Annotated in this window: 50 protein-coding genes and 1 pseudogene (1 of these 51 only partly in view); 28 read left to right on the top strand and 23 right to left on the bottom strand. The window is 73.0% G+C overall.

Features of this window, described 5'->3' with window-relative positions:
- Nucleotides 1-2293 carry the 3' portion of a helix-turn-helix transcriptional regulator gene (locus tag G6W55_RS16665; RefSeq protein WP_175521636.1) on the top strand. The gene continues 560 nt to the left of window position 1, outside the view, so only the last 2293 of its 2853 coding nucleotides appear in the window; the start codon falls outside the window, past its left edge; the stop codon is at nt 2291-2293.
- Between the two features lie 106 nt (nt 2294-2399).
- Here the strand turns inward: G6W55_RS16665 and G6W55_RS16660 are convergent, their stop codons facing one another.
- The 6 genes from G6W55_RS16660 to modA all read right to left on the bottom strand — a co-directional run bounded on the left by G6W55_RS16660 (nt 2400) and on the right by modA (nt 10636).
- Nucleotides 2400-4562 (bottom strand): bifunctional serine/threonine-protein kinase/ABC transporter substrate-binding protein, encoded by a 2163-nt coding sequence (locus G6W55_RS16660; RefSeq protein ID WP_175521635.1) that lies wholly within the window; start codon nt 4560-4562, stop codon nt 2400-2402.
- A 10-nt stretch (nt 4563-4572) separates the two neighbouring features.
- The gene (locus tag G6W55_RS16655; RefSeq protein WP_175521634.1) at nt 4573-6897 is read right to left on the bottom strand and encodes a bifunctional serine/threonine-protein kinase/ABC transporter substrate-binding protein; all 2325 of its coding nucleotides are present in this window, start codon (nt 6895-6897) and stop codon (nt 4573-4575) included.
- Entirely contained in the window at nt 6894-7715 is an 822-nt protein-coding gene (locus G6W55_RS16650) for a hypothetical protein (protein WP_217687007.1), read from the bottom strand. The genes G6W55_RS16655 and G6W55_RS16650 overlap by 4 nt, the downstream gene beginning before the upstream one ends.
- Before the next feature lie 163 nt (nt 7716-7878).
- A complete protein-coding gene (locus G6W55_RS16645) occupies nt 7879-8943 on the bottom strand; it encodes an ABC transporter ATP-binding protein (RefSeq protein WP_175521633.1) in 1065 nt (354 codons plus the stop codon).
- Nucleotides 8940-9803, bottom strand: coding sequence for an ABC transporter permease (locus G6W55_RS16640; RefSeq protein ID WP_175521632.1), 864 nt, complete (start codon nt 9801-9803; stop codon nt 8940-8942). Before G6W55_RS16640 ends, G6W55_RS16645 begins: the two co-directional genes overlap by 4 nt.
- Nucleotides 9800-10636, bottom strand: a complete 837-nt coding sequence (gene modA, locus G6W55_RS16635; protein WP_175521631.1) for a molybdate ABC transporter substrate-binding protein — start codon at nt 10634-10636, stop codon at nt 9800-9802. The genes G6W55_RS16640 and modA overlap by 4 nt, the downstream gene beginning before the upstream one ends.
- A 205-nt stretch (nt 10637-10841) precedes the next feature.
- Here modA and G6W55_RS16630 point away from each other — a divergent pair, with 205 nt between their 5' ends.
- A complete protein-coding gene (locus G6W55_RS16630) occupies nt 10842-11402 on the top strand; it encodes a DinB family protein (RefSeq protein ID WP_175521630.1) in 561 nt (186 codons plus the stop codon).
- Nucleotides 11403-11477: 75 nt separating this feature from the next.
- A complete protein-coding gene (locus G6W55_RS16625; protein WP_175521629.1) occupies nt 11478-12719 on the top strand; it encodes a hypothetical protein in 1242 nt (413 codons plus the stop codon).
- A gap of 66 nt (nt 12720-12785) precedes the next feature.
- Here the strand turns inward: G6W55_RS16625 and G6W55_RS16620 are convergent, their stop codons facing one another.
- Nucleotides 12786-13871, bottom strand: a complete 1086-nt coding sequence (locus tag G6W55_RS16620) for a MerR family transcriptional regulator (protein ID WP_175521628.1) — start codon at nt 13869-13871, stop codon at nt 12786-12788.
- A 209-nt stretch (nt 13872-14080) separates the two neighbouring features.
- On the opposite strand from G6W55_RS16620, the gene G6W55_RS16615 reads away from it, so the two are divergent.
- A complete protein-coding gene (locus G6W55_RS16615; protein ID WP_175521627.1) occupies nt 14081-14932 on the top strand; it encodes a helix-turn-helix transcriptional regulator in 852 nt (283 codons plus the stop codon).
- The gene (locus tag G6W55_RS16610; RefSeq protein ID WP_175521626.1) at nt 14929-15126 is read left to right on the top strand and encodes a DUF397 domain-containing protein; all 198 of its coding nucleotides are present in this window, start codon (nt 14929-14931) and stop codon (nt 15124-15126) included. The genes G6W55_RS16615 and G6W55_RS16610 overlap by 4 nt, the downstream gene beginning before the upstream one ends.
- Here G6W55_RS16610 and G6W55_RS16605 read toward each other — a convergent pair.
- Nucleotides 15098-16318 carry a metallophosphoesterase gene (locus G6W55_RS16605; RefSeq protein ID WP_175521625.1) on the bottom strand — a complete coding sequence of 407 codons (1221 nt, stop codon included), beginning with the start codon at nt 16316-16318 and terminating at the stop codon, nt 15098-15100. The two genes, G6W55_RS16610 and G6W55_RS16605, sit on opposite strands and share 29 nt — an antisense overlap.
- Nucleotides 16319-16541: 223 nt before the next feature.
- On the opposite strand from G6W55_RS16605, the gene panD reads away from it, so the two are divergent.
- Genes panD through G6W55_RS16590 form a run of 3 tightly spaced genes read left to right on the top strand, consistent with a single transcriptional unit; the run spans nt 16542 to nt 18024 of the window.
- Entirely contained in the window at nt 16542-16961 is a 420-nt protein-coding gene (panD, locus tag G6W55_RS16600) for an aspartate 1-decarboxylase (protein WP_175521624.1), read from the top strand.
- A gap of 34 nt (nt 16962-16995) precedes the next feature.
- Nucleotides 16996-17355, top strand: a complete 360-nt coding sequence (locus G6W55_RS16595; protein ID WP_175521623.1) for a GNAT family N-acetyltransferase — start codon at nt 16996-16998, stop codon at nt 17353-17355.
- 6 nt (nt 17356-17361) lie between these two features.
- On the top strand, nt 17362-18024 hold the full coding sequence (locus G6W55_RS16590) for an aspartate/glutamate racemase family protein (protein WP_175521622.1): 663 nt from the start codon (nt 17362-17364) through the stop codon (nt 18022-18024).
- Between the two features lie 895 nt (nt 18025-18919).
- Here G6W55_RS16590 and gndA read toward each other — a convergent pair.
- Nucleotides 18920-20365: an NADP-dependent phosphogluconate dehydrogenase gene (gndA, locus tag G6W55_RS16585; RefSeq protein ID WP_175521621.1), complete on the bottom strand. Its 1446-nt coding sequence runs from the start codon at nt 20363-20365 to the stop codon at nt 18920-18922.
- Between the two features lie 183 nt (nt 20366-20548).
- On the opposite strand from gndA, the gene G6W55_RS16580 reads away from it, so the two are divergent.
- Entirely contained in the window at nt 20549-21718 is a 1170-nt protein-coding gene (locus G6W55_RS16580) for a transglycosylase family protein (protein ID WP_175521620.1), read from the top strand.
- On the opposite strand, the gene G6W55_RS16575 is transcribed toward G6W55_RS16580, so the two are convergent.
- Nucleotides 21708-22823, bottom strand: a complete 1116-nt coding sequence (locus G6W55_RS16575) for a DMT family transporter (RefSeq protein ID WP_175521619.1) — start codon at nt 22821-22823, stop codon at nt 21708-21710. The two genes, G6W55_RS16580 and G6W55_RS16575, sit on opposite strands and share 11 nt — an antisense overlap.
- Nucleotides 22824-23050: 227 nt before the next feature.
- Here G6W55_RS16575 and G6W55_RS16570 point away from each other — a divergent pair, with 227 nt between their 5' ends.
- From G6W55_RS16570 to G6W55_RS16550, 5 genes are all read left to right on the top strand, one after another.
- Nucleotides 23051-23794 carry a (2Fe-2S)-binding protein gene (locus G6W55_RS16570; RefSeq protein WP_309243736.1) on the top strand — a complete coding sequence of 248 codons (744 nt, stop codon included), beginning with the start codon at nt 23051-23053 and terminating at the stop codon, nt 23792-23794.
- 39 nt (nt 23795-23833) lie between these two features.
- Entirely contained in the window at nt 23834-24997 is a 1164-nt protein-coding gene (gene glgA / locus G6W55_RS16565) for a glycogen synthase (RefSeq protein ID WP_175521617.1), read from the top strand.
- A gap of 51 nt (nt 24998-25048) precedes the next feature.
- Nucleotides 25049-26269, top strand: a complete 1221-nt coding sequence (glgC, locus tag G6W55_RS16560; protein ID WP_175521616.1) for a glucose-1-phosphate adenylyltransferase — start codon at nt 25049-25051, stop codon at nt 26267-26269.
- Nucleotides 26270-26371: 102 nt separating this feature from the next.
- Nucleotides 26372-27697, top strand: coding sequence for a wax ester/triacylglycerol synthase family O-acyltransferase (locus G6W55_RS16555; RefSeq protein WP_175521615.1), 1326 nt, complete (start codon nt 26372-26374; stop codon nt 27695-27697).
- A gap of 101 nt (nt 27698-27798) precedes the next feature.
- Entirely contained in the window at nt 27799-29292 is a 1494-nt protein-coding gene (locus G6W55_RS16550) for an SDR family NAD(P)-dependent oxidoreductase (RefSeq protein WP_030798116.1), read from the top strand.
- A gap of 20 nt (nt 29293-29312) precedes the next feature.
- Here the strand turns inward: G6W55_RS16550 and G6W55_RS16545 are convergent.
- Nucleotides 29313-29793 (bottom strand): annotated as a pseudogene (locus G6W55_RS16545) (hypothetical protein).
- Nucleotides 29794-30115: 322 nt separating this feature from the next.
- On the opposite strand from G6W55_RS16545, the gene G6W55_RS16540 reads away from it, so the two are divergent.
- Nucleotides 30116-30289: a hypothetical protein gene (locus G6W55_RS16540; RefSeq protein WP_107419207.1), complete on the top strand. Its 174-nt coding sequence runs from the start codon at nt 30116-30118 to the stop codon at nt 30287-30289.
- Between the two features lie 33 nt (nt 30290-30322).
- Here the strand turns inward: G6W55_RS16540 and G6W55_RS16535 are convergent, their stop codons facing one another.
- Together G6W55_RS16535 and G6W55_RS16530 are read right to left on the bottom strand one after the other, a co-directional pair.
- Complete coding sequence (locus G6W55_RS16535; RefSeq protein ID WP_175521614.1) at nt 30323-31669, bottom strand: amidase; 1347 nt, start codon at nt 31667-31669, stop codon at nt 30323-30325.
- 82 nt (nt 31670-31751) lie between these two features.
- Nucleotides 31752-33179, bottom strand: a complete 1428-nt coding sequence (locus G6W55_RS16530) for a lipase maturation factor family protein (RefSeq protein WP_175521613.1) — start codon at nt 33177-33179, stop codon at nt 31752-31754.
- Nucleotides 33180-33318: 139 nt separating this feature from the next.
- Between G6W55_RS16530 and G6W55_RS16525 the strand changes: the two genes are divergently transcribed.
- The 3 genes from G6W55_RS16525 (at nt 33319) to G6W55_RS16515 (ending at nt 36828) form a co-directional block, all read left to right on the top strand.
- A complete protein-coding gene (locus tag G6W55_RS16525; RefSeq protein WP_175521612.1) occupies nt 33319-33753 on the top strand; it encodes a hypothetical protein in 435 nt (144 codons plus the stop codon).
- A gap of 53 nt (nt 33754-33806) precedes the next feature.
- Entirely contained in the window at nt 33807-35894 is a 2088-nt protein-coding gene (locus tag G6W55_RS16520; RefSeq protein ID WP_175521611.1) for a SpoIIE family protein phosphatase, read from the top strand.
- A 70-nt stretch (nt 35895-35964) separates the two neighbouring features.
- Nucleotides 35965-36828, top strand: a complete 864-nt coding sequence (locus tag G6W55_RS16515) for an Fpg/Nei family DNA glycosylase (protein ID WP_175521610.1) — start codon at nt 35965-35967, stop codon at nt 36826-36828.
- Between the two features lie 62 nt (nt 36829-36890).
- On the opposite strand, the gene G6W55_RS16510 is transcribed toward G6W55_RS16515, so the two are convergent.
- From G6W55_RS16510 to G6W55_RS16500, 3 genes are all read right to left on the bottom strand, one after another.
- Nucleotides 36891-37547: a zf-HC2 domain-containing protein gene (locus tag G6W55_RS16510; protein WP_175521609.1), complete on the bottom strand. Its 657-nt coding sequence runs from the start codon at nt 37545-37547 to the stop codon at nt 36891-36893.
- Between the two features lie 141 nt (nt 37548-37688).
- A complete protein-coding gene (locus G6W55_RS16505) occupies nt 37689-38201 on the bottom strand; it encodes a hypothetical protein (RefSeq protein ID WP_175521608.1) in 513 nt (170 codons plus the stop codon).
- Between the two features lie 137 nt (nt 38202-38338).
- Nucleotides 38339-38887, bottom strand: a complete 549-nt coding sequence (locus G6W55_RS16500; protein ID WP_030798129.1) for a sigma-70 family RNA polymerase sigma factor — start codon at nt 38885-38887, stop codon at nt 38339-38341.
- Nucleotides 38888-39167: 280 nt separating this feature from the next.
- Here G6W55_RS16500 and G6W55_RS16495 point away from each other — a divergent pair, with 280 nt between their 5' ends.
- Nucleotides 39168-40286 (top strand): CapA family protein, encoded by a 1119-nt coding sequence (locus tag G6W55_RS16495; RefSeq protein ID WP_175521712.1) that lies wholly within the window; start codon nt 39168-39170, stop codon nt 40284-40286.
- 33 nt (nt 40287-40319) lie between these two features.
- Here G6W55_RS16495 and G6W55_RS16490 read toward each other — a convergent pair whose 3' ends face one another.
- Complete coding sequence (locus G6W55_RS16490) at nt 40320-40841, bottom strand: MarR family winged helix-turn-helix transcriptional regulator (protein WP_078636160.1); 522 nt, start codon at nt 40839-40841, stop codon at nt 40320-40322.
- A gap of 46 nt (nt 40842-40887) precedes the next feature.
- Here G6W55_RS16490 and G6W55_RS16485 point away from each other — a divergent pair, with 46 nt between their 5' ends.
- The gene (locus tag G6W55_RS16485) at nt 40888-41706 is read left to right on the top strand and encodes an alpha/beta fold hydrolase (RefSeq protein ID WP_254876295.1); all 819 of its coding nucleotides are present in this window, start codon (nt 40888-40890) and stop codon (nt 41704-41706) included.
- A gap of 24 nt (nt 41707-41730) precedes the next feature.
- On the opposite strand, the gene G6W55_RS16480 is transcribed toward G6W55_RS16485, so the two are convergent.
- Complete coding sequence (locus G6W55_RS16480) at nt 41731-42204, bottom strand: universal stress protein (protein WP_078636162.1); 474 nt, start codon at nt 42202-42204, stop codon at nt 41731-41733.
- A gap of 89 nt (nt 42205-42293) precedes the next feature.
- Here G6W55_RS16480 and lysX point away from each other — a divergent pair, with 89 nt between their 5' ends.
- Nucleotides 42294-45560 (top strand): bifunctional lysylphosphatidylglycerol synthetase/lysine--tRNA ligase LysX, encoded by a 3267-nt coding sequence (lysX, locus tag G6W55_RS16475; RefSeq protein WP_175521606.1) that lies wholly within the window; start codon nt 42294-42296, stop codon nt 45558-45560.
- A 129-nt stretch (nt 45561-45689) separates the two neighbouring features.
- Nucleotides 45690-46529, top strand: coding sequence for a polysaccharide deacetylase family protein (locus G6W55_RS16470; RefSeq protein ID WP_078636163.1), 840 nt, complete (start codon nt 45690-45692; stop codon nt 46527-46529).
- A 31-nt stretch (nt 46530-46560) separates the two neighbouring features.
- On the opposite strand, the gene G6W55_RS16465 is transcribed toward G6W55_RS16470, so the two are convergent.
- Nucleotides 46561-47235, bottom strand: coding sequence for a class F sortase (locus G6W55_RS16465; protein ID WP_030798144.1), 675 nt, complete (start codon nt 47233-47235; stop codon nt 46561-46563).
- A 334-nt stretch (nt 47236-47569) separates the two neighbouring features.
- On the opposite strand from G6W55_RS16465, the gene G6W55_RS16460 reads away from it, so the two are divergent.
- The gene (locus G6W55_RS16460; RefSeq protein ID WP_078636165.1) at nt 47570-48076 is read left to right on the top strand and encodes a hypothetical protein; all 507 of its coding nucleotides are present in this window, start codon (nt 47570-47572) and stop codon (nt 48074-48076) included.
- Between the two features lie 69 nt (nt 48077-48145).
- Here G6W55_RS16460 and G6W55_RS16455 read toward each other — a convergent pair whose 3' ends face one another.
- The 3 genes from G6W55_RS16455 to G6W55_RS39270 all read right to left on the bottom strand — a co-directional run bounded on the left by G6W55_RS16455 (nt 48146) and on the right by G6W55_RS39270 (nt 49801).
- A complete protein-coding gene (locus G6W55_RS16455) occupies nt 48146-48676 on the bottom strand; it encodes a hypothetical protein (protein WP_030798149.1) in 531 nt (176 codons plus the stop codon).
- A gap of 210 nt (nt 48677-48886) precedes the next feature.
- A complete protein-coding gene (locus G6W55_RS16450; RefSeq protein WP_175521605.1) occupies nt 48887-49654 on the bottom strand; it encodes a DUF4239 domain-containing protein in 768 nt (255 codons plus the stop codon).
- A gap of 18 nt (nt 49655-49672) precedes the next feature.
- Nucleotides 49673-49801 carry a hypothetical protein gene (locus G6W55_RS39270; RefSeq protein WP_256861377.1) on the bottom strand — a complete coding sequence of 43 codons (129 nt, stop codon included), beginning with the start codon at nt 49799-49801 and terminating at the stop codon, nt 49673-49675.
- Between the two features lie 754 nt (nt 49802-50555).
- Between G6W55_RS39270 and G6W55_RS16445 the strand changes: the two genes are divergently transcribed.
- The 3 genes from G6W55_RS16445 (at nt 50556) to G6W55_RS16435 (ending at nt 54803) form a co-directional block, all read left to right on the top strand.
- On the top strand, nt 50556-51539 hold the full coding sequence (locus G6W55_RS16445; RefSeq protein ID WP_175521604.1) for an SCO0930 family lipoprotein: 984 nt from the start codon (nt 50556-50558) through the stop codon (nt 51537-51539).
- A gap of 319 nt (nt 51540-51858) precedes the next feature.
- Nucleotides 51859-52671, top strand: coding sequence for an SAM-dependent methyltransferase (locus G6W55_RS16440; protein ID WP_175521603.1), 813 nt, complete (start codon nt 51859-51861; stop codon nt 52669-52671).
- Nucleotides 52668-54803: an EAL domain-containing protein gene (locus G6W55_RS16435; RefSeq protein WP_175521602.1), complete on the top strand. Its 2136-nt coding sequence runs from the start codon at nt 52668-52670 to the stop codon at nt 54801-54803. The genes G6W55_RS16440 and G6W55_RS16435 overlap by 4 nt, the downstream gene beginning before the upstream one ends.
- Nucleotides 54804-54902: 99 nt before the next feature.
- Here G6W55_RS16435 and G6W55_RS16430 read toward each other — a convergent pair whose 3' ends face one another.
- Nucleotides 54903-55787: a LysR family transcriptional regulator gene (locus tag G6W55_RS16430; RefSeq protein WP_078636170.1), complete on the bottom strand. Its 885-nt coding sequence runs from the start codon at nt 55785-55787 to the stop codon at nt 54903-54905.
- A gap of 119 nt (nt 55788-55906) precedes the next feature.
- On the opposite strand from G6W55_RS16430, the gene G6W55_RS16425 reads away from it, so the two are divergent.
- Together G6W55_RS16425 and G6W55_RS16420 are read left to right on the top strand one after the other, a co-directional pair.
- Nucleotides 55907-56578 (top strand): succinate dehydrogenase, encoded by a 672-nt coding sequence (locus G6W55_RS16425; protein ID WP_078636171.1) that lies wholly within the window; start codon nt 55907-55909, stop codon nt 56576-56578.
- Between the two features lie 2 nt (nt 56579-56580).
- Nucleotides 56581-57102: FAD-binding protein (locus tag G6W55_RS16420; protein ID WP_175521601.1), on the top strand; the 522-nt coding region annotated here is incomplete at its 3' end.

The following is a 57102-nucleotide window of genomic DNA, read 5'->3' as shown; positions in this document are numbered from 1 at the left end:
CGACACCGGCGCCGTGCACCGCACGGTCCTCGGACCGCTCGCCGAACGCGACTGCGTCGAAGGGCTCACCGCGGGACTCCCCACCGACCAGGCCGTACGGCTCTTCACCGCCAGCGAGGGCAACCCGCTCTACCTCCTCGCCCTGCTCCAGGCCCACCGCGAGGGCGCCTCCGTCAGCCGCCTGTCCACCACCGGCCTCGGCGCCCTGCTCCTCGACGAACTCACCCCGCTCACCGCACCGCAGCGCCGGCTCGTCGAGACGGTCGCCGCGCTCGGCGACCACGCCACCCCCGCCCTGCTCGCCCCCGTCACCGGCCGCACCCCGGCCGACCTCGCCGCCGACCTCGGCGAACTCACCCGGCGCGACCTGCTGCGCCCCGGCCCGCACGGCCGCCTCGCACTGCGCCACCCCGTCCTGCGCAGCCTCGTCCACGACGGCACCGACACCTGGCAGCGCACCGAGACCCACCGGCTCGCGGCCACCGAACTGGCCCGCGCCGGCGCCCCGTTGGCCGAGCGCGCCCACCACGCCGAACGCTCCCTGTCCGGCTACGACCCGGCGACCGTCGCCGTCCTCACCGAGGCCGCCGAACAGGCCGCCCACACCGCGCCCGCGAGCTGCGCCCACTGGCTCGACGTGGTCCTGCGCCACCTCCCGCACACCCCCGACCACGCCGTCGAACGCCGCTCGCTGATGCTGTCCCGGGCCCGCGCGCTGGGCGCCTGCGGCCAGCTCAGGGAGAGCCGCGACCTGCTCCACCAGGTGATCGCCATGCCCGACCCCGGCGGCGACGGCGCCGGATCCCGCGCCTCCGCCGTCGTCCTGTGCGCCGTCATGGAACGCCACCTCGGCCGCTACTCGGAAGCGGTCGCCCTGCTCCGCCGCGAACTGCACCGCGACGACCCCGCCCCCTCGCCCGCCGACCAGGTCGCCCTCGGCCTGGAACTCGGCTCCTCCGCCCCGCACGACACCTCCTACCCCACCGTGCGCGCCGACGTCGCCCGCACCCTGGAGGTCGCCCGCGCCCTCGGGGACGAGGTGGGCGTGGCGGGCGCCCTGTCCGTCGCCGCGCTGGGGGAGGCGTACGAGGGCGAGATGGCCGCCGCCGACCGCTACGCCCGCCAGGCCGCCGACCTCGTCGACTCGCTGCCGGACGACGACCTCACCGGCCTGTGCGAGCAACTGGCCCGGCTGGGCTGGGCGGAGGCGTTCCTCGAACGCCACGCCGACGCCGAACGGCACGCCGACCGGGGCCTCGCCATCGCCCGCCGCACCGGCCAGCTCTACCTGCTGCCCCATCTGCTGCTGTGCAAGGCGCACGTCCACGTCCAGATCTGCCGGCCGGTGTCGGCGGTCGAACTCTCCGACGAGGCCGAGGACATCGCCCGCGGCATCGGCAGCGACGAACTCCTCGCCTTCGTCCTCGCCACCAAGGCGCACGCCGTGGTCGCCGCCTGCCCGCCCGGCGACCCCCGCCCCCTCGCCGTCGCCGAGGAGGCCGTCGCCGCGGCCGGTCTCGGCGGCAACTGGTGGGCCTCCATCGCCTGGTGCATGCTCGGCTACGCCGCCCTCACCGCCGGTGACACGGCCCGCGCCCGGGAAGCCGTGCTGTACGCGGGCGGCCCCGGACTGCGGCGGCTCCAGCCGTCGATGCGCCCGCTGTTCCTGGAGGTCCTGGTGACGGCCGCCGTCGCCGGCGGGGACCTGGAGTCCGCCGAGGAGTGGGCCGAGCGGGCCCGCGAGGAGGCCGAGCGGCTCGACCTGCCCGCACAGCGGGCCTCGGCGATGCGCAGCGCCGCGCACATCCCGCTCGGCCTCGGCGACACCCGCGCGGCGGCCGAACTGTTCGTGGCCGCCGCCGACGAGGCCGCCCGCAGCGGCGCCCTGTTCTGGGAGGCGTTCTCGCTGCTCATCGGCGCGCCCCTGCTCGCCGCCGGCGGCCCGGAGGGACCCCGGCAGGGACAGGCCGCCTGGCAGCGCGGACTGCGGCTGGCCGCCGCCGGGGGAGCCGAGATGCTGACCGGCCTGGCCGAGGCGATCCGCCCCGCGGTGGCCGACGCCCCCGAGGGCCCCGAGCGCCGGCTCGCCGAACTCACCGCCCGCGAACGGGAGATAGCCGGCCTCGTCGCCGAGGGCCTCACCAGCCCCTCCATCGCCGACCGGCTCTGCCTCAGCCGCCGCACGGTCGAGACCCACGTCTCCCGCATCTACCGCAAGACCGGCGTCTCCTCACGGGCCGCCCTCGCCGCACTGATGGCGGGCCGCCCCTCGGGCCACCCGTTCACGGGCTGACCTCACCGGCCTCCGACGCGGTCACGTCCCGGCAGGCACCGAGACCTCGCCTGCCTTCGACGCGGCGGCGTCCCGGTGCGCACCGAGCCGGTGGGCCGACCCGTCCTCACCCGGTGGCGTCCCGGTACTCACCGAGCCAGCGGAAGCCGCCCCCGGTCGCCCGGAACAGATACATCGCGTCGGTGTAGCGGTAGGCGGCCGCGTCGTAGCGCAGGCGCTTGGTCACGCCCCGGTGGTCGGTCTCGCGCAGCCGCCCGGTCACGGCGGCCCGGTCCGCGCGGGACGCCCCCAGCGCCGTCATCGCCCGGGCGACGAACAGCGCGGCGTCGTACGCCTCGGCCGCGTACCAGCCCGGGGCGCTCCCGAAGCGTTCCCGGTGCGCGGTCACGAACGCCCGCGCCGCCGGCACCCGGACCGGATCGAGGAACGCCGCCGCGAACACCCAGCCCTCGGCCGCCGCACCCGCCGCGTCCAAAAAGCGGGGGTCCAGGGCGCGTTGGGTGGCCAGCCGCGTCCCGGAGAAACCGGCGGCGGCCAGCGCGCGGGCCAGCCGGGCCGTACGCGCGTACCCGCCGGAGAACACCACCGCGTCCGCCCGGTCGGCGGTCACCGACGCGGCCAGGGCACGGAACGCGGCGTCCGAGTCGTCCCCGGCGGCGAACGTGCGCCGGACCGTGGTGCGTTCGGCGGAGCGCACCGCGTCGTCCACCAGCCCGAGGGTCTGCCAGCCCGCGTCGCCCACGGCCGCGTCGTCCACCAGCACCGCCCGGCCCTTCGGCACGGACCGTACGAGATGCGCGGCGATCGGCGCCGCCAGCGTCATGTCGTCGGGCCGCAGCGCCGCGTACGACCGGTCGGCGACGGGCGACACCCCGACCAGCCCGACCGACACCGAGACCATGGGCAGCCGGGCCTTCCCGTAGAGGGAGAGGACGGCCTCGGCGCAGGCGTCGCCGGTCGGCCCGATCACCGCGCGGACCTGCTCGTCGCCGATCAGCCGCCGGGCGACCCGCCGCGCCCGCTCCGGACTCCCCGCGTCGTCGTGCACCTGGAGCGCCAGGTCGAAGGCGCGCCCGGCACGGGAGTTGAACCGTTCGACGGCGAGCCGCACCCCGTGCTCCTGGGCCCGCCCGGCGGCACGGCCCGCGCCGCTCAGGTCGGCGTGCACGGCGAGACCCAGCCGCGGCAGCCGCGCCCCGCCGCCCGCAGCGGGACTCCGTCCGGGCCCACGCGCCGTCCACCAGGCGGCCGTTCCGCCCGCCCCCAGGACCCCGGCGACCGACCCGAGCACCAGCAGACGACGCCGCGTGCCGCCGCCCGACGGCCCGTCCCCGCCGGGCACGGTGTCGGCCGACGGCGTGCCCGGCACCTCGGTCGCCTCGACGGCGGGCAGCGCGAGGACGGCCGTGGAGCGGCGGGCGATCAACCGGGCGACGGATTCCGGGAGTTGCCCCACGTCGTCGCTGTCGCCCTGAAGGGCCGTGCGCACCTCGGCCAGGTCCGGGCGGCCGCCCGGCTCCTTGGACAGACAGCTCCGCAGCAGCGGCAGCAGGGGCGCCGGGACACCGTCCAGATCCGGGTCGTCGTGGACCGTACGCATCAGCACGCCCGGTGTCGCGCCCGCGCCGAAGGGGCGCTCGCCCGTCACGGCGTACGCCAGCAGACAGCCCAGCGCGAAGACATCGGCGGCCGGACCGATCTCCCGCCCCCTGCCGAGGGCCTGCTCCGGGGCGAGGAAGCCGGGCGAGCCGACCACCGCCCCGCTCGCGGTGAGCGCGGTGTCCTCCGGGGCACGGGCGATCCCGAAGTCGATCACCCGGGGGCCGTCGACCGCGAGCAGCACATTGCCCGGCTTGACGTCCCGGTGCACAAGCCCCGCCGCGTGCACCGCCGTCAGCGCCTCGGCGAGCCGCGCGCCCAGGAGGCGGACCGAGGCGTACGGCAGCGGCCCGCACTCCGCCACCGCCTCCGACAGGGCGGGGCCCGGCACGAACGCGGTGGCGAGCCACGGCGACCGCGCGTCCGGATCCGCGTCGAGCAGCGGCACCACCCACGGGCTGACCACCCGGCCCGCCGCCGTCACCTCACGCCGGAACCGCGCCCGGAAGCCCGGGTCGTCGGCGTGCGCCGCGCGGATCACCTTCACCGCGGCGAGCGCGCCCCCGGCCGAACGGCCCAGGTACACCACGCCCATACCGCCCGCACCGAGCCGGCGCAGCAGCCGGTACCCCCCGATCGCTGCCGGATCGGCACCGCGCAGCGGCTCCATCGACACCCCCTCAGGCGGACACCTGGAAGGGTGCCACGCCCTGGTACGCGAACCGGCCGCCGACGACCTTCCACAGATGGACGCCGGTGCCGTCGATGACCAGCGTCCCGGTCTTCGCGTCGAACGCGAACTTCTTCGTGATCCCCTGATAGGGCGCCGAGCGCAGCGCCGTCGCCAGGTGCGCGCGGGTCGCCTTCCCGGCGCCCAGGGCGCGCAGCCTGTCGGCGACCATGCGGGCCACGTCGTAGGTCTCGACGGCGTACGGCTCCGGCGGCGCGCCGTACCGCTCGCGGTGGGCGGCGCTGAACGCCTCTGCCCCCGGGGCGGCGGAGGCAGCGGCTGTGTCGGATGCGGTGGACGTTGCGGAGGCAGTGGACGTGGCGGAGGCAGTAGACGTGGCCGAGGCAGTGGACGTGGCCGAGGCCGCGGCGGGGTCCATGACCGTGGCGACGATCACCCACCCCTCGGCCGCGTCCCCGGCGGCGGACAGGAACCGGGCGTCCAGCACCCCTTCGGCCGCGGTCCGCGCGCCCCGGAAGCCACGCCGGGTCAGTTCCCGGGCCAGCAGGGCGGCCCGGTCGTGGTACCCGGCGAAGACCAGGGAGTCCGCGCCGCCGTCGGCGAAGGCGTCGAGGGCGGGCCCGAAGTCGGACCGCAGCGCGCTGACCACCTTCGGCACGGCGGGCAGCCGGGCCTTCTGCCGGATCCGGGTGAGCGTGCTGCTGATCTCCCAGGCGTAGGCGTCCGCCGCCCGGTCGTCGACGATCCCGACGCTCCGCGACCCGGCGGTGCCGCGCAGATACACGTCGAGGTAGAACGGCAGGACCGTGTCCGTCACCCGCGCCTGGAGGAACGACCGGCTGCCCGCCGCGCCGAGCGCGCTGCCGCCGGGCGCCACCGCGATCAGGGGCAGCGACGCCGCGTCGTAGGCGGCCAGCGAGGCGAGGGTGGTGGCGTCCGTGGTGGCGCCGATCACCGCGAGCACGGAACGGTCGGCGACCAGCTCCGCGGCCGCCGCCCGGGACCGGCCGGGGTCCCCGCCGTCGTCCACGGTCCGCACGGCGAGGGTGAACGGCCGCTGCGCGTCGGCGTTGAACTCCGCGACGGCGAGCCGCAGTCCACGCTCCTGGGCCCGGCCGACGGTCCGATGGTCACCGCTCAGATCGGCGTGCAGCCCGATGGTGCGGACGGGCTTCCCGGAGTTCCTTGTGCTGCCCGGGCCGCCGCCGTCGTCGTGGTCGGAGAGGGCCGCCCACACGGCCGCACCGCCGCCGACCGCCACGGCCGCGGCACCGACGCCCACGCCGAGCAGCAGGACCCGGCGCCTGAGCGGCCCACTGGCCTTGCCCCCGGCGTCGACCTCGGTGTCGTCGACGCCGGGCAGCGCGAGGGAGGCGGCCGAACGCTCGGCGATCAGCCGGACCAGGGGCTCGGGCAACCACCCGTCGTCGGTCGCACGCTCCTCCGGTACGGCGGTCCCGTCGGCGTCCGTCCGCCACGCCACCCGGGGATCGGGCGGTGTGGCGTCGGCCGGCCGGCCAAGGGCGTCGGCGAGGTCCTCGGCCGTCGGCCGCCGGGCCGGTTCCTTCGCGAGGCACCGCCCCACCACCTCGGCCAGCTCCGCCGGGACCCCTTCCAGATCCGGCTCGTCGTGCGCGGTGCGGTAGAGCAGTCCGTCCACCGCTCCCGTGCCGAACGGGGGCCGCCCGGTGGCCGCGTGCGCCAGCACACAGCCCAGCGAGAAGACGTCACCGGCCGGCACCGGCTCCCGCCCGCCCCCGGCCTGTTCCGGAGGCAGATAGCCGGGCGTGCCGACGACGACCCCGGTCGACGTGAGCGAGGTGTCCTCCGGGGCCCGGGCCACGCCGAAGTCGATCAGCCGGGGCCCGTCCGGGGCGAGCAGGACGTTGCCCGGCTTGACGTCCCGGTGCACCAGACCGGCCGCGTGCAGCTCCCGCAGGGCCTCCGCGAGCCGGGTGCCCAGGACGCGCAGACTCCGTACCGGAAGCGGACCGTGCGCGGCGATCGCCTCGGCGAGCGAGGGGCCCGGCACGAACACGGTGGCCAGCCAGGGCTGTACGGCCCCCGGATCCGCGTCCACGAGACCGGCCACCCAGGGGCTGTTCGTCCGGCGGGCGGCGTCCGCCTCGCGCCGGAACCGCTCCCGGAACGCCCCGTCCTCGGCGTACTCGGCCTGGATCACCTTGAGCGCGACCAGCGTCCCGCCGGGCGAGCGCGCCAGGTACACCACGCCCATGCCGCCGGCGCCGAGGCGCCCGAGCAGCCGGTGTCCCGCGATCCGGGCGGGGTCGGTGGCGAGCAGCGGCTCCGTCACTTGGCCTCCAGCCGCTGCCGGACGCGCTCCAGCATCCGGGCGAGGGCGTTGCCGCCCAGTTGGTCCAGTTCGGCCTGGGGGTGGTTCTTCGAGCCGGTCACGGAGACGGCCACGACGACCGTGCCCAGCCGGGCGAGCATCCACCGGTACGGCTGGGCCGCGCCACCCCGCTCGGAGTACAGGCCGACCTCCAGGACCGAGTCGTCGGCGTAGTTCTGCTCACGGGCGCCGAAGGGCGTGCCCGTCGAGGTCAGCCCGGTGATCAGCTCGCCGTCCCGGGGCCGCTGCTCCGGACAGCGCAGCACCTCCTCCAGGGTGGTGACGAGCTGTCCGTCGGCGCTCAGCACGGAGGCGTGCACGGTGGCCACGGCCGTCACCGTGACGGAGCCCGCGCCCCCGGCGTCCCGCCGCACGCTGTACCGCGACAGCCCGGCCAGCACCCCGGCGGGAAGCCTCTCCCGCTGCCACCGGCAGTCGCCGTCCAGCACGGCCCACGTGCCCGGCGTGCTCTCGGCCGGCTTCCGGGCGGTGAAGCCGCGCCCCCAGTCCGCCGGCGTGAACACCACGGCGTCGACGAGCCCCCGCCCGTCCTGGACGCCGGCGGGCACGAGGGAGGGGTCCGGCGTGAAGACGGGGGAGGGAGTCGTGAAGACGGGCGAGGGAGCACCGGCGGCGGACGGCGGCCGCCCGGACCCGGACGCCGCACGGCCGTCCGCCTCGCCCCCGTCACCTCCCGGAGCCGAACACCCGCCCACCAGCACACCCGTCACCAGAAGCGGCACCCAACTCCGGCGCCGTCGGCGGGTCTTGTCGCCCACTCGATCCCCTCGTCCCCCGTACACGTCCCCGACTCCCCGAACGTAGACGGCCGATGGGCGGAGGGGCCTCAGTAGAAACACGTATCCGGATACGTATTCCGTGCGTGCCGACGCACGACGTGAGCCGCGTGGTGCCGGCGCGCGCCCGGCAGGGCCCGGCCGCTCACACCGGATAGGCGTGCGTCTGCGTGGCCTTCACCGTCGCCCAGATCTCCGCGCCTGCGTGCAGGTCCAGTTCCGCCGCTGCGGCTGTCGTGAGGTCGGCGGCCAGGGGGAGTTCGCCGGTGAGGTCGGCGCGGATCTGGTCGCCGTAGGACTCCAGGCCGGCGACCTGGCAGCGCCAGAGGTTGCGGGCGCTGGTGCCGGTCGGGCGGGCGCGGTGGAGGGTGACCGCGCTCGGTGGGAAGGCGACGAAGACGGGGCCCGTGAGGTCCTCCGTCGTGGTCACGGTCGGGCCGGAGTCCAGGCGTACCGTGTGGCCCTCGGCACGGCCCTGGTAGAGGTTGAGGCCGACCAGCCGGGCGATGTAGTCGGTGCGCGGTCGGCGCGCGATGTCGGACGGTGAGCCCTCCTGCACGGTGCGGCCGTCCTCGACGACGATCAGCCGGTCGGCGAGGACCATCGCGTCGAGCGGATCGTGGGTGACGAGGACGGCGACGGCCTCGAACTCGGCCAGATGGCGGCGGAGTTCGGCGCGTACCTCCAGGCGAGTGCGGGCGTCGAGCGCCGCCAGCGGCTCGTCGAGGAGCAGCAGCCGGGGTCGGGTGGCCAGTGCGCGGGCGAGGGCGACGCGCTGGGCCTGGCCGCCGGAGAGGCGGCGGGGCTTGGCGCCCGTGTGTGCGGACAGGCCCATGCGTTCCAGCCATACGGCGGCCTGGGCGCGCGCCTCCGCCTTGCCGACGCCCTGGCAGCGCGGCCCGAACGCCACGTTGTCGAGGGCGGTGAGGTGGGGGAACAGCAGGTAGTCCTGGAAGACCACGCCGACCGGCCGCGACTCGGGCCGGGTCCGCTCCAACGACGCCCCGTCCAGCCGCAGATGACCGTCGGTGAGCGGGACGAGGCCGGCGAGGGCGCGCAGCGCGGTCGTCTTTCCGGCGCCGTTGGGGCCGAGGAGCGCGACGACGTCGCCGGGCGCGGCGGTGAGCGCCACGTCCAGCCGGAAGTCACCGCGGTCGACGACGAGACGGGCGTCGAGACCCGCCGGGGCACCGGAGACAGTGGCCGTCATGAGGCCGCCGTCCAGCGGTCGCGCAGTCCGGCGAGGACGGCGATGGACACGGCCAGCAGCACCAGGCTGAGCGCGATCGCCGCCTCCGGGTCGCTCTGGAGGGCGAGATAGACGGCCAGCGGCATGGTCTGGGTGCGGCCGGGGAAGTTGCCGGCGAAGGTGATGGTCGCCCCGAACTCGCCGAGCGCCCGCGCCCACGCGAGCACGGCGCCCGCGGCGACGCCCGGCGCGATCAGCGGCAGCGTGACCCGGCGGAACGCGGTGAAGCGGGAGGCGCCGAGGGTGGTGGCGGCCTCCTCGTAGCGGGGGTCGGCGGCGCGCAGCGTGCCCTCGACGCTGATCACGAGGAACGGCATCGCGACGAACGCCTCGGCGACCACCACCCCGGCGGTGGTGAAGGGCAGGGTGATCCCGAACCAGGCGTCGAGCCACTTGCCGACGACGCCGTTGCGGCCGAGGGCCATCAGCAGGGCCACACCGCCGACCACCGGGGGCAGCACCAGCGGCAGGGTGACCAGGGCGCGCACCAGCCCGCGCCCGGGGAACTCCACCCGGGCCAGCAGCCAGGCCAGCGGCACGCCGAGCACCAGGCTCACAGCGGTGGCGGCGGTGGCGCAGACGAGCGACAGCCGTAGCGCCTGCCACACCTCGGGGCTGGTGAGCTGGTCCGACAGGGTGCCCCACGGCGTCCGCACCAGCAGCGCGACCAGCGGCAGCACCAGGAACGCCAGCCCCAGCAGGGCGGGCAGCAGCAGCGGCAGCGGGACACCGCGCCCCACCCGGTTGCGGGGGCGCCCGCGCCGTGGACCGCCCGTCAGGGTGTCGGCCACGGCGGCGGACTTGTCGTGCGGGGAGGTCACGGCTGGAGGAACCCGGCCCCCGTCAGGACCTTCTGGCCCTCGGGCGACTGGACCAGCGCGATGAACGCCTCGGCGGCGTCGGCGTTCGGCGCGTCCTTCAGCAGGGCGATCGGGTAGTCGTTGACGGCGTCGGCCGACTCGGGGAAGTCCACGCCCTCCACTTTGTCACCCGCGGCGTTCACATCGGTCTTGTAGACGACGGCCGCGTCGGCCTCTTTCAGCTCGACCTTGGTCAGCGCGGACTTGACGTCCTGCTCGTAGGAGACCGGGGTCAGCTTCAGCCCGCTCGCGTCGAGGGCCTTCTGCGCGGCGGCGCCGCACGGCACCTCCTTGTCGCACAGCACGACCTTCAGCCCGGACTTGGTGAGGTCCTTGAGAGAGGTGATCTTGTCGGGGTTGCCGGGGAGGGTGGCGATCTCCAGTTGGTTGCGGACGAAGGTGACCGGCTCGGTGGCGTTGTCCTTCGCGTCCGTCACGATCTTCATCGTCTTGGGGCTGGCGGAGGCGAACACGTCGGCGGGCGCCCCGCCGGTGATGCTCGCGGCCAGCGAGTCGCTGCCGCCGAAGTTGAACGTCACCTTCGTGCCCGGGTGGGCCTTCTCGAACTCCTTGCCCAGCGTCGTGAAGCTCTCCTTGAGGGAGGCGGCGGCGAACACGGTGACCGTGCCGGACAGCTTCTCCGAGCCGCCGGACGCGGACGGCGACGAACCGGCGGAGTCGGAGTCGTCGGAGGAGGAGCAGGCGCTCAGGGCCAGCAGCACGGCCACCCCGGCACCGGCGGCCCGAAGGGTACGGGGGGTGCGTCGGACGCGGCGCGCGGAAGCGGTCGTCACGGACTGACTCCTTCACATGGAACTCTTCAGGGAACGCTTTCGGAACTCACGATGCCTTCGCCGATCATACTGGCGCATATGCGAGGTGTAAGACCCTTGTCTCATTGCATGAGCCGGACCTTCTGATCTTCGGCCTGGCATGTGCGTCCGTACAGAACGGATAACTCGCTGGCGCCCGGCCCCCGCCCGCACGACCATGGCGCCCATGACCGAAGAACCCGCACGCTGGACCGAGGCCACCGTCTACCCCGACATGTGGACCGACCCGGCGAACGACCCCCGCAACAGCGACGGCGTCAGCCCGGACGGCGAACTCGCCACCCTCCAGGACTTCCTGACCAACTACCGCCACACCCTGCGGATGAAGTGCGACGGCCTGGACCCCGAGCAACTGGCCCGCCGCTCGGTCCCCCCGTCCACGATGTCGCTGCTCGGCCTGATCCGGCACCTCGCCGAGGTCGAACGCGACTGGCGCAACTGGATCACCGACGCCGAACCCCTGCCGAAGCTGTACGGCGTCCGTGACGCGGACTTCGACCAGGCGACCGGCGACCAGGCGACGGTGGACGCCGCCCGCGCCGACCTGGCCCGCGAACAGGCCGCCACCGACGCCGCCCTCGCCGCCCACCCCGACCTGGGCGAACGCCTCGGCAAGGACGGCATCGCGGTCCGCGAACTCCTGGTCCACCGCATCGAGGAGTACGCCCGCCACTGCGGCCACGCCGACCTCCTCCGCGAACGCGTGGACGGCCGAGTGGGGCAGTGACCCGGTAGGCGGTCACGAGGTGCCGCCGATCAGTACCCTCGGCGCAAGTGCTGGACGCGACTTCAGGGGCGGGCGATGGACAACGAGATTCAGCTCATCAGCGACGACGATGGGCTGATGGTCATGGGCCGTGCGGCGGACGTCGACCGCTTCCTCGTCTCGGAAGGACTGTCGCCCTCCCAGGACCTCGGATCGCATCGGCTCAAGTCCGTCCTCGACACCGGGGCCGCGGTCGCACAGGCAGGTTCGGAGCTGGCGGAGAACTCCGGCCGCTGGGTGAAGCTCACCCCGAAGTCGGCACAGCTCGTCAGCAAGTACGGGCTGAGAGAAAGCTCGAAGTCGGGCCTGGGCACAGGGGTGTTGAAGGGACAGAAGGGCCAGATCAAGGGGTTCGTGGAATTCGCGAAGGCACCCCGATCGCTCATGACCAACCCGACGGCTCTCGCCAACGCCGCGAAGCTCATGTCGCAGGTCGCGATGCAGCAGAGCATGGAGGAGATCTCCGACTATCTCGCCACGATCGACGCCAAGGTCGACGACGTGCTGCGCGCCCAGAAGGACACGGTGCTGTCCCGCATGATCGGAGTGGGCTTCGTCATCGACGAGTCCATGACCATCCGGGAGAAGAGGGGCAGGGTCGACGACGTCATGTGGTCGAAGGTGCAGGACGCGCCGACGACGATCGCGGAGACCCAGGTGTACGCCCTGCGCCAACTCGACGCGATCGCGGAGAGGATGGAGCGCCAGTCCAAGATCGGCGACCTGGCCACCGCGGTCAGGGAGGCCGAGGCCCCGGTCCGGGAATGGCTCGTCGTCCTGGCCCGCTGCTTCCAACTACAGGACGCGATCGCCGTACTCGAACTCGACCGGGTGCACGACACGTCCCCGGACGAACTGGACGCCCACCGCCTCGGCCTGAAGGCCGCCCGGCAGGACCGCCGGGACCTGATATCGCGCAGCACCGAGCGGCTGGTGGCCCGGATGAACGCGGTGGCCGGCAGGGCCAACGCGAAGGTGCTGCTCCACCCGGCCAAGTCCCCGGCCGTGGTCCAGTCGAGCAACCAGGTCGCGATCGGCGTCCACGACTTCCACGAGCGGCTCGGCATCGAGTCCGGCGGCTGGTCGTCCGACGCGAGACGCTGGGCCGACGCGGCCGCCGAGGTCCGGGACAAGGCACTCGAGACCGGAGCCAAGGGCGTCGACGCCGCCAGAAGCCGCGGCAAGGTGACCCTGGACCGCGCCGGTTCGGCGACGGGCAGACTCGCCACAGGAATCGCCGAGCGAGCCCGCCGCCTGCGCGGGGGCGAGCAGGTCTGAGCCGGCACCGCGCGATGGTGTCGCCTCGTGCGCGTTCCCGGCGGGCTGCGGACGGGACGGCCGCTGTCAGTCGTCCAGACGGACCGGCATCAGGAGTGAGAAGGCGTCCTCGTCGTCGGGGCGGCGGATCGCCAGTGGGGCCGTGGGTGCGCCCAGTTCCAGGATCAGTTCGTCCCGGGCGCCGGCGGTGAGAGCGTGCAGCAGGAAGTCGCGGTTGATGGCCACGTCGTTCTGGCTGTCGTCACCGTCGTCGCACACGATCACGGACCCGTTCTCCGTCACGCGGAGCACGCTGAGGTCGTAGGGTTCGCCGTTGCGCTCAGGCGTCTCGCTCGCGCGGACCGGACCGGTCTCCAGGGTCTGCCGGAGGGCTGCCGTGTCGACGTGGGCCCGGCGGCCGGCCGGGAGCCGGACGAGGCGGCGGTAGTCGGGGAACTCGTGGCCGAGGCTCTGGCCGGAGGTCTGACGGTCTCCGGCCTCCAGCGTCACGCGGTCGCCGTCCACCGTGAGCTGGACGGGATCCTCGCCGGTCAGCAGCGCCCGGATCGCGTCGGCGAGGGGAAGGGGCACGATCACCTGCGTCCGGGGCCCGTCGTACCCGGTCGAGCGTGCCCGTGCGACGGCCATCCGGTAGCGGTCGGTGGCCACCAGGCGGAGTGCCTCTCCCTCGATGTCGAACAGGATCCCGCCGAGCGCGGGCAGTTCCCCGTCGGTACGCGCGGCGAAACGGACCGTGTCCAGGGCGGCGGCCAACTCCGGTGAGGGGACGGACAGTCGGACGGAAGCGGTGCGGAGCGAGGTCATGGGGTCGGTCTCCCTGCGGTCGAGTAGGGCTCGAAGCGTGGAGAACTCGCTGCGGGCGTCGGACAGATCGAGTTCCAGGCGGCGCAGGTGCGCCTCAAGGAGACCGCGCACCAGATCCGTGTCCGTGCCGGCCCAGCCGGCCAGCACCAGCCGGATGTCGGCCAACGGCATGCCCGCCCGCCGAAGCCGGGCCAGCAACCGCGCCTCCTCCAACTGCCCCGGCTCGTACCAGCGATACCCGCTGACCGGATCCACCCAGGCGGGCACCAGCACACCGGCACGGTCGTAGAACCGCAGCGCGCTCACGCTCAGTCCACCGTCCCGCGCCATCTCCCCGATGCTGCGCATCTCGTTCTCCACACCCAGAACTCTGGGCCCTCGACAAGGTCGAGGGTCAAGGACCTGTACGTTCAGGCGATTCAGGCGTACGGCGCCGTCCGTACGCTGCGTCAGCGTACGGGCACGTTCTGTGGACGGTACGGGGGGATTGCCGTCACTCTGGGTGCAGTCGATCGCGGAGATGCCGCAGAGGACGTACGCACCGGAGGTGGCCGCGTATGACGGACCGTAGCGATGTGAAGGCTTGCGCGGGGGAGCGTGAGCCTGATCCGTCCGACAGTCTGCGGACGTTCGGGGCGGTCGTCCAGGCCCTGCGGGAGCATGCCGGGTTCAGTCGCGTCGAGTTCGGGACGATGGTGCGGTACTCCAAGTACACCGTGGAGTCGGTGGAGTTGGGGCGCCGGATGCCCGACGAGCGGTTCGTGGAGCGGGCGGAGGAGGCGCTGGGGAACACGGGTGCGCTGCGGAAGGCGGCGGGGCATCTGACGCGCGGCGAGCCGGGGTTGGCGGCGTGGTTCCGGCGGTGGGCCCGGCTGGAGAGGGTGGCGGTGAGCCTGTGCACGTATGAGTGCAGGCTGGTGCCGGGGCTGTTGCAGCCCGAGGGGTACGTGCGGGCCGTGTTCGACAACAGCGTTCCTCCGCTGTCGGACGACCAGTTGGAGGCCCAGGTGTTCGCGCGGCTGGAGCGGCAGAGGATGCTGTACGAGCGGCCGAACGTACCGTTCAGCTTCATCGTCGAGGAGCATCTGTTCCGGCGTCGGCTCGGCGGGACCGAGGTGACGCGTGGGCTGCTGGACCATGTGCTGGAACTGACGGCGCCGCGCAACGTGACCCTGCAAGTCATGCCGCTGGACGCCGAGTTCCACGCGTGCCTGGACGGTCCGGTGCGGTTGCTGGAGACCCCCGAGCGGCGACGGCTCGCGTACTCCGAAGGGCAGCAGAACGGGCGCCTGATCTCCGACGCGAAAGAGGTGAGCCTCCTCTACCAGTGCTATGACACACTGCGCTCGCAGGCCCTGAACCCCAAAGACTCGCGGGACCTGCTGGAGCGACTGCGAGGAGAGCTATGAGCACGACGGAACTCGCCTGGTTCAAGTCCAGTTACAGCGGCACTCAGGGGGACGACTGCGTGGAGGTCGCCGTCGGTGAACAGGGTGTCCACGTCCGCGACTCCAAGGACGTGACCCGGCCCCACCTCGCCGTCGGGCGTGACGGGTGGGCCCGGTTCGTGGGGTTCACGGCGCGCGGAGCACGAGCAGAGTGATCTCACTGGGGGCGAAGACGCGGAACGGCGGCCCCCAGAACCCCGTACCGCGGCTCGTGTAGAGCTGCGTGCGGGCGCCGTGGCGGCTGAGGCCGGCCAGGGCGGGCTGGTCGAGGCCGACCAGGTGGTGGAAGGGCCAGATCTGGCCGCCGTGGGTGTGACCGGAGAGCTGGAGGTCGATGCCCGCGGCCGCCGCCCGGTCGACGAACTTGGGCTGGTGGGCCAGGAGCAGGACGGGCAGCTCGGGATCGGCGCCGTCCAACGCCCCGGCGAGGTGGGCGCCGTGGCCCGCGACGCCGGAGGACTCGGCGGTGACGTCGTCCACACCGGCCACCACGAGCGTGTCGCCGCCGCGTTCGAGCAGGAGGTGGCGGTTGCGCAGCGGCTCCCAGCCCAGCTCGTCCATCAGGTCGACCCAGCCCTGGGCCTCGCTGTAGTACTCGTGGTTGCCGGTGACGTACACCCGGGCACGGGTGGCGCGCACGGTGCCGAGGGGGAGGGCCTGGGCGCGGCGGCGTTCGGCGGTGCCGTCGGCGATGTCGCCGGTGTGGCAGACGAGGTCGGCGTCCAGGGAGTTGACGGTCTCGCACACGCGCTCCGACCAGCGGGCGCGGTCGAGGGGGCCGTAGTGGGTGTCGGTGATGAGGGCGACGCGGGTGCCGTCCAACCCGGCTCCCAGTCGCGGCAGTTGTACGTCGAGTCGGCGCACGCGCGGCACGCGGCGGGCCTCGGCGTATCCCCAGACGAGCAGGACGGCCGTCACGCCGAGGACGGCCCAGGTGACGATCCGGGCCCGGTCCTGCCCCTCGCCGACGCCGGCCACGGTCAGCGCGAGCCGCAGGAGGACGCCGAGCAGCACGGACCAGGTGAACAGCACCCAGCTCGCGCCGAGCAGGGTCGCACCGACGATCGCCGCCCCGTCCTGCTGACGCCGGCCGTGCCCGCGCGCCATCGCGAGCGGCATGACGACGAGCCCGAGCGCGAACAGGGCGCTGCCGGCCAGCGTCACCGGCAACGGCCAGTGCTGACCGCCGAACAGCAGCACCCAGCAGGGCACGGCCCACAGCAGGACGGGCGCGATCAGAGGGACGTACCGCATCACGCGGCGCAGCAGCCCCCTCCGCGGCGCATCCGTCCCCGCCTCCGCCTCCGCCTCGCCGTCGACGGGCCGGGCATCGCTGGTGTCGGTCACGCTTCCCCTCCTGACCGGGTGCCGTCTCGCGCGTCGCGCGCACTGTATCCACCCCAACGCCGGCGACCCCGACGGCGTTCCCCGCCCGCCCCGCCCGCCCGAGTGACGGTGATCACGGACACCTCCCGGGGCGTGCTGCGTAGGCTGGTGTCGTCGTAAGGTGTGGAAACAGCCCTTGACCTGCATATACGCAGGCAGGGAGCCTACTTTTGGGAGTGTCCCGATGTTGCGCACCATGTTCAAATCCAAGATCCACCGTGCCACCGTCACCCAGGCCGACCTGCACTACGTGGGATCCGTGACCATCGACGCCGATCTTCTCGACGCCGCCGATCTCCTTCCGGGGGAGCTGGTGCACATCGTCGACATCACCAACGGCGCCCGGCTGGAGACGTACGTCATCGAGGGGGAGCGCGGGTCCGGGGTGGTCGGGATCAACGGTGCCGCCGCGCACCTCGTGCATCCCGGTGATCTGGTGATCATCATCAGTTACGCTCAGGTGACCGACGCCGAGGCGCGGGCGCTGGTGCCGCGGGTCGTGCACGTGGACCGCGACAACCGCATCGTGACGCTGGGCGCCGATCCCTCGGAGCCGGTACCGGGCTCCGACCAGCAGCGCAGCCCGCAGGCAGTGACCGCCTGACCGGGACACCGTACGCATCGCACCGGGAGCATCCATGAGCGACCCCAAGAGCGGCATCGAGATCCGGGACGACCGGGCGGCGGGGCGCCTCGAAGCCGTCGGGGACGGCGGTGAGGTCGTCGGCCGCATCGAGTACTTCGTCCTGGAGGCGCCCCGGCCGGCGCTGGTCCCGGTGCATACCGTCGTCGAGCCCGCGCACGAGGGGAAGGGCATCGCCGGATCCCTCGCGCGCGAGCTGTACGGCATCTCCGCGCGCGAGGGTGTCCCCGTCGCGCCGCTCTGCCCGTACGTCGTCAAGTGGGCCGCCCGGCATCCCGAGGAGGCACCGGCCGCCGATCCCGAGCTGCTCGGCGCCGCGAAGGACTGGCTGCGGGCGCATCCGGGGCGGTTCTGAGCGGCGATGCTTGCGCTGCTGCACACCTCGCCTGTCCACGTCCCGGTGTTCGATGCCCTGCGGGACGACGCCCACCCCGGGTTGGAGTTGCGGCATCACGTCGACGAAGGGCTGCTGTCGCGGGCGCGTGAGCATGGGCCGGACGCGGTTGCCGACGAGGTCCGTGCCGTTCTTGCGGGGGTGGCTGCGGGGGGTGCGCGGGCCGTGCTCTGTACGTGTTCGACGATCGGGGCGGTGGCGGAGGCGGCGGGGGCTGCGGTCGGGGTGCCTGTCCTGCGGGTCGATCGGCCGATGGCTGCGGCGGCGGTGGCTGCGGGGTCGCGGATCGTTGTGCTGGCGACTGTGGAGAGCACGGTTGCGCCTACGACCGAGCTGATCGAGGAGGAGGCGGTGCGGGCCGGGCGCCGGCGCCTGGTCACGGTCCGTACCGTGCTTGTTCCCGGTGCCTTTGAGCGCTTCGCGGTGGGGGACGGGGAGGGGTACGTCCGGCTGGTCGCGGACGCGGCGGATGCGGTGACCTTTGCGGATGCCGACGTGATCGTCCTTGCCCAGGCGTCGATGGCACCGGCCCGGGAACTGACGACGACGTCCGTGCCTGTGCTGTCCAGTCCTGGGGTGGGGCTTGCGGCGGGGGTGAGGTTGTGGTGGCTGCGGGCCGGTGGGGGTTGAGCGCGCAGTTCCCCGCGCCCCTGGGGAGTGGGGGTGGGCGTTGCCTGAGGGGTCCCGTGGTGGCGTCACAGGTGGGGCGGGTGCGGGCCCGGTGGGGGCTGATCGCGCAGTTCCCCGCGCCCCTAGGGGGTGGGTGTGGGCGTTGGCTGAAGGGTTCGGTTGCTGCTGTGGTCCGGTGTGCGGGTGCGGGTTCGGTGGGGGTTGTTCGCGCAGTTCCCCGCGCCCCTAGGGGGTGGGTGTGGGCGTCGGCTGAAGGGCTCGGTGGCTGCTGTGGCCCGGTGGGGGCTGATCGCGCAGTTCCCCGCGCCCCTAGGGGGGTGACAGTTGGCGTTAGGTGAGGGGTGGGCCCGGTTCTGGGGGCGGGGTTGGTTCCGGGCCCGGGGGGATGGGGTCCGGGGGGACCGGGGGCTGGGGGATCGGGTCAGGGCCTGGGGGAGGTGTCGGGGGTGGGACCGGGGTGGGGTACGGGTCCGGGGTCGGTCCGGGGGGTGGGGTTGTCATCGGGGGCTCCCGGCAGGATCGCGGTGTCGGCTCTGGACTATTCCCCCGCGTACCCGGCGACGCTTCGAACACTCACCCACTCGGCCCCACCGACTCAGCCGACGCCCACCCCCACCCCCTAGGGGCGCGGGGAACTGCGCGATCGGCCCCTGCCGGGCCCGCAGCCGCAGACACCGGGCCGGCAGCCACCGAGCCCTTCAGCCGACGCCACGCTCACCCCCTAGGGGCGCGGGGAACTGCGCGATCAGCCCCCGCCGGGCCCGCAGCCGCAGACACCGGGCCGGCAGCAACCGAACCCTTCAGCCGACGCCCAGCGTCACCCACCTAGGGGCGCGGGGAACTGCGCGAGCACCCCCCACCGGCCCGCCGCCGTACACTCGCCGCCCGCCGAGCGCTACGCCTCCGCCTCCCCCCGGTCCCCGCCCCACAGCGTGTGGAACGAGCCCTCCCGGTCCACTCGCCGATACGTGTGCGCTCCGAAGAAGTCCCGCTGGCCCTGCGTCAGCGCCGCAGGCAACCGGGGTGCCCGCAGTGCGTCGTAGTACGCGAGCGCCGCCGCGAAGCCGGGTGTGGGGACCCCCTCGCGGGTCGCGGAGACCAGGACCTCGCGCCAATCCGCCTGCGCCGCCGCGATCTCCTCGGCGAACGTCTCGTCCGACAGCAGGCTCGGCAGGTCCGGGCGGGCGTCGTACGCCGCGCGGATCCGGTCCAGGAACGCCGCGCGGATGATGCAGCCGCCCCGCCAGATCGACGCGACCGCACCCAGGTCGATGTCCCAGCCGTACTCCTCGCTGCCCGCGGCGATCTCGTGGAAGCCCTGGGTGTAGGACACGATCTTCGAGGCGTACAGCGCCTGCTCCACCCGGTCCGCGAAGGCCGCCGCCTCCTCCCCGCCGAGCGGCGTCGGCGTCGGCCCCGCCAGCTCGCGCGAGGCGTCCCGCAGCGCCGCGTGCCCCGACAGCGACCGCGCGAACACCGCCTCCGCGATGCCCGACACCGGAACCCCCAGGTCCAGGGCGATCTGCACGGTCCAGCGTCCGGTGCCCTTCTGCTCCGCCCGGTCCACCACCACGTCCACGAACGGCCGCCCGGTCGCCGCGTCCACATGGGACAGCACCTCGGCCGTGATCTCGATGAGGTACGAGTCCAGCCGCCCCCTGTTCCAGGTGCGGAAGATGTCCGCGATCTCCGCCGGCGTGAACCCGCCGACGTCCCGCAGCAACTGGTACGCCTCGCCGATGAGCTGCATGTCGGCGTACTCGATGCCGTTGTGCACCATCTTCACGAAGTGACCGGCGCCGTCCGGACCGATGTGCGTGACACAGGGCGCGCCGTCCGCCGCCTTCGCGGAGATCCGCTCCAGCATCGGCCCCAGCGAGTCGTACGACTCGGTCGGGCCGCCCGGCATGATGCTCGGCCCGTGCAGCGCGCCCTCCTCACCGCCGGAGATGCCCGCGCCGACGAAGTGGATGCCCTGTTCGCGCAGCTCGCGCTCCCGGCGCCGGGTGTCGGCGAAGTGCGCGTTGCCGCCGTCGATGATCATGTCGCCGGGTTCCAGCAGCGGGGCGAACTCCTGGATCACCGCGTCGGTCGGCTCACCCGCCTTCACCATGACGACCAGGCGCCGGGGCCGCTCCAGGGCCTCCACGAACTCCTTCGCCGTCTCGGCGGGGACGAAGACGCCCTCCTCGCCGAACTCCTCGACCAGGGCGTGCGTCCGCGCCGCGGTCCGGTTGTGCAGCGCGACCGTATAGCCGTTGCGCGCGAAGTTGCGGGCGAGATTGCGGCCCATCACCGCGAGTCCCGTGACGCCGATCTGGGCTGACGTGGAGGTGGTCATACGACTGGCTCCTCAAGGCTGGAGAGGGATCCGGCTGCGAAAGAAATCCCGTACCCCATGGTGCTCCATCCAGCCCGTCCCCACATGGCCGTACCGCTGTCAGGGCGGCTGATTGCCGCCTTGTCCCGGCCGGTCGGCGGCCCTTATTTTTGCCCCTCCTGACGCATGTCGAGGGGGATCTCCATGGCCGTACGCGGCCGGCACCGCCGGTATCAGCCGAACAGGATCAACCGGGCCTCGCTCACCGTCACCGCGAGCGGCGCCGGCATGGCGATACCGCTCATCGGCACCGGCGTGGCCCAGGCGGCCGACGTGGACACCTGGAACAAGGTCGCCGCGTGCGAGTCCACCAACAACTGGCACATCAACACGGGCAACGGCTACTACGGCGGGCTCCAGTTCTCCCAGTCGACCTGGGAGGCGTACGGCGGCAAGCGGTACGCGCAGCGCGCGGATCTGGCCACCCGGGATCAGCAGATCGCGGTGGCCGAAAAGGTGCTGGAGGGGCAGGGGCCCGGTGCCTGGCCGGTCTGCTCGGTCCAGGCCGGTCTCACCCGGGGCGGCGACGCGCCCGCCATCCACCCCGACGGCCAGAACCCGTCAGGGGCCAAGAAGACCACCAAGAGCACCAAGACCTCCCTGGAGGACGTACGGCCCCAGGCCACCCCCCAGTCCCGCGCCGGCAAGGCGGAGATGTACACGGTGGTCCGCGGCGACACCCTCTCCGGCATCGCCGAGGAGCAGGACATCCGCGGCGGCTGGCGCGGCCTGTACGCCGCCAACCGGACGACCATCGGCGGCGACCCCGACCTGATCATCCCGGGCCAGCGGCTCCGCGTGGACGCCCCGGCGAAGAAACAGAGCACACAGAAACCGAGCACACAGAAACCGAGCACCCCGAAAGAGACCAAGCAGAAGGCCAAGCCCAAGGAAAGAACCGAAACCGGCCATTCCCTCGTCGCCCCCGTCAGCGCCGCCACCGGTACGCCGTACCACGCGAGCGGTTCCTCCTGGTCGAAGGGCTATCACACGGGCGTCGACTTCCCCGTGCCCACCGGCACCTCCGTGAAGGCGGTCGGCGCGGGCACCGTGGTCAGCGCGGGCTGGGGCGGTTCCTTCGGGTACCAGGTCGTCATCCGGCACGGCGACGGCCGCTACACCCAGTACGCCCATCTGTCCGCGATCTCGGTCCGGGACGGGCAGTCGGTGAGCGGCGGCCAGCGCATCGGCAGATCCGGTTCCACGGGCAACAGCACGGGCCCGCATCTGCACTTCGAGGTGCGGACGGGGCCCGGATTCGGTACGGATGTCGACCCGCTGGGCTATCTGCGGGCCGGCGGCGTCAGGATTTGACCCGCACCCGATGCCGGTCGACGACCGGCATCGGGATGTACGCGCCGCCGTAGAGCGAGCCGTGGAAGAAGACCGGCGCGTCCCCGTCGGGGTCGTCGGGGGTGTCGTCGCCGTGGACGGTCTCCCCGGCGGCCGCCGCGACGAGCACGTCCGCGGCCGGCACCAGGGCGCCCTTCCGCAGCACCACGGGCTCGGGCTCGGCGGTCACCGCCGTCTCCTCAAGGCCGTCCTCGGACGTCTCCACAGCGCCCGCGTCCGCGGTCTCCGCCCGCGCCGCCTGCAACCGCTCCGTCGTCAGCAGGATCAGCCCGCCCGCCGCCACGACACCGCAGCCCAGCGCGAGCAGCGTGCCCGTGCTGCCGTAGCGGAACGTCTCGCCGAACATCGTGATGCCGACGGCGGCCGCGACCACCGGGTTGACCACGGTCAGCGTGGCCAGCGGGGCCGCGAGGCCCGCGCCCCGGTAGGACGCCTGGGAGAGCAGGATGCCGGCGGTGGCGAGGACGCCGATCACGGCGAGGGAGGGCACGTCGGCCGCCGAGACGCCGCCGGTCCAGTCGACCGCGACGGTCTTGGTGAACACCGAGGACATGCCGAACGCGATACCGGACGCGGTCGCGAGCAGCACGCTGCGCACGGCCGGGTGACGGTGCGCGGCCCGGCCCGCGGCCATCAGCGCCACCACCGCGCCGGCGGTCACCACGGCGACCGTGATCCGCTGCGGGGTGCTCAGGGACTGCGCGTCGGAGGCGCCGACCAGGGACAGCAGACCGGCCAGACCGACCGTCGCCATGATCGCGCCGCGCCAGGCCGTCGCGCCGGCCCTGCGGCCGACGAACAGCGCCGCCATCGGCAGCGCGAAGACGATGGTCAGCGCGCCCAGCGGCTGGACCAGGGACAGGGGGCCGTAGGCGAGCGCCACCACATGGAGCAGACCGCCCAGGCCGTTCAGCGCGACCGCCGCCCACCAGCTCGCGCGGCGCAGCGGGGCGTACTGTTCGGCGTCCGGGGAGGACACCGCGACCCGCTCCTGCACGATCGCGCCGCCGGCGTACGCCACGGCAGACACCAGCGACAGAACCACGGACAACGCGAGGGCGCTCATGAGCTGCTCCTCTGCGTGAGGGCGGGGCGCGGGGCCCGGCGTGGCGAACGGTCGGCTTCCATGAGCAACACGATGCCCTGTCGATCTGTTCCCGTCGTCGTCCCTGAGCACGCATTGGGTCCTACTGCCGATGGAGTACGACCGGCCCCCGGTCCTCCCTCAGGTGGGTGACCCCTGGGGGATCCCCCCGATCCCCGGCCCCGGCCTCCTTGGTACTACTGCACGTCGTGGACCTCGACCCCGAACTCCCGGCCCTCCGCCCGCTCGGCGGCTTCTTCGTCCTACGCCCGGCCGGAGTTCCGCCCCGCCCGCTGCCCACCCTGGCGGAGGTGTACGAGAACCGAACATGGGATGTTTACCGGGATCCGCTGACTTTCCGTGTCCGGAAGGTGGGGCGGGCGCTGCGCACGCCCGAGGAGCGGGTGGCCGCCTCGATCGCGCAGCAGGGGCTCGCGGCCCGTCTCTGGTCGGTCACGCTGGGCTGCGCGGTCCTGTACGGCCGGATCCCCGGCCTCGATCCCCGGTCGCTGCGCTGGGACCCGGACGGCAGCGCCCCCGACGACCTGTGGCCGGCCGAGATCCGGCCGGGACCGGCGGACGCGGCGTCGCTCGCCGAGACCGTCCTCGACGCCCACCTCGAACCCCTGGCCGCCGCCCTGCGCGCCCGCCACCGGCTCGCCCCCGGTCTGCTGCGCGGCAACGCCGCGTCCGCGCTGGCCGGGGCGTCCCGGCAGCTCCAGCAGTGGGCCCGCGCGCACGGCCGCCCCGATGCCGCCGCACACGCGCGTGCCCTCACCGCCGACCTCTTCACCCACCCCCTGCTCGCCCCCACCGGCACCCTGACGGAACCGGGCGCCGCCTTCCGCCGCCGTAGCTGCTGCCTCTACTACCGGGTGCCCGGCGGAGGCGTCTGCGGCGACTGTTGCTTCACACGGCCGCCGGGCCCTTCCGCGCACGGCCGGTCTGGGTGACCATGTGAGGAACCGGCCAAGGAGAACGGGGGGTTCCGGGTGCGTGTGGGACTGCTGACTCGGGAGTACCCCCCGGACGTGTACGGCGGGGCGGGCGTCCATGTCGAGTTCCTCGCCCGCGAGGTGCGACGGCTCGTCGACCTCGATGTGCACTGCTGGGGCGAGGGGACCGTCAAGGAGCGGGCGGAGGGCGTCCGGCGTCACCGGCCCTGGTCCGCGCTGGACGGCTCCAACGACGCGCTGCGCACCTTCTCCGTGGACCTCGCGATGGCCGCCGCCCTCGAAGGCCGCGACCTCGTGCACTCCCACACCTGGTACGCGGCGCTCGCCGGCCATCTCGCCAAGGAGCTGTACGGCGTCCCGCACGTCGTCACCGCGCACTCCCTGGAGCCGCTGCGGCCCTGGAAGGCGGAGCAACTGGGCGGCGGCTACGCCCTGTCGAGCTGGGCCGAGCGGACCGCCGTGGAGGCCGCCGACGCGGTGATCGCCGTCTCCTCGGCCATGCGCGAGGACATCCTCGCCTGCTATCCGACGCTCTCGCCGGACCGGGTGCGCGTCGTGCACAACGGCATCGACACCGGCCTCTACCGGCCCGACCACGGAACCGACGCGCTCACCCGCATCGGGCTCGACCCGGACCGGCCGTTCGTGCTGTTCGTCGGCCGCATCACCCGGCAGAAGGGCGTCCCCCAACTGCTGCGCGCCGTACGGGACATCGACCCGGCGGCCCAGGTGGTGCTGTGCGCGGGCGCCCCCGACACCCCGGAGATCGAGCAGGAGTTCCGCGATCTGTTCGCCGCGCTGAGCCGGGCCCGGGACGGCGTGCACTGGATCCCGCGCATGCTGCCGCGCCCCGAGGTCATCCAACTCCTCACGCACGCCGCCGTGTTCGTCTGCCCCTCGGTGTACGAGCCGCTGGGCATCGTCAATCTGGAGGCGATGGCGTGCGGGACGCCCGTGGTGGCCTCCCGGGTCGGCGGGATCCCGGAGGTCGTCGAGGACGGCGTGACCGGCACGCTCGTCACCGTGGACGAGGAGTTCGAGACCGGTCTCGCGCGGGCGCTGGACGCGCTCATCGGCGACCCGGAGGCCGGGCGCCGGATGGGCGAGGCCGGACGGGCGCGCGCCGTCGGGGAGTTCGGCTGGGACGCCGTGGCCCGGCGCACGGTCGCCCTGTACGAGGAGATCCTCAAACAGGCTTAGTTTCGGCCGCCGGGGGCAACCATGGTTCTACCAGGGTGAGGGGAGCGGCCCATGCGTCGTGGTGGACCTTCGGTGCTAGGGATCGTGCTGGCGGGCGGCGAGGGCAAACGCCTGATGCCCCTCACCGCGGACCGCGCCAAACCGGCGGTCACCTTCGGCGGCACCTACCGGCTCGTCGACTTCGTGCTGTCCAACCTCGTCAACGCCGACATCCTGCGCATCTGCGTGCTGACGCAGTACAAGTCGCACTCGCTGGACCGGCACATCACCACCACCTGGCGGATGTCCAGCCTGCTGGGCAACTACATCACGCCGGTCCCGGCGCAGCAGCGGCTCGGCCCGCGCTGGTACCTCGGCAGCGCCGACGCCATCCTCCAGTCGCTGAACCTGGTCCACGACGAACGGCCCGAGTACGTCGCGGTGTTCGGCGCCGACCATGTGTACCGCATGGATCCGCGCCAGATGCTCGCCCAGCACATCGACAGCGGTGCCGGGGTGACCGTCGCCGGGATCCGGGTCCCGCGCGCCGAGTCCTCCGCCTTCGGGGTGATCACCCCGGGTTCCGACGGGCAGACCGTCCAGCGCTTCCTGGAGAAGCCCGCCGACCCGCCCGGGCTCGCGGACGACCCGGACCGGGTGTTCGCCTCGATGGGCAACTACGTCTTCACCACCAAGGCCCTGATCGAGGCCCTCCAGCGGGACGCCGAGGACGAGCAGTCCGTGCACGACATGGGCGGCTCGATCCTGCCCCAGCTCACCGCGCGCGGTGAGGCCCGGCTGTACGACTTCAGTGCCAACCACGTGCCCGGCGAGACCAGCCGCGACCGCGGCTACTGGCGGGACGTCGGCACCCTCGACGCCTATTACGACGCCCATATGGACCTGCTCGCCGAGCGGCCCGCGTTCAACCTGTTCAACCGCGACTGGCCGATCTACACCCACGCCAACCAGTTGTCGCCCGCCCGCTTCAACTCCGGCGGCATGGCCAGCGAGTCGATCATCAGCGCGGGCTGTCTGATCCGGGGACAGGTCACCCGCTCCGTGCTGTCACCGGGCGTGGTGGTCGATCCGGGCGCGGTCGTCCAGGGGGCGATCCTGCACGACAACGTGCGCGTCGGACGGGGCGCGGTGGTGCGCGGCGCCGTCCTCGACAAGAACGTCGAGGTGCCCCCGGGTGCGACCATCGGTGTGAACCCGGAACGGGACGCCGAGCTGTACTCCGTGTCCAAGGCCGGGGTGATCGCCCTGGGCAAGGGGCAGCGGGTGCCCTGAACTTAATCCGCTGTTAACTGTGCGTAGCATGAGCGTGCTTGACCGTAATCGCCCGTGCGGGGTTGACTGACGGTCCACCTGTCGTCGACGCGAGGCAAGCCCGTGACTGCTGATGATCTGCTGGCACCCCTCGACCTGGCGTTCTGGAGCATCGACTCGCCCGAGCACCCCATGCACCTCGGCGCCCTCGGGGTGTTCTCGGCGGACTCGCCCGCCGCGGCCGCCCACGCCGCCGACCTGCTGGCCGCCCGCGCGGCCGCCGTCCCCGGGCTGCGCATGCGGATCCGGGACCAGTGGCGGCCGCTCGGCTTCGGGCGGGCGGTGCGCGAGAGCGACCCGGACTTCGACCCCGCCCACCATGTCCGCCTGCACCCGGCGGCCGCCGACTTCCAGGCCGAGGCCGGCCGGCTCATGGAGTGCCCGCTGGAGCGCGGCCGCCCGCCGTGGGAGGCCCACGTCATCCCGGGCGAGCACGGCGGGCCGTCCTTCGCCGTGCTCTTCAAGTTCCACCACGCCCTCGCCGACGGACTGCGCGCCCTGACCCTGGCCGCCGCCGTCCTCGACCCGCTGGACATGCCCGCGCCCCGGCCCCGCCCCGCCGAGCCCGCCCGCGGTCTGCTGCCCGACGTGCGCCGGCTGCCCGGACTGCTGCGCGGCGCCGTCTCCGACGTGGGCCGCGCCCTCGACATCGGCGCCTCCGTCGCCGTATCGACGCTCGGGGTGCGCTCGTCGGCGGCGCTCACGGCCGAGCCCACGGGCACCCGCCGTACCGCCGGGGTCGTCCTCGACCTGGACGACGTGCACCGGGTCCGCAAGGTCGTCGGGGGCACCGTCAACGACGTCCTGATCGCCCTGGTCGCCGGCGCGCTGCGCCGCTGGCTGGACGAGCGCGGCGACGGCAGCGACGGCATCCGGCCCCGCGCCCTGATCCCGGTCTCCCAGCGCCGCCCGCGCACCGCCCACCCACAGGGCAACCGGCTCTCCGGGTACCTGATACGGCTTCCGGTCGACGACCCCGACCCGCTCGGCCGGCTCGCGCAGGTCCGCACCGCCATGGACCGCAACAAGGACGCAGGACCCGGCCGGGGCGCGGGCGCCGTCGCCCTGCTCGCCGACCATGTCCCGGCGCTCGGCCACCGGCTCGGCGGACCGCTGGTCGGCCAGGCCGCCCGGCTCTGGTTCGACATCCTGGTCACCAGCGTCCCGCTGCCCGGCATCGGTCTGAGGCTCGGCGGCCACCAGGTGGACGAGGTCTTCCCGTACGCCCCGCTCGCCGCCGGACAGTCCCTGGCGGTCGCCGTCTCGACGTACCGCGGCCGGGTCCACTACGGGCTGGTCGCCGACGCCGAGGCCGTACCGGATCTCGACCGGTTCGCGCACGCCCTGACCGCCGAGATGGAGACACTCATCACGGCCTGCCGCCCTTGACCTGAACGGGTTTGGAGGAGGGGCCCGGCGCTCCGTAGACTTCCCCGTTCGAAAGCGGGCGCGGTCGGAGCGCCGCACGGCGATCAGGGAACGGCAGCGCGATGACGGTGACAGAGGACGGCCCGGCGGCCATGGACGAGACGGTCTACGGCCCCGGCATCGACCCCGAGCGGCTCGCCGTCTGCCTCGCCGTGCTCGACGAACTCGACAAGCTGGACGTCGACCACCCCGACGCGATCGCGGTGCGCCGGGCGACCGCCGGTATCTACCGCACGGTGAAGCAGCGCCGTCGCCAGGAGCGCCGGGCCGCCAAGACCGCCCACGACAAGGCGGTCACCGAGGCCACCGCGACCGGCTCCGCGCAGCGCATCGACGACGAGACCGAGGGCATCCTGCCGTCCTCCGTCACCGAGGCGGGCAGGATCGCGGGGATACTCCAGCGCCCGCGCTCCTGCTACACCTGCAAGACGCGGTACGTCGAGGTCGACTACTTCTACCACCAGCTCTGTCCGGAGTGCGCCGCGCTGAACCGCGCCAAGCGGGACGTCCGCGCCGACCTCACCGGCAAGCGCGCGCTGCTCACCGGCGGCCGCGCCAAGATCGGCATGTACATCGCGCTGCGGCTGCTGCGCGACGGCGCGCACACCACGATCACGACCCGCTTCCCCAAGGACGCGATCCGCCGCTTCACGGCGATGGACGACTCGGGGGACTGGATCCACCGCCTGGAGGTCGTCGGCATCGACCTGCGCGACCCCGCCCAGGCGGTCGCCCTGGCGGACCAGGTGGCCGAGCAGGGCCCGCTCGACATCCTGATCAACAACGCGACGCAGACCGTACGCCGGCTGCCCACCGCCTACGCCGCCCTGGTCGAGGGCGAGAGCGCCCCGCTGCCCGCCGGTGAGCTGCCGGCCCACCAGGTCATCGGCGCCTTCAACTCCGGCGCGGTCGACGGTCTGGCCGCGCTGCCGCTGGGCACCAGCGGGCTGGACGCCCAGCAGGTCGCCGACCTCGCGCTGGTCGCCGGCAACGCCAGCGTGGCCCGGCACCTCGACGGCACCGCCATCGACGCGGGCGGTCTCGTCCCCGACGTCGTCGACACCAACACCTGGGTGCAGACCATCGAGCAGATCTCCCCGGTGGAACTGCTGGAGACCCAGCTCTGCAACTACACGGCGCCCTTCATCCTCATCAGCAAGCTCCGCCCGGCCATGGCCGAGGCCGCGCGCCGGGCCGGCAGCAAGCGCGCCTACGTCGTCAACGTCTCCGCGATGGAGGGCGTCTTCGGCCGCGGCTACAAGGGCGCCGGACACCCCAACACCAACGCCGCCAAGGCCGCGATGAACATGGTCACGCGGACCAGCGCCCAGGAGATGTTCCAGACCGACGGCATCCTGATGACCTCGGTCGACACCGGTTGGATCACCGACGAACGCCCCCACTACGACAAGCTGCGCCTCGCCGAGGAGGGCTTCCACGCCCCGCTCGACCTGGTCGACGGCGCGGCCCGGGTCTACGACCCCGTGGTCCGCGGCGAGACCGGCGACGACGTGTACGGCGTCTTCCTCAAGGACTACGTACCGGGCAAGTGGTGACGGACAGGGGTATTTAGGGGTCAATCCACCGCCCTCAGACGGGCGTTGCGCGCGGCGACCAGCTCCACCACCGTCCGCCAGTCCTCCAGCACCCCGGCGTCGAACCTGGCGGCCCTGCCCTCCTCGGCGGCCTGACACAGCCGGAGCAGATCGTCGTCCGCCGGGCCGCCGCGCCACGGGTGCAGCCCGACCAGACGGGCGACCCGGGCGCCCAGCAGCGGACGCACGGCCCCGGCGGCCCGCCCGGCACGGCCCGCGGGGTCGGTGGGGCGCAGCAGTCGGCCTATGGGCTGGACCAGCCCGGTGAGCTGGAGTTCCTTGTCCGCGGGGCGGCTTCGGCGCAGCAGCGCGGCCGTGCGGAGCGCGTGCTCGTGCAGATCGGGCCCGGAGCGCCCGGACTCCCGGGGTGTCCCACACACCCCGGCAGGCGTACAGCAGGTCGTCGCCGGGTGCTCCCGGAGCCGCCCCGTCGTGACACGTGTACGCCGGACGGGTGAACACGGTGGGTGCTTTTACTGGGATAAAGGTTCAATTCACCTGCGGGGACATACGGGTGACGTGCCATGGTTACCCCAAATTTTCAGCCCTATCGAGCGACCCCCCGCTCATCTGGTTACTCTGTAGCCGACGGACAGCAGGACGGAGTGCCACCCACACCCACCGTCCGTCTGGGACAAGCCGGTTCACAACGGCCAGCTCTCCTCGGAGCCACCGGCACCACAGCGTCGCCACCGGCTCCAGCCAGACCCCAGGGAGCGTTCAGCGCCGGATCGCAGACTGACCGGCACGCCCCGAGGGTGACCCGACACATAAGGAGTGCGCGGTGACACCGGAGAAGACGAATCGCGAGCAACGTCCCAAGGAACGCCCGGAGCGGGCCGGCCGCAGGCCCGGCGACATCCGCAGCCTCGACGTGTGGGCCCGCTCCGCCCCGATCCGCCTCGCGGGCTACGAGGACGACCTCGCCGAGCCCCACATCCTGCCCAGCGTGGACTGACCCTCCCGGCCGGATCCCGCCCCGACGAGGCGCCTACTCCAGCGGGGCGGTCCGGTGCCACGGACGCAGTGACTCCAACTGCTCCGCCACCCGCAGCAGTTGCCCCTCCGACCCCGGCCGCCCCACGAGCTGTACGGCGGCCGGCGCACCCGACGGCAGCGTGCCGAAGGGCACCGCCATCGCCGGCCAGCCGGTCAGGTTCCACGGCGGGGTCATCGGCGAGTAGTTCGTGTTCGCCAGGACATTGCGCAGCCAGCCCCGCTCGTGCCACGGCCCGGACCGCGGCGAACGCCGCGCCAGCGCCGGGGTGAGCAGCACGTCGTACTCCGCGAAGAACGGTTCGAGCCGGCGCCGCAGCCCCTCCCGCGCCGCGCCGTCCCGTACCCGGTTCACGAACCGCCGGCCGATCGCCGCGTGCACCCGGGTGCGCCGGGTCAGCAGCCGGCTGTCGAGACCCGCCGCGTCCACCGCCGTGCCCGCCGTCCAGTGCGCCAGCGACGTCACCGACAGCGACAGCGGATACGGCGGCTCGGCCCGCCGCACCTGATGACCCGCCCGCATCAGCACCCCCGCCGCGTCCCGCGCCGCGCCCGCGTACGGCGCGCTGACCCGGACCCCCGCCAGCGGACTGCGGGTGGAGACGGCGATCCGCAGCGCCCCGGGCTCCTCCTCGGGCGCTGCCACGTCGGCGGCCGCAAGCACCGACAGCATCAGCCGGACGTCCGCCACCGTCGTGGCCAGCGGGCCGTTCTCCGACATCCCGAACCAGTCGCCCTCGCCGATCCCCGCCGGCACCACCCCGTGGCCCGGCTTGATGGTCACCAGACCGCAGTTGGCCGCCGGGATCCGCAGCGAGCCCATGCCGTCGTTGCCCAGCGCCAGCGGCACCATCCCGGCGGCCACCGCGGCCGCGCTGCCGCCGGACGAACCGCCCGCCGTGCGCGAGGTGTCCCACGGATTGCGGGCGGTGCCGTGCACCCCCTCGGTGGTGCCGAAGACACACAGCTCCGGCACGTTCGTCAGCCCCACGACCACCGCGCCCGCCGCCCGCAGCCGGGCCACCGTGACATGGTCGTCGCCGGCCGGCGTGTCCGGCGTCGCGGCCGACCCCACGCGCAGGGACTCGCCGCGCACCGCGAGATTGTCCTTGACCGCCACCGGCACCCCGGCCAGCGGCAGTTCGGCCAGGTCCGGGCGGGCGGCCAGCTCGTCGGCCTCGGCCGGCGCCGCCTCCGCCCGCACGACACGGAACGCCCCGATCCCCCCGTCCAGCCGCTCGATCCGCGCCAGATGCTCGGCCACCACCTCCCGGGGCGTGGCCTCCTTCGCGCGTACGGCGGCGGCGATCTCGACGGCGGTCCGGCCGGCCCAGTCGGTCACGGCGACTCCCTCGGTGTGCGTGGCGTTACTGACGAGTACCAGGAGAACTGTGCCGCGCCGCCGGGCCCACGTCGAGAGGCCGTCAGGGCGCCGGTTCCGCGCTCGTGGCCGCCAGCCGGGTCGGCGGCAGGTACTCGCGCACATACGTCCGCTCCCAGCACGCGCCCGTCTCCCGCAGCTCGCGCCAGCTCGTGTACCGGTACCGGAAGAGGCGGGCCCGGACGTGCCGGGGCGGCCGGTCCGGCGGGAACGGCGAACGGCGCAGCAGCCTCAGCGTGTCCCGGTCGTTCTCCAGGAGCCGTTCCACCAGCACCCCGAACCAGGCGCCCGCGTAGGAGGGGGAGAGCGCGGCGAACCACATCATCCAGTCGAGCCGCAGATGGTACGGCGCGAACTGGCGCGGCCAGCGCCGTGGATCACCCGGCTTGCCCTTGAACTCGTACTCCCGCCAGTCCGAGTCCTCGCGCGGGACCTCGTCGAGCGTGCCCTCGACGACCACCTCGTGCCGGACCCGGCTCACGCTGCCGAACGCGCCGTAGGTGTTGACCAGGTGGAGCGGGTCGAAGGAGCGGTTCATGACCTGGCGGCGGGAGAGCATGTTCCGCACCGGGCCATGGCTCAGGAAGACCAGCAGCGCGGCCACGGCGCACACCACCACCTCGTACCAGAGCGGGGTGGCGGGGAAGGAGCGGTCGCCGGAGGGCAGGGCCAGGGCGGAGGAGGCCAGCACGATCGTGATCCAGTTCAGCCAGGAGAAGTTCCCGGAGAGCACCAGCCAGAGCTGGGTCAGGATCATCAGGGAAGCGGCGGCCGTCGCCAGCGGCTGCGGGGTGAAGAGCAGGAACGGCACCGCCAACTGGGTGACATGGTTGGCGGCCACCTCGACCCGGTGCAGCGGCTTCGGCAGATGGTGGAAGAACCAGCTCAGCGGGCCCGGCATCGGCTGCGTCTCGTGATGGTGGTCCAGACAGGTGAGCCGGCGCCAGCACGCGTCGCCGCGCATCTTGATCAGCCCCGCCCCGAACTCCACCCGGAACAGGATCCAGCGCAGCAGGAACAGCACCAGCACCGGCGGGCCCACCTCGTCGTTGCCGAGGAACACCGCGAGGAACCCGGTCTCCAGGAGCAGGGACTCCCAGCCGAACGCGTACCAGGTCTGGCCGACGTTGACGATCGACAGGTACAGCGCCCAGGGCAGCGCCCACAGCAGCATCGCGGCCCACAGCGGAAGCAGCCCGTCCACCCCCGCGAGCAGCGCCGCCGACAGCGCGCACCCCGTCCAGGCGCAGCCCGCGAAGAGCCGGTCGGAGTAGCGCCAGTGGAACAGGCTCGGCGCCCGCCGGAAGCCCACCCGCGCGGTGAACCGGGGCACCGGCAGCATCCCGCGCTCGCCGAGCAGCGCCCGGAACTGGAGGGCGGCCGTCAGGAACGCCACCAGGTACACGGCGGCCAGCGCCCGCTGGAAGACCAGCCGGCTCAGCCCGTACTCGGGTGCGGTGAACCACTCCACGGCCGTGCGCTCCTTCGTTCCATTCTGGACCCGTCACCCAGGGTGTCCGCGTCCTCCGTTTGCGTAACCCTGAAGGGTGAAGCAGACAATAAGGGACGAAGTTCCACCGATTTAACACCGGGCGATACGGGAGAACGCGGTGCGACTACCCACGACAGTCCTTCTCACCGTCGCCGCGATCGCCGCGACGGTCCTCGCCGCCGGGCGCGGCGACGCCGGTACGGATCCGGTGCCGGGCACCCGTCTGGTCGTCCCGGCCGGGGAGGCGTGCGACGCGCTCGCCGAGCCCTTCGGCTCCGACCTCGAATCCGGTCTCTCCACCGAGGGCCTCTCACCCGACGGCCTCTCACCCGACGGCCTCGGCCCCGAGACCGTCCCGGAGGTGCCGGACCTGCCCGACGGTGGCGGCCTCGTCCCGGACGGGCCCGACGAGTCCGGCACGGCCGACGCCGACGGACTGGTCCCCGAGGGGCCCGACACCGGACTCCAAGGACTCCAAGGACTTCAGGAGGCCGGAGTGTCCGCCGACACCGTCTTCGCCAGTCCCGTCGACGCCCTCACCGGCGGACGGTGACCCTCGGCCGCTCCCCGGTCGAAGAATCGGACAAACCCTGGCAAGGTGGGCCCATGGTTGATCGGGGAGCGAGCGCCCTGTCACTCCCGGACGACTGGCCCGCCCACCCGGATCCGATCCTGGCGCTCAACCGCATGGGCAGCTTCGACTGGGACCTCGACTCGGGGCAGTTCCACATGGACGCCCGGGCGCACGAGATCTTCGACCTCAGGCCCGACGAGTTCGACGGCGACCCCGCCTCCCTCGGCGTGCGCGTACCGCCGGCCGAGGGCATCCGCCTGGACGAACTGGTCTCCCAGGCGATCAAGGACGGCAGCGAGAACTACGGCGCCTACTTCCGGATGCGGCTGCGCGACGGCACCCTGCGCTGGACCCACACCCAGGGCTACATCCGGCGCGACGGGACGGGCCGTCCGCGCCGGATCGTCGGCATCGTCCGTGACGCCACCGACGAGCTGAGCGCCCTCGCCGCCCGCGCCGACGACGCCTCCCTCGACGACGCCCGCCGCGAACAGACCAACGTCGTTCAGCTCACCACCGCCGCCCTGGCCCACGCCCGGACCGTGCAGGACGTCATCGACGTCCTCAAGGACACCCACGGCCTCACCCACCTCGGCGCCACCAGCCTCGTCATGGGCCTGGTCGAGGCGGGCCGCATCCGGCTGGTCGCCGAGGGCCCCGAGGGCAGCTTCGTCCCCGGCACCCTGGTCACCCGGATCGACGAGCCGTACCCGATGAGCGAGGTGGTGCGCACCCTCACCCCCCGGTTCATCGAGTCGCCCGAGGAGTTCGCGGCCGGCTACCCCGTGCTCTGGCCGCACATCACCGACCTGAAGATCACCTCGGCGGCCTATCTGCCGCTGATCGTCCAGGCCCACCCGATCGGCGCGATGGGCCTGCTCTACAGCAACCGCGCCGGGTTCACCCAGGAGGAGCGCAACATCCTCGTCGCGCTCGGCAGCAGCATCGCCCAGAGCCTCCAGCGCGCCATGTTCTACGAGCAGGAGAAGGACATCGCGCAGGGCCTCCAGCAGGCCATGCTGCCGCGCACCATCCCCGGCGTGCCCGGCGCCGACATCGCCGTCCGCTACCGCGCCGCCACCATCGGCGGCTCCCTGGGCCGGGACATCGGCGGCGACTGGTACGACGTCATCCCGCTGCCCGGCGGCCGGGTCGGCGCCGTCATCGGCGACGTCCAGGGCCACGACACCCACGCGGCCGCCGTCATGGGCCAACTCCGCATCGTCCTGCGGGCCTACGCCGCCGAGGGCCACACCCCGGCCACCGTGATGGCCCGCGCCTCGGTCTTCCTGCACGAACTGGACACCGACCGCTTCGCCACCTGCCTGTACGCCGAGGCCGACCTGTCCACCGGCGTCGTCCAGCTCGTCCGCGCCGGGCACATCGACCCGCTGCTGCGCGCCCTGGACGGCACCTGCCGGCGCGTCTCCGTCCCCGGCGGGCTGCCGCTCGGGCTCTCCGCCGAGTTCGGCAGCCTCGAATACCCCGTCGGCACCATCGAACTGGACCCCGGCCACACCCTGCTGCTCTGCACCGACGGCCTGGTCGAACAGCCCGGCGCCGACGTCGACGACGGCATGCTCAGCCTCGCCGCGCTGATCGCCGCCGGCCCCGAGGACGTCCGCGGGCTCGCCGACCGGCTGATCGAGGTCGCCGAGGAGCGCGGCGGGGACGACGACGTGGCCCTGCTCCTGCTGCGCCGGCGCGGCCAGGACACCCCGCGCACCGGCGGCCGGCTCCAGCAGCACGTGGCACCCGGCGACCCGGAGGCCCTCACCGGGGCCCGCCACATGATCCGCGCCGCCGTCCGTGCCTGGGGCGCCCGCGACCACGCCGACGAGATCGAGCTGGTCGCCGACGAACTGATCACCAACGCCCTGATGCACACCGAGGGCGCCGCGATCGTCACCCTGCGGGCCTTCACCGGCGCCGACCGGCGGCTGCGGGTCGAGGTCGAGGACTCCTCCAGCGCCCTGCCGCGCCGCCGCGAGGCGGGCGAGTCGGGGGTCTCCGGACGGGGACTGCTCCTGGTGGACCTGCTCGCGGACGTCTGGGGCGTGGAGGCGCGGGGCGGCGGCAAGTGCGTGTGGTGCGAGTTCGTCGTACCGGACGAGACCTGACACACCGCCGCCGCTCCGCAGCCCCTGCCGTCCCGCGAGCCCCCGGCGTCCCGCGTGGCACTCTGGACGTATGCCGGAACTCCCCGAGGTCGAAGCGCTCAAGGACTTCCTCACCGAGCGCGTCGTCGGCCGAGAGATCGTGCGCGTCCTGCCGGTGGCGATCAGCGTCCTGAAGACGTACGACCCGCCGCTCACCGCCGTCGAGGGGCACGAGGTCACCGCGGTGAGCCGGTTCGGGAAGTTCCTGGACTTCCGGACGGAGGGCGGACCGCATCTCGTCACGCATCTCGCCCGCGCCGGCTGGCTGCACTGGCGGGACCGGCTGCCCGACGGACCGCCCCGGCCCGGCAAGGGACCCCTCGCGCTGCGGGTCGCCCTGGAGACGGGCGAGGGCTTCGACCTGACCGAGGCCGGCACCCAGAAGCGGCTCGCGGTGTACGTGGTCCGGGACCCGGCGGAGGTGCCCGGGGTGGCCCGGCTCGGCCCCGACCCGCTGGCCCCGGACTTCGACGAGGCGCGGCTGGCCGCACTGCTGGCGGGGGAACGGCGTCAGCTCAAGGGCGCCCTGCGGGACCAGAGCCTGATCGCGGGTGTCGGCAACGCCTACAGCGACGAGATCCTGCACGCGGCCCGGATGTCGCCGTTCAAGCTGGCCGCGTCGCTCACCCCGGCGGAGATCCACACGCTGTACGAGGCTTTGCGCTCCACGCTCACCGGGGCGGTCGACCGCTCCCGGGGCCTGGCCGCGGGGCGGCTGAAGGCGGAGAAGAAGACGGGGCTGCGGGTGCACGGCCGGACCGGGGAACCGTGCCCGGTGTGCGGGGACACCATCCGCGAGGTGTCGTTCAGCGACTCGTCGCTCCAGTACTGCCCCACCTGCCAGACGGGCGGGAAGCCGCTGGCGGACCGCCGGATGTCCCGGCTGCTGAAATAGACGCCGACCTGAAGTAGACGCTGACCTGGAACAGGCCCTGACCTGGCGGATCGCTTCGGCGGCTAGTCCACCGGCAGGGTCACGAGGTGTTCGCCGGTCGCGGTGCGCAGCTCGTAGCGGACGATCTCCTCGGGGTGCCAGGCGGCACCGCCGTGCATGGTGTTGGGGCGGGCGTCGTGCAGCGGGACGGTCCAGCTCGTGACGGTCTGCTCGGAGCCGTCCTGGCCGATGGCGACCAGCCGGCAGGGCCGGGGACCGGCGCCGTCCTTCACCTTCAGCTCGATCTGGCTGCCCCAGGCCGCGTCCTCCACGGTGACCTCGGCCCACACCCCGGACTTCTCGTCGGTCGCGGTGACCCGGACCGGGTCGTCGCCGCCGTCCCCGCCCGCCATCATCGCGACCGCGGGTCCGGCGAGGGCCACGACCACCGAGGCGGCGAGGGCGAACATCAGCCGGCGCCGGGCGGCTCGCCGCCTGGTCGCCACCTCACCGAGCAGCCGGTCGAGCAGCCGCGGCCCGGGACCCGCGAAGGGGTGCACCGTGCGCGGGGTGGCGCGGCGGTAGAGCATCATCTGCCGTGCCGTAGGGCCGAATTCGGTCACCTGCGCGGTGCAGCTCGCGCACTCCATGAGGTGGTCCTCGAAACGGAAGGCTTCCGCCTCGTCCAGCACGCCGAGCGCGTACGCGGCGACGTCGCGATGCCTTTCCAGGGACCTCATGCCGAAACCTCGTGCCTTTGGGTGCCAGTGGGGTTACTCCTTGCTCCCACCGGTACGGACCAGGCACCCGAATCACTCAAGCCACGTACCGAATCGTGACCCAGGTGTTCGGAGCGGTCGCGCGCGCGGATTGGTGTGAATCTAGAAAAGATGAATCGCCAGGTGGCCGAGGGGCAGACCGAGCTGCCAGGCGGGTGTCCACACCTTCGGACCCTCGTCCTCGCCGGCCGGCGCGCCGCCCGGAACCGCGTTCAGATCCGGCGCCAGCAGCTCGGTCTCCTCCAGCCAGCGCCAGGCGGCCTCGGCCAGATCGAGATCGGGGGCGGGGGAGTCCGACCGGGCGGCCTCCGCCTTCAGTTGAGACATACGTTCCGCGACCCAGTTCTGCCACGGCTGGTCGTACGCCGTGAGCGAAAGCCAGGTCTCCAACTGAGTCACGACCCGGATGCCGGGCAGTTCCCCGTCGGTGTCCGAGAGGAAGATGGTCAGGGCCAGCGCGTCGCGCCCGGCGCGGAACTCGAAGGACGTCGGCGGCATGAGATCGCCGGTCCGCAGCAGTTCGTCGGCGATGTACTCGGCGTACAACCAGGCCATGGGAACGGTGAGTTCACCGCCGCCGTGGCCGTCCGTGCTCCGATGACCTCTGTGCAGCATCCCTTCCTGCCTTCCTCCGGTGCGTGCGCGTCGCCCGATGCCGGGATCGCCGGTCCGGAACACGGATAAGGACACCCGACTGCTCAACCGAGGTCCACGGCAAGGCACTTTACGGAGGTTTGACTCGACGCCGGGTTTCAGCCCAGGTCGGGCGCGTAACCGGGAAGCACCCGGCGCAGGGCGCGCAGCGCGTAGTACGCGCGCGACTTCACGGTACCGGGCGGGATGCCGAGGGTCTCGGCGGCCTCCGCCACACTGGCCCCGCGGAAGTACACGAGCACCAGGACGTCCCGGTGTTCGGGAGTGAGTGTCTTCACAGCCTCGCGCACATCGAGGGTCGCGGCGGCCCGTTCGGCGTGGTCGGCACAGACCGGCGCGTTCTCCAGGACGGCGTCCCCGACCTCGGCGGGGCGCGCCTGCCGGGCCCGGCGCGCGTCTATCGCGAGCCGCCGGCCGACGGTGAGCAGCCAGGGCCGTACGGAGTCGAAGGCGTCGGCGCGCAGCGCCTCGGGGTTCTGCCAGGCGCGCACCAGGGTCTCCTGGACGAGGTCCTCGGCGCGCTGGCGGTCGCCGTCGCAGAGCCTCAGGAGCAGCGCGAAGAGCGGCCGTCCGTGCTCGCGCTGGAGTGCGGCCAGCTCGTGCTCGGCGGTCGTCGTCCTGGTGGTGAGGGCGGTCCCGGCGGTCATGCGCGTATGGCATCGCAAGGGACGGTTTCGGGACAGGGCGCGCACGCGGGCGTGCGGCGGACGGTCGATCGCGTCGGCGAACGGTACGACGAACGGTCGGACCGCGCCGACCGCGCCGACCGCGTCTAGGCCGATCGCGCGCATCGGGCCGGGCGACGGGAGTGCCGGGGCGTCCCCTTCGCGTCGATGAGCTAAAGGTGGTACGTGCGTAAATATGACAATGCGTCAGAATTGAGGTGAACCGGTGTTCCTCGCCCGCAGACACCAGGTGGCGCTCGCCATGACCGCGATCCTCGCCGCGGCCGCCGCCTGCCAGGCCCGCGACGACCGCCCGGCGGACCGGGCCGGGAACCCGGCGCCGGCCGCCGGCCGCGGCTTCACGCTCGTCGCCTCCGGTGACATCGTCCCGCACGACTCGGTCATCGACCGGGCGCGCTTCGACGCCGGCGGCGCGGGCTACGACTTCCGCCCGATGTTCGAGGGCATCCGACCGGTCGTCTCCCGCGCCGATCTGGCGCTGTGTCACATGGAGACCGTGTACGGCGCGGACGGCCTCTACACCGGCTACCCGGTGTTCAAGTCCCCGCCCGAGATCGCCCCGGCCGTCGCCGCGACCGGCTACGACGGCTGCTCCACCGCCTCCAACCACAGCCTCGACGACGGCGCCGCCGGAGTGCAGCGCACCCTCGACGCGCTCGACGGCGCCGGCGTGCGCCACGCGGGCACCGCACGCACCCAGGCCGAGGGCAGCGCGGTCACGCTGCTGCGCGCCGGTCCGGCCCAGGTCGCCCACCTCGCCTACACCTACGACACCAACGGCATCCCGCTGCCCGAGGGGCAGCCGTGGACCGTCAACCTGATCGACGAGGGCAGAATCCTCGCCGACGCCAAGGCCGCCCGGCAGGCGGGCGCCGACGTGGTCGTCGTCTCCCTGCACTGGGGCACCGAGTGGCAGGACGCGCCGGACGACCGGCAGTTGACCCTGGCCCGCGCCCTCACCGCCTCCCGCACCGGCGACCGCCCCGACATCGATCTGATCCTGGGCACCCACGCCCATGTCCCGCAGGCGTACGAGAAGGTCAACGGCACCTGGGTGGTCTACGGCATGGGCGACCAGGTCGCCGGCGAGATGTTCAACAACGCGGGCGCCCGCGACCCGCGCGGCAACCAGTCCACCGTCGCCCGCTTCACCTTCGCCCCGCCCGCGAAGGCCGGCGGCCGCTGGGAGGTGCGCAAGGCCGAGTTCGTGCCGCAGATGTACGACGTCGACGCGGGCCGGGTGGTCAACCTCAACCAGGTCCTCTCCCAGGGCGCGGCCGTCGAGGGCGTGCGCGACCGGATCCGGGACGTCGTGCTGAGCCGCGGCGCCGCCAAGGACGGCCTGGTGATGGGGGAGTAGGGGAGCGGGAGCGGCGGATGCGGGGGCGGGCGGTCAGTCGTCGACGTCGACGTGGTCGAACGTCCTCAGCATCTCCCGCAGCACCCGTACGCAGGCCCGTACCTCCGCGTCGGTCAGATCGCCCCCGACCTGGCGGTTCAGGGTGTGCTCCCGGTCCAGGACGGTGGCGATCAGGGTCCGGCCCTCCTCGGTGATCCGGATGAGCGACGACCGCTGGTGCGCGGGGTTGGGGAGGATCTCCACCCACCCGTGCGCCGCCGCGTCGTTGACCATGCGCTGCACGAACTGCCGGCTCAGCGCCTGGATCCGGCTGAGCTGAGGGACCGTCAGATCGCCTTTGCGGCGCAGCAGATCGAGCACCGAGCGGACCCCGACGGACGCGCCCTCCACGGCCTCGCCCTGTTCGACCTTGCGCAGCGCGCGCCGGTAGAGCGGGCCGACCAGATCGAAGACCTCGGTGAGCCGGTGGCCGAGTTCGTCGGGTGGGAGGGGGCTGTCGGCGGGAGGCGGCGGGGCGGTGTCGTTCACCCCCACATCATGCACCCCCGGCAACATGACACCTTGGTTGCCAAATTCCTCGCAGGATGACACCTTGGTTGTCATGACTGTCGTTGCTTCGGACATGACGTACTTCGCCTCCGCCGACGGGGACCTCGCCTACCGCGAGGCCGGATCCGGCGATCCGCTGGTCCTGATCCACTCCGGATTCGTCGACCACCGGGTCTTCGACGACGTGATCCCCGCGCTCGCCCGCACCCACCGGGTGATCGCGCCCGACGTCCGCGGCCACGGCGCCTCCGCCAACGCCACCCGGCCCTTCCGCTGGCCCGACGACCTCGCCGCGCTGCTGCGCCACCTCGACGCGGGGCCCGCCGTCCTGGCCGGTGTCTCGATGGGCGGTGTGATCGTCACCGACACGCTGCTCGAACACCCGGAGCTGGTGCGCGCCGCCGTGGTGGCCGGCGCCTCCACCGGCGAGTTCCGGGACACCGACCCCTGGCACCGGGAGATCCAGGCGGAGACCGCCCGCTGCCTGGCCGCCGGGGACGTCGAGGGCTGGCTGAAGGCGTTCCTGAGCTTCGTGCCCGGCCCGCACCGCACGCTCGACGAGGTCGACCCGGACATCCCGCGGCGGCTGACCGAGATGGCCCTGAACACCCTCTCCAAGCACACGCCCGGAGAGAAGGACCGGCACGTGCGGGTGACCGACACCTGGTCCCGGGTGCCGAAGATCGACGTCCCGGTGCTCACCCTGAACGGCGCCCTGGACACCCCCGACGTGCTCGCCGCGGCGCAGCGCCTGGCCGACACCGTCCGCGACGGCCGGTCCGTGCTGATCGAGGGCACCGCGCACTACCCGATGATGGAGAAGCCCGAGGAGTTCACCGCCGTGATCACGGACTTCCTGCGCACCCTCTGACCGGCCGAGTCGGCCCGCGGCGGGCTACGGCACCACGGTCACCGGCCATCGCCCGGCCTTGACCAGCCGTACGGCCACCGATCCCACGATCCGGTGGCCGGCCTGCTCGGAGGCGCCCACCACCACCGCGTCGGCCTTCAGCTCGTCCGCGGCCTTCACCAGCCCGTTGTACGGGTCCCCGCGGAAGGTGTGGAACTCCCAGCGCACGTCGAATATCCCGCGCGTGCGCTCGGTCGCCTCCCGGATCTGCGCGACCAGGTCCTCCGCGATCTCGTCGGTCGTCTCCGCGACCGACACCCCGAGCGCCGCGCCCGCCGTCATCACGGGCTGGACGTACACCACCGCGAGGAGGGCGTTCTGGCGGCGGGCCAGACCGCCCGCGTAGGCCGCGGCCCGGAGCGACGAATCGGAGCCGTCCACCCCGACGAGGATCACCTTGGGGCCGTCCGTACCCCGTTCGAACCGGTGCGCGGGCTGCGGCGCGTGCTGTTCCGTCACCCCCCGAGGCTACCGAAACCCCCGGTGGCGCCCACCGCCCCCCACCCTTTCGACGGGCGCCACGGCCCCGCTGTTCCTACAGTCGGAACATGAGTGCCACCGTGGCGAGTACCTCGGCCAAGGGCGGTACGGGTCCGGGTGCCCGGTCCGCGGGGCGGCTGCTGAGCCGTGTGCCGCAAGGCTTCGCGGTGTTCTTCGGCGCCCTCGGCCTGCTGTGCGTCCTGCTCGCCCTCTTCCCGCCGCTGCGCCGGCTGCTGCGCCCGGTCGTCCGCTTTCTCGACCTGGTGATCGTGCCGGTCAGCGCCAACCTCGCCTACGCCGTCTTCCTCTTCCTGCTGGCCGCCGCCACCGCCGCCCGCAAGAAGATCGCCTGGTGGCTGGTGGTGGTCTACCTCGGCCTGGTCGTCCTCACCGACCTCGCGGGCGTCGCCGTCGGCCTGTACGCCGCGTCGCTCCCCTCGCTCGTGGTCTGCGCCCTCGCCCTGGCCCTGCTGGTCGTCGCCCGCGGGGAGTTCTACGCCGTCTCCCGCAAGGGCGCGGTCCGCCGCGCGCTGCTCGTGCTGGCCGCCGGGCTCGCCCTCGCGATCCTCGTCGGCTGGGGTCTGGTCGCCCTGTTCCCCGGCACCCTGCCCGCGGGACAGCGGCTCGGCTGGGCCGCCAACCGCGTCCTCGGCGGACTGGTCTCACCCGGCTCCTTCGACGGCCGGCCCCCGCACGCCCTCTACTTCCTGCTCGGCCTCTTCGGCGCCCTCGCCCTGCTCAACGCCGCCGCCACCCTGTTCCGTTCCCAGCGCATGGAAGCCGCCCTGCACGGCGACGAGGAATCCCGCATCCGCGCCCTGCTGAGGACCTACGGCGGTCAGGACTCCCTCGGCTACTTCGCCACCCGGCGCGACAAGGCCGTCCTCTTCTCGCCCAGCGGCAAGGCCGCCGTCACCTACCGCGTCGAGGCCGGCGTCTGCCTGGCCGGCGGCGACCCCGTCGGCGACCGCGAGGCATGGCCGCACGCCATCGCCGTATGGCTGGACGCCGCCCGCCGGCACGCCTGGCAGCCCGCCGTCATGGGCGCCTCCGAGGACGGCGCCCGCGCCTACGCCCGCTCCGGCCTCGGCGCCCTGCAACTCGGCGACGAGGCGATCCTGCACGTGGCCTCCTTCGACCTCTCCGGCCGTGACATGCGCGTCACCCGCCAGGCCGTCAACCGGGTCCGCCGCACCGGCGCGAGCTGCCGGGTCCGCCGCCACTCCACCCTCACCGACCAGGAGATGGAGGAGATCGTCGACCGCGCCGACGCCTGGCGCGACACCGAGACCGAACGCGGCTTCTCCATGGCCCTGGACCGGCTCGGCGACCCCGCCGACGGCGACTGCCTCCTCGTCGAGGCCCTCGACGGCGACGGCCGCCTCCTCGCCCTGCTCTCCTTCGTCCCCTGGGGCACCGAGGGCATCTCCCTGGACCTGATGCGCCGCGACCGCGAGGCACCCAACGGCGTCATGGAGTTCATGGTCGCCGACCTGTGCGCCGCCGCGCCCAAGCTCGGCGTCCGCCGGATCTCCCTGAACTTCGCCGTCTTCCGCTCGGTCTTCGAGGAGGGCGCCCGGATCGGCGCCGGACCCGTGCTGCGGCTGTGGCGCAGACTGCTCCTCTTCCTCTCCCGCTGGTGGCAGCTCGAAGCCCTGTACCGCTCCAACGCCAAGTACCGCCCCGAGTGGTACCCCCGCTTCCTCTGCTACGGCGACGCCGGCTCCCTGGCCCGGGTGGGCCTGGCCTCCGGCATCGCCGAGGGCTTCGTCTCCGTGCCCTCCCTGCGCACCCTGTGGGGCCGGCGGAGCCCGAAGGACGGGCCCCCGCCCGCCGGAACCGAGGGACCGCCGCCGTCCGCGGAACTCGGCCTCGACGGAGGGGACGAGACCGGGACCGGCGGGGCGGACGCGGGACTGCCCGAACAGGTCCGCGTCCGCCGCCACACCCTCGAACGGCTGCGCGCGCGGGGCACCGACCCCTATCCGGTCGGCGTCCCGGCGCGCACCCACGCCCTCGCCGACGTCCGCACCGGCGACACGGCCACCGTGGCAGGACGGATCATGCGGGTCCGGGACTTCGGCGGCATCGTCTTCGTGACCCTGCGCGACTGGTCCGCCGACCACCAGCTCGCCCTCACCCGCGAGGCGCTCGGCACCTTCCGCGCCGACACCGACCTCGGCGACCACATCCTCGTCACCGGCACCGAGGGCACCAGCGACCGCGGCGAACCGACCCTCTTCGTCACCTCCTGGCAGCTCACCGCCAAATGCCTGCGCCCCCTGCCCGACAAACGGCGCGGCCTGACCGACCCCGAGACGAAAGTCCGGATGCGCTATCTCGACCTCGCCTCCAGCCCCGCCGCCCGCGAGGTGATCCGCGCCCGCTCCACCGCCGTCCAGGCCCTGCGCCAGGGCCTGCTCACGCGCGGCTACCTGGAGGTCGAGACACCGATGCTCCAGCAGATCCACGGCGGCGCCAACGCCCGCCCCTTCACCACCCACATCAACGCCTACGACCTCGACCTCTATCTGCGGATCGCCCCCGAGCTGTACCTCAAGCGGCTCTGCGTCGGCGGCCTGGAGAAGGTCTTCGAACTGGGCCGCACCTTCCGCAACGAGGGCGTCTCCTACAAGCACAACCCCGAGTTCACGATGCTGGAGGCGTACCAGGCGTACGCCGACTACGACGTCATGCTCACCCTCGCCCGCGAACTCGTCCAGGGCGCCGCCACCGCCGCCTACGGCGCCCCGCTCGCCCACAAGGACGGCGAGGAGTACGACATCTCGGGGGAGTGGCCGGTGCGCACGGTCTACGGCGCGATCTCCGACGCCCTCGGCGAGAGCGTCGACGCCGACACCCACCTCACCGTCCTCCAGCGCCACTGCGACCGGGCCGGCGTCCCGTACACCCCGGACGACGGGCGTGGCGACGTCGTCCTGGAGATGTACGAACGGCTCGTGGAGGAACGCACCCTCCTCCCCACCTTCTACAAGGACTTCCCCACCGACGTCTCCCCGCTGACCCGGCAGCACCGCACCGACCCGCGGCTCGCCGAACGCTGGGACCTGGTGGCCTTCGGCACCGAACTGGGCACCGCCTACTCCGAACTGACGGACCCGCTGGAACAGCGCCGCCGGCTCACCGCACAGTCCCTGCTCGCCGCCGGCGGCGACCCCGAGGCCATGGAACTCGACGAGGACTTCCTCGACGCCCTCGAATACGCCATGCCCCCCACCGGCGGCCTCGGCATCGGCGTGGACCGCCTCATCATGTTCCTCACCGGCCTGACCATCCGCGAGACCCTGCCGTTCCCGCTGGTCCGCCGCCGCTGACACGGATCCGCGCCCGCCGCCACCGGCCTGCGCCCGCCGCCACCGGCCTGCGCCCGCCCGGGTGGAATCGTGCCGCCGGACCGGTGTCGCTGTGGTGCGTCGGGGCCGTGACGGGCGACTGATGTCTTCATGAAGAAGGATCAGTTGTTCACGCGGCGCCGCGTGTTGCTCGCCGGCGCCACCGCCGTCGGAGCGGCCGGCACGGCCGGACTGCTCGCGTGGGGCTCGGGCGACAAGCCGGTCCGAGCCGCCGCCCCGGCCGCCGGCGCCCCCGCCCGCGGCGTCCCGCTGAAGCCCTCCGCCTACCGCCTCCAGCCGCTGACCGGATACGGTCCACCGCGCACCGCGCCCGGCCGCACCCCGGTCCGCAGCGAACCCATGCTGAAGATGACCGGCCGCGGCCGCACCATGGTCCTCACCTTCGACGACGGCCCGGACCCCCGCTACACCCCCGGAGTCCTCGACACCCTCGCCGAGTACGACGTACGCGCCATGTTCTTCGTGTGCGGGGAGATGGCCACCGACCACAAGGACCTGCTGGCGCGGATGGCCGACGAAGGGCACGTCGTCGGCAACCACACCTGGTCGCACCCCCTGCTGACCTCGCTCACCCGCCGTCAGATCCGCTCCGAGATGACCCGCACCAGCGAGGTCATCGAGGACGGCTACGGCGAGCCCCCGCGCTGGTTCCGCGCCCCCTACGGCGCCTGGAACCGCACCACCTTCCAGCTCGGCGCCGAACTCGGCATGGAACCCCTGGCCTGGACCGTCGACACCCTCGACTGGACCGCCCCCGGCACCGGCACCATCGTCTCCCGCGTCCAGGACGGCGCCGGACCCGGCGTCGTGGTGCTCTCCCACGACGCCGGCGGCGACCGCTCCCAGAGCGTCGCCGCCCTGCGCCGCTATCTGCCCCGGCTCCTCGACTCCGGCTACCACATCACCGTGCCGCGCCGGCAGTACACCTAGCCACCGCGGCCCCCCGCCCGGCCGGGGTCCGTCAGCGGACCTCGGCCAGGCGGGCGAAGGCGACCACGTTGCCGTCGTAGCCGTTCGCCTTGGAGAAACCGCCGCCGCAGGTGATCACCCGGAGTTCCGGGGTGCCCTTGGAGGCGTAGACGCGGTCACCGGGAAAGTCGTTCTTCGCGAAGACCTCGATGCCGTAGATCTCGAAGACGGCCGTCTTTCCGTCCTGCCGCACCACCTCGACGCGATTGCCCTTCTTCAGGGCCCCGAGTCCGTAGAACACGGCGGGGCCCTGTGTGTTGTCGACATGGCCGACCACGACCGCCGTGCCCTTCTCGCCGGGTGTCACGCCCCCGGTGAACCAGCCGGCCAGATTCGGGTCCTCCGGCGGCGGCGCGGCCACCCAGCCGTCCGCGTCCAGCCCCACCGGCATCACCGGCGCGTCGACCTGGATCGCAGGGATCCGCACCCGGTCGGGCATCCCGTACGGCAGCGCGGCCGGCGCCTTGCCGAACACACCCACACCGGCCCGGCTGTCCGCGGCCGCCGCGGCGGCGGGCTGCGGCGGCCCGATGTCGAATTCCCCCGAGCCGTTGCGGATGAGCGCGAGACCGGTCAGCAGCACCAGCGCTATCACCCCCCAAGGGGCCCGCTTCCGCTGCTGCCGCTCCTCCTCTTCCGCCGCCTCGGACAGCTCATACGCAGACATTCGCCAGCCCCTTTCGACATGGCCGTCGCCACGTCCTTTCGCGCATACGAGAACGCTAATTCCCCGCACGGAAACCGGCGACGGGGGCGACGGCGAACGGGTGGCGCCCCAGCCGTCCGGTGCGCCATCCGAGTTGCCGCCCAAAGTTATTTTCTGACGGTCCGTGACCTGCGGCGATATCGCCGCGCACGCTTTTCCCCCGGCGTGTCCGCTCACCAGGACGGACCATTCTCGAAATGCGGGCGCGCAGACGGCATCTGAGGGTCGTTCCGGGAGGCGCTTTCTCGCCGACACACCGGGGACGGGCCCCGGGGCGCCTTCCGCGGAGGAACACATGCGCAAGCCACGAATCGTGGCGGCCTCGGCGGTCTCGGCCGCCGCGGCCGTCGCTCTCGGCCTGGCCGCCCCGGCGGCCGTCGCCCGGGACGGCATGACCGCCAACCCGAGGAACGTCGTCGTCCAGCCCAGCGTCATCGCCCGCGGCGGCCAGATCACGGTCAGCGTCGACGGCTGCCCGGCCGGCGGTCACATGACCTCGAGCGCCTTCCCGCAGTCGAACCTGACCCCCGTCAACGGTGTCGGCCAGTCCGCCAGGGGCACCGCCACCATCAACGACAACGCCCGCCCGGGTCCCTACGACATCACCGTCTACTGCTCGGGCCAGACGCTGACCGCTCCGGCCGCCTTCACCGTCATCGGCGGTGTCCGCGGCGGCCTCGGCGGCAGCAGCTCCACCGGCGCCACCCCGACCGACATGGCCATCGGCGGCGGCCTGGTCGCCGCGGCCGCGGCCGGCGGCGCCCTGTTCTGGATGCGCCGCCGCTCCGAGCGCCGCGCCTGAGCGGTGTGCCCTCCTTCGCCCCGGAGACCTCCGTGTCTCCGGGGCGAAGCCCTTGCGTCCCACCGGCCGTCAGCCGGCGTCCTCGCCGGTGCGGCGGCGCGAGAAGTGGTACGCGGCACCGAGGGCGCCCGCGATCAGCGCGGCCCCCAGACCGATCTCCTTCAGATCGAACCCGCCGAAACTCCCGCCCTCACCGGCGTGCACCCCGTGGTACGACGGATACGGCAGCGGACTCGGCCGCCCCGAGGCGATCGTCAGATCCTTGACGGCGCTCAGCCCGCCGCAACTGAACGTCACCCGGTACGACGCCCCCGGCTTGGCGTCCCAGTCCACCTCGGCCGCCGCCGAGGACGATCCGCGCGGAATGGTGACCGCGTCGAACACCCCCGACGACACCGTCACATGACTTCTGCACCCGGTGACCTCGCGGTCCACCCGAAGGCTGACCTGCCCGCCCGGCTCCACCAGGGACGGCACCACGCTGTAGCCCGTGGACATGACGTAGTGGTCGTCGTCGCCGATCGCGACGGCGGCCGGGGCGGAGAGGGTCAGGGCGGTCACGCCCAGCAGTGCGGCCGAAGCGACGCGTATCGCGGACATGGTGGAACCTCCGGTACCCGAGGAGCGGCGACGGACCTGTTCCGTTCGCGCCGGAAATGCACCTCGATGACCGAAACGCTAGGAACAGGTGTGCGTCGGCGCGATCGGTGTCGCGCGAATGGGGCACGCGTGTGGGCCGCCCAGGGGACGAACGCTGCTGCGTCCGGGGGACGGTGACGGCGTGGCGCCGCCGTTCCCCGGACCGTCCCCTCACTTCTGCGACACCCCGGGGAAGTGGTGCAGGAAGGGTTCCGCGGAGGCGGTGACCCCCCGGCTGTAGGGCGCGTCGAAGTCCCAGATGAGGAACAGCAGGAACGCGATCAGCGCCGAGAACAGCCCGGCCAGCACGAGTTCTCTGGTGGTGCGCCGGATCTGGAGGGCGAAGACCATGCCGATCGTGATGGCCGCCCCGGCCAGCAGCCCGAACCACACCACCCCGGGCATGGTCGCCCCGGTCGAGCCGGCCCGGGCGTTGCGCGCCTGGTCGGCCGTGGCCATCTGGTCCAGCAGGGGCTGGTACGCCTGCGCCTGGAAGTCGTCCGCGGGCTCGTAGTCGGTGACGTCCTCCCGCAGCCGCGTCAGGAGTTCGTCCCCGCGCTCGGTGACCTCCCCCTTGTCGGCCATCGCCTTCCACTCGACGGTGACGACATGTCCGACGTAGGCGTTGACATCCGCCCGAATGCGGTCACGGACGTCGGGCGGATAGACCCGCACCCGCTCCGAGATCTCGTGCAGCGCCTGGGCCTCGGTCTGGACGTGGTCCTCCGCGACCCCGCGCGCCTCCCAGACCCCGGCGATGGCCAGGCCCAGGACGATGGCGTACACCACGCCGATCCACATCGTCATGTACTCGATGACGTCCGGGGTCTCGGAGGGATCCTCGTCCTCGGCCGCCGTCCGGTGCCGTACGAGGGTCACGGCGATCACCACCGCGCAGGCGGCGAGCATCGCGAAGGTAAGAACAAGCCATTCCGGCAAGAGGGGCCTCCTGGGGTTCTAGCGGGGGCGCAGTGCGGCGACGGCGATCAGGGCGGGGACGGTGATGAGGAGGACGTAGGTGACGGGGGACTGGCCGCCGCCGGTCTGCCGCGGGCGGGGCGGGGAGTGGTAGGCCGGGTAGTGCACCGGGGTCGCCGAAGGCGTGGGCGTGGGTGTCGGTTTGGGGGTGGGGCGCGGTTTCGGGGGCGGGGCGGGTTTCGGGGGTGGCGCGGGGGCGGGGGGTGGTGCCGGCCGGGGTGCCGCGCGGGGTGCGGGCGGGGGTGGTGGCGTCGGACGGGGGACGGGCCGGGGTTTCGGCGGCGGTGTCGGCTTCGGAGGTGGTGTGGGCTCGGGCGGTGGCGGCGTGGGCTTCGGCGGTGGGGGCGGCGGCGGAGGGGGTGGTGGAGGCGGGGGTGGTGGCGGTGGCGGGGGCGGCTCGGGGGGCGGCGGGCACACCGGGGGCGTCGGCTTCTTCGGCCAACCCGGGCCGCCCGAGCCGGTCCAGGCGCTCGCGCCGCCCGTCGTGGAACTGCCGGCGACGGCCACCGCCTCGGTGCCGTCCGGCCCCGTCGAGGCCCAGGCGCACGCGTCGGCCACGGCCACCCCGGCCGGTACCGCCGCGAGCAGCAGAAGGGCGGTCACCAGGGCCGACACCCGGGCGGCGACGGCGGTTCGGGTCGGTTCGGGTCGATGCACGTCGAGATCATGCGGCTTTCCGCAGCCCACCACGCCGGGCCCGGGAGGGGATTGCCCCGATCGGGGGAAGTCCGCGCCCAGGGGTTTGGCGGAAAGAATTTCGCGCCGCCTTTGAACACAACGGGCGCTCGCGTGCGTACCCAGTGCCGTGGGCGGCGCAGCAGGGCGCTGCGACACCCTTAGGACTATCGGGGAGTTGTTGACGATGAAGACCTCCTGGCGGAGCGCCTCACTCGCGGCGAGTGTGGTGGCCGTGCTGACGCTGGCGACGGCGTGCGGTCAGGAAAGCGGTACGTCCGGCTCGAGCGAGAACGTGGGCGCGACCGCCCCGGGCTCGATCGCGGGCGTGGGTGCCGGGTCCGGCGTCGGCGCGGGTGTCGGTGCCGGTGTCACGGAGAGCCCGGGCGGCTCCGACGCGGGTGCCGCGGGCGGCGCGGGCGAACTGGCCATCAGCGCCGCCACCGACCTGGGCAAGATCCTCACCGACGGCAACGGCAAGACGCTCTACCGCTTCGACTCCGACACCGCCGAACCGCCGAAGTCCAACTGCGACGGCGACTGCGCCACCGCCTGGCCCCCGGTCGCCGCCGACGACGTGACGGCCGGCGACGGCATCGACAAGTCGCTGCTCGGCGAGGTGACCCGCTCCGACGGCACCAAGCAGCTCACGGTCGCCGGCTGGCCCGCCTACTACTACGCCAAGGACGCCAACGCCGGTGACACCACCGGCCAGGGCGTGGGCAACAAGTGGTTCGCGCTGACCCCCGAGGGCAAGAAGGCCAAGGCGTCCGGCTCGGGCGGCGGCGGTTCCGAGGCCGGTCTGCCGGGTCTCTCCGTGCGCAACGACCCCAACCTCGGCAAGATCGTCGTCGACAAGAACGGCATGACGGTCTACCGCTTCCTCAAGGACAAGGCCTGGCCCGAGCCGGTCTCCAACTGCAACGGCGCCTGCCTGGACAAGTGGCCCGCCGTCGCCCCGGTCGCCACCGACGACACCAAGGGCGTGCAGAAGAAGGGCCTGATGAGCTTCACCCGCACCGACGGAATCAAGCAGATGACCGTCAACTGCTCCCCGATCTACACCTTCGCCGGTGACAAGTCGCCCGGTGACATCAACGGCCAGGGCGTGGGCGGCCAGTGGTACGCGGTCGCCCCCGACGGAAAGCTGGTCGGCGCCCCGGCGCAGTAAGAGATCACCTCCCCAGGGCTGATCCCCGCAGCCGTCGGCGTCCGACCCCCGGTCCGCCCCCTCCGCGCCGCACGGAGGGGGCGGACCGCTGTGCTGCGGGCGTCCTCCGTATGCGTAGACTTTCGCCGCCCTTCCGGCCACTTCGGAACTCTCCGGAATCCTTCGGTGCTTTTCGGGGCCCTTCGGAGGGCGTCAATTCGGCTCGCGCCGCAGGCAGTGACCGGGAACGGACGGTCAATTTCCGTTTCGGCTCGCCCCTTTGGCGGGCGATCAGTAGCCTCAGCTCGAACACCGGATCGCCTACGCCTTGGAGAGATACATGGAGCGTCCCGCCTGGGCCCCACGGAGCATCGACATCTCGGTGCCCAGTGTCTCGCGGATCTACGACTACTACCTGGGCGGTTCGTACAACTTCGAGGTCGACCGGGAAGCGGCGCGCAAGGCGATGGAGTTCATGCCGGGACTGCCCAAGATCATGCAGGCGAACCGGGCGTTCATGCGGCGCGCGGTGCGCTGGGCGGCGGGCGAGGGCGTCACGCAGTTCCTCGACATCGGCTCGGGCATCCCCACCTTCGGCAACGTCCACGAGGTGGCCCAGGCGGCCCGCCCCGGCGCCCGTGTCGTCTACGTCGACCACGACCCGGTGGCCGTCGCGCACAGCGGGGCCGTACTCGCGGAGAACGCGGACGCCGATGTCGTCGCCGCCGATCTGCGCAAGCCGCGGGAGATCCTCGACAGCCCCCAGGTGCGTGCGCTGATCGACCTGGACCGGCCCGTGGCCCTGCTGCTCGTTGCCATACTGCACTTCGTGGAGGACGCGGACGACCCGTACACGGCGGTGGCCGAGCTGAGCGCGGCGCTGGCGCCCGGCAGCATGCTGGTGCTCACCCATGCCTCGTACGAGGGAATCCCGTTGCCCACCGAGCGGGCCGGGGGCGCGGTGGACGTGTACAAGGACATCCGCAACCCGCTGATCATGCGCTCGCGCGACGAGATCGCGCGGTTCTTCGAGGGGTACGACATGGTGGAACCGGGACTGGTGCCGATGCCCGAGTGGCGGCCGGACACCGCACCGGAGGACGAGGATCCCTATGCCTTCTCCGGGTTCGCCGGCGTGGGGCGTACGGCGTGACCGCGGAGCCGGACGGGCCGGAGGACAGACTGCGCCGCTTCGCGACGATCTGGAGCCGGGCCGTGTTCCCGGTGACCTCGACCTCGCTGACCCGGCCGGAGTTCGAGCGGCAACTGCTGCCGCTGGCACGGCGGTTGCGTGCCGGACTGCTGGCGCGGTCCTTCGACGCCGACACCGGCAAGGAGGTCGGCGCGGCCCTCGTCGAGGCGCACTGCACGGACCCCGAGGCGCTGAGCCGGGCGCTGGACTGCGTGGACGCGTATCTGGTGCTGTACTGCGGCGAGGACGGCCCGCAGGAGGAGCTGCGCACCCGCGCCTCGCGTCTCCAGCACGCGATGGCCGCCGGGTACGCGCAGGCGCTGCGCGAGCGGACGCTGGCCGAGCAGGAGGCCATCGCCCGGGCCGCGTTGCAGGCCCAGGGCGTGGTGGCGCAGGCGCTGCACGCCACGGAGGCCCGGTTCCGCGCGGTGTTCGAGGGCGCGGCGATAGGGATCGGCATCTCCGACCTGGAGGGCAACCTCCTGGAGTGCAACGGCGCGATGCTGCGGATGTTCGGCGGGTCCGAGCAGACGGTGCGCGGCCGCAACGTCCGTGACTGGACGCACGCCGAGGACGCCCCGCAGGTCTGGCGGCTCTACGAGGAGCTGGTGCGCGGCGAACGCGAGCACTACCACACGGAGAAGGCGTTCTACCGGCCGGACGGCACGGTGCTGTGGACCAATCTGACGGTCTCCCTGCTGCGGGACGCCGACGGCCGGCCGCAGTACCAGCTCGCGCTGATGGAGGACACCACCGAGCGCCGGCTGCTCAACCTGCGGCTGCGCTACGAGGCGACCCATGACGCGCTGACCGGGCTGCCCAACCGCACGCTGTTCTTCGAGCGGCTGGAGAAGGTGCTGAGCGCCGGTGGGGACCAGCGGTTCGGGCTGTGCTACCTCGACCTGGACGGCTTCAAGACCATCAACGACAGTCTCGGCCACGCGGCCGGCGACCGGCTGCTGGTCGAGGTCGCCGACCGGCTCCAGTCCTGTGCGACGGCGCCCGGCGAGATGGTCGCGCGGCTCGGCGGCGACGAGTTCGTGGCGCTGACCACCGGTCCCGACACCGACCGCGAGGTGGACGAACTCGCCACCCGGATCCAGAACGCGCTGGTGGCGCCGGTGCGCATCGACGGCCGCGAGCTGACGGTGCGCGGCAGCATCGGCATCGTGGAGGGACCGGCGGCCGAGCGCAGTCCGGCGGAGGTGCTGCGCAGCGCCGACATCACGATGTACCGGGCCAAGTCGGCGGGCGGCAACCGCTTCGAGCTGGCCGACCCCGAGGCCGACGCCCGCGCGATCACCCGGCACGGGCTGACCACCGCGCTGCCGGCCGCGCTGGAGCGCGGGGAGTTCTTCATCGAGTACCAGCCGCTGGTGCATCTCGGCGACGGCGGGGTGCGCGGTGCGGAGGCGCTGGTGCGGTGGCTGCATCCGCAGCACGGGGTGCTCGGGCCCGACCGGTTCATCCCGCTCGCCGAGCACACCGGGCTGATCGTGCCGCTGGGGCGCTGGGTGCTGGAGCAGGCGGTGGACCAGGCCCGGCAGTGGCGCGAGCGGTCCGGGGACACCGATCCGGTGCGGATCAACGTCAACCTGTCGCCGTGCCAGCTCACTCATCCCGGTCTGGTGCAGGACACGGTCGACATCCTGGAGCGGGCGGGCGTCTCGCCGCGCGTGCTGTGCCTGGAGGTGACCGAGTCGGCGCTGATCGGCGCCGACGACGATCTGCTCAAGCCGCTGCGCCGGCTCGCCGAGATGGGCGTCGACATCGCCCTGGACGACTTCGGCACCGGCTACTCCAACCTCGCCAATCTGCGCCGGCTGCCGGTGAGCGTCCTCAAGCTGGACCGCTCCTTCACCCAGGGCATGCAGCAGTTTCCCGCCGATCCCGTCGACCTCAAGATCGTCGAGGGGATCGTCTCCCTGGCCCACAGCCTGGACCTCGCGGTCACGGTGGAGGGCGTGGAGACCGGCGCCCAGGCCGAACAACTCCGCCTCCTCGGCTGCGACACGGCCCAGGGCTGGTACTACGCCCGCCCGGGCCCCCCGGACCGCCTCCACGAACTGGCACTGGTGGACGCGGCGGGCTGAGACGCGGGCTGAGACGGGGCCTTCTTCAGGGTGGGTGAGGCGGGGCTTCTTGAGGAGGGGGAGTGTCCCCGCCGGGAAGCCCCCTTCCCCTCCCCGGCGTCACCGCTCCAGCAGCATCCGCTGCAACTCCCTCGCCGCTCTCGGCGGAGCCACGTCGCTGCGGTGGGCCAAAGCGATCGTGCGGTGGAGGCCGGGGCGGGCGAGGGGGGTGACGCGGAGGCCGAGGCCCGAGCGGGCGGCGACCATGCGGGGGACGACCGCCACGCCGAGGCCCGCCCGGACGAAGCCCAGGACCGCGTCCATCTCGCCGCCCTCCACCGCGAAGTCCGGCTCGAACCCCTCCGCCCGGCACGCGGCGACGGTCAGTTCCCGCAGGTCGTAGCCGTGCCGGAACATCACGAGCCGTTCGCCCTCCAGATCGGCGACATGGACCGCGCGCCGCCCCTCGCCCGGCCGGGGCGACTCGGGCGAGGACACCACGACCAGGTCCTCCCGCAGCAGCTCCACCGTGGTCAGCGCCGGGGACGGTGTCGGCAGCGGCAGGACGACCAGCGCCAGATCGAGGGCGCCGCGGGCCAGCTCCCGCACCAGGTCGTGCGAGCCGCCCTCCTCGATCAGCAGCCGGATGCCCGGATAGCGGTCGTGGAAGGCGCGCAGCACGTCCGGCAGCAGGCCCGTGCACAGACTCGGGGTCGCCCCCAGCCGTACCCGGCCGGCCCGCAACTGCACCAGTTCCTGCACCTCGTAGCGCGCGGTCTCGGTGTCCGCGAGGATCCGCCGGGCCAGCGGCAGCAGCGCCTCGCCCGCGTCGGTGAGCGTGATGTTGCCACGCGCCCGCTGGAAGAGATCGGCCCCCAGCTCCCGCTCCAGCGCCCGGATCTGCTGGGACAGCGAGGGCTGGGCGACATGGACCAGCTCGGCGGCCCGGGTGAAGTGCCGGGTCTCGGCGACCGCCACGAAGTACTGGAGCTGCTGGAACTGCATCCAGCCATGATAGGCACGGCCTATCGAAACGAGCCGGACCATGTCTTGGACCGATGGGGCCGTTCGGCCCTAGCGTCGGCGGCATGGCTCTGGCAACGCGGACGGACCGACGGCCGTCGATGGCGCGCACGGTGTGGAACTCCACCGTCGGCAAGAAGACCGTGATGGCCGTCAGCGGCCTGATCATGCTGCTGTACCTGGTCGTCCACATGATCGGAAACCTGAAGATCTTCTTCGGGGCGGGCGAGTTCAACCACTACGCGCACTGGCTGCGCACGGTCGGCGAACCGTTCATGCACTACGAGTGGACGCTCTGGCTGGTCCGGATCGTGCTGGTGGCCGCCGTCGTCGCCCACGCCGTCTCCGCCTACCAGCTCAGCCGCCGCGACATCCGGGCCCGCCCCACCCAGTACGTGCACAAGAAGGCGCGGGCGAGCTACGCCACCCGCACCATGCGCTGGGGCGGCATCATCCTCGCGCTCTTCATCGTCTGGCACGTGCTGGACCTCACGACCGGCACCGTGCACAGCGGCGGCTTCCAGGAGGGCCACCCCTACCAGAACGTCGTGGACACCTTCTCCACCTGGTACGGCAACGTCATCTACATCGTCGCGATGCTCGCCGTCGGGCTGCACGTCCGGCACGGCTTCTGGAGTGCCGCCCAGACCCTCGGCGCCGGCAGCCGCAGCCGCGACCGCGCCCTGAAGGCCACGGCCAACGTCCTCGCGCTGGTGCTCACGGCCGGCTTCATCGCCGTACCCGTGGGCGTCATGACCGGAGTGGTGAGCTGAACATGACTACCGACTACACCGCCTACACGACCGGCGCACCGGTCGTCGACACCAAGGCCCCCGCGGGACCCGTCGCCGAACGCTGGGACACGCGCCGCTTCGAGGCCAAGCTCGTCAACCCCGCCAACCGGCGCAAGCACACCGTGATCGTCGTCGGCACCGGCCTCGCCGGCGGCTCCGCGGGCGCCACCCTCGCCGAACAGGGCTACCACGTCGTCCAGTTCTGCTACCAGGACTCCCCGCGCCGCGCCCACTCGATCGCCGCGCAGGGCGGTATCAACGCCGCGAAGAACTACCGCAACGACGGCGACTCCGTCCACCGGCTGTTCTACGACACCGTCAAGGGCGGCGACTTCCGCGCCCGCGAGTCCAATGTGCACCGCCTCGCGCAGATCTCCGTCGAGATCATCGACCAGTGCGTGGCCCAGGGCGTGCCCTTCGCCCGCGAGTACGGCGGACTCCTCGACACCCGCTCCTTCGGCGGCGTCCAGGTCTCCCGCACGTTCTACGCCCGCGGCCAGACC

It is taken from the genome of Streptomyces sp. CAI-85, assembly GCF_013363615.1.
GTDB classification, from domain to species: domain Bacteria; phylum Actinomycetota; class Actinomycetes; order Streptomycetales; family Streptomycetaceae; genus Streptomyces; species Streptomyces antibioticus_B.
This window is presented reverse-complemented; position numbering and strand designations above follow the sequence as displayed.

Coding starts and splice junctions, on each gene's coding strand:
- G6W55_RS16660 (WP_175521635.1), bottom strand. CDS start 4,562: ATGGAGCCGCTGCGCGGTGCCGATCCGGCAGCGATCGGGGGGTACCGG.
- G6W55_RS16645 (WP_175521633.1), bottom strand. CDS start 8,943: ATGACGGCCACTGTCTCCGGTGCCCCGGCGGGTCTCGACGCCCGTCTC.
- G6W55_RS16630 (WP_175521630.1), top strand. CDS start 10,842: ATGACCGAAGAACCCGCACGCTGGACCGAGGCCACCGTCTACCCCGAC.
- G6W55_RS16625 (WP_175521629.1), top strand. CDS start 11,478: ATGGACAACGAGATTCAGCTCATCAGCGACGACGATGGGCTGATGGTC.
- G6W55_RS16620 (WP_175521628.1), bottom strand. CDS start 13,871: ATGCGCAGCATCGGGGAGATGGCGCGGGACGGTGGACTGAGCGTGAGC.
- G6W55_RS16615 (WP_175521627.1), top strand. CDS start 14,081: ATGACGGACCGTAGCGATGTGAAGGCTTGCGCGGGGGAGCGTGAGCCT.
- G6W55_RS16610 (WP_175521626.1), top strand. CDS start 14,929: ATGAGCACGACGGAACTCGCCTGGTTCAAGTCCAGTTACAGCGGCACT.
- panD (WP_175521624.1), top strand. CDS start 16,542: ATGTTGCGCACCATGTTCAAATCCAAGATCCACCGTGCCACCGTCACC.
- G6W55_RS16595 (WP_175521623.1), top strand. CDS start 16,996: ATGAGCGACCCCAAGAGCGGCATCGAGATCCGGGACGACCGGGCGGCG.
- G6W55_RS16590 (WP_175521622.1), top strand. CDS start 17,362: ATGCTTGCGCTGCTGCACACCTCGCCTGTCCACGTCCCGGTGTTCGAT.
- gndA (WP_175521621.1), bottom strand. CDS start 20,365: ATGACCACCTCCACGTCAGCCCAGATCGGCGTCACGGGACTCGCGGTG.
- G6W55_RS16580 (WP_175521620.1), top strand. CDS start 20,549: ATGGCCGTACGCGGCCGGCACCGCCGGTATCAGCCGAACAGGATCAAC.
- G6W55_RS16575 (WP_175521619.1), bottom strand. CDS start 22,823: ATGAGCGCCCTCGCGTTGTCCGTGGTTCTGTCGCTGGTGTCTGCCGTG.
- glgC (WP_175521616.1), top strand. CDS start 25,049: ATGCGTCGTGGTGGACCTTCGGTGCTAGGGATCGTGCTGGCGGGCGGC.
- G6W55_RS16550 (WP_030798116.1), top strand. CDS start 27,799: ATGACGGTGACAGAGGACGGCCCGGCGGCCATGGACGAGACGGTCTAC.
- G6W55_RS16520 (WP_175521611.1), top strand. CDS start 33,807: ATGGTTGATCGGGGAGCGAGCGCCCTGTCACTCCCGGACGACTGGCCC.
- G6W55_RS16515 (WP_175521610.1), top strand. CDS start 35,965: ATGCCGGAACTCCCCGAGGTCGAAGCGCTCAAGGACTTCCTCACCGAG.
- G6W55_RS16510 (WP_175521609.1), bottom strand. CDS start 37,547: ATGAGGTCCCTGGAAAGGCATCGCGACGTCGCCGCGTACGCGCTCGGC.
- G6W55_RS16505 (WP_175521608.1), bottom strand. CDS start 38,201: ATGCTGCACAGAGGTCATCGGAGCACGGACGGCCACGGCGGCGGTGAA.
- G6W55_RS16500 (WP_030798129.1), bottom strand. CDS start 38,887: ATGACCGCCGGGACCGCCCTCACCACCAGGACGACGACCGCCGAGCAC.
- G6W55_RS16495 (WP_175521712.1), top strand. CDS start 39,168: ATGACCGCGATCCTCGCCGCGGCCGCCGCCTGCCAGGCCCGCGACGAC.
- G6W55_RS16490 (WP_078636160.1), bottom strand. CDS start 40,841: ATGTTGCCGGGGGTGCATGATGTGGGGGTGAACGACACCGCCCCGCCG.
- G6W55_RS16485 (WP_254876295.1), top strand. CDS start 40,888: ATGACTGTCGTTGCTTCGGACATGACGTACTTCGCCTCCGCCGACGGG.
- lysX (WP_175521606.1), top strand. CDS start 42,294: ATGAGTGCCACCGTGGCGAGTACCTCGGCCAAGGGCGGTACGGGTCCG.
- G6W55_RS16470 (WP_078636163.1), top strand. CDS start 45,690: ATGAAGAAGGATCAGTTGTTCACGCGGCGCCGCGTGTTGCTCGCCGGC.
- G6W55_RS16465 (WP_030798144.1), bottom strand. CDS start 47,235: ATGTCTGCGTATGAGCTGTCCGAGGCGGCGGAAGAGGAGGAGCGGCAG.
- G6W55_RS16460 (WP_078636165.1), top strand. CDS start 47,570: ATGCGCAAGCCACGAATCGTGGCGGCCTCGGCGGTCTCGGCCGCCGCG.
- G6W55_RS16455 (WP_030798149.1), bottom strand. CDS start 48,676: ATGTCCGCGATACGCGTCGCTTCGGCCGCACTGCTGGGCGTGACCGCC.
- G6W55_RS16445 (WP_175521604.1), top strand. CDS start 50,556: ATGAAGACCTCCTGGCGGAGCGCCTCACTCGCGGCGAGTGTGGTGGCC.
- G6W55_RS16440 (WP_175521603.1), top strand. CDS start 51,859: ATGGAGCGTCCCGCCTGGGCCCCACGGAGCATCGACATCTCGGTGCCC.
- G6W55_RS16430 (WP_078636170.1), bottom strand. CDS start 55,787: ATGCAGTTCCAGCAGCTCCAGTACTTCGTGGCGGTCGCCGAGACCCGG.
- G6W55_RS16425 (WP_078636171.1), top strand. CDS start 55,907: ATGGCGCGCACGGTGTGGAACTCCACCGTCGGCAAGAAGACCGTGATG.